Genomic DNA, 41,428 nt, shown 5'->3' with positions numbered 1-41,428 from the left:
ATTTGAGTTTGTAAATCGTCAGTGAGCCATCACTTTGTCCTTGGGCAGCTTCGGTGATGATGCCTGTAGTACGGAATAGTTGCCCTTGATCAGTCACTTGGTCGATGGCAACTTGTGTGCCAATAAATTGTTTTAAAGGAATGCTTGCTGATGTTGATAGGCAAATGAGTTCAGCAAACACGCCTTGGTTCAACACGTGTTGTCCGTCGATGCGTTGTAAGTAGACTTGATGGTTTAAGTCTGTATTTGTAAATTGGATATGAATGGCACGTTTTTGAGCGGTGAGTCCAAGTTGATCCAATATTTTAGAAATTATTTCCATATATTTTTTAATATTATGTATTTTTTATTAACTCTATATTAAGAAAAAATAATGGAAAGCTTTATCACATTTTTTAACAATTATTCAAACAAATTAAATATCGAAAAATATCAGCGATAACATCAGTAAGTGTTGATCAAGCCAACTTATTCTTTTCTAAATACTGATAAAAGGCAGTTGTCATCATCGGTTTCACTTGTCGTGCGCTAATCACTTCTTTGCACTCTGAACATATCAGTGTCGGTGTAAATTGATGCCCACAACTTTTATGTTCATAAACAACAGGTGCACCTAAACCCTCATCCATCCATTTATCTGCCCAAGTGGTCATGGTCAATAGGATAGGATATAGATCTAATCCTTTTTCAGTTAAACGATATTCAAAACGTTCTTGGCGATCGACATAAGGAACTTTTACCAAAATTTCTTGTTCAACCAAACGCTTTAAACGCTCAGACAAAACATGCCGAGTAACGCCTAAATTCTCCTGAAAATCGTCAAAACGACGGATTCCCATAAATGAATTGCGTAGAATAAGCATCGTCCAACGATCGCCTAGAACAGATAATGTTCGCGCAATTGAACACGGTTGTTTGCCTATTTCTTCCCACTTCATATATTCATCCGACTAAAATTTAAATTTTATTAAAATAAATTCAAGCTTATAAATATAGTATAAATCTTACAATTAAACATCTAATCTTTGTATTTGAATATCATTCAGTCTCGATTGAATCACACAATAGACTTTTTGCGAAAGTTTGCTTCGGCAATATCTGAATACATATTGAATATTCCCCCTCCTTTCAAAAGGAGAAACATCGTTCCGCAAGAGGGTGAGGTTTTTTTATTTAAAAACCCTCATCCTAGCCTTCTCCCTGAGCCATATATGGCGCAAGAGAAAGGACTCCCGATATCCATTTGAATATGTCTTGAATCTAAAACTTGAACATTTTATGACTTACGAAAGAGGTTTGATATGCTCTTAAATTTACATTAAGGTGTAAAAAAGCCCTCATCAAAGGGCTTTCATACAAAATTCACAATCTATTTATTAAGTAGTTTATCAATCACACCAAACTTCTTAAACAAACTTGCTCGGCGTTTTGGATAAATATTGGCTTTATTCAAATCACCCTTGTAATGTTCAAAAACACGTTTATCCATGATTTTAAACCACCATGCAGGAATCATTGCAGGCAATAGCATGCTCGCATAACCACTTGGCAAATCAGGCGCCTCATCAAAATGACGCAATGCTTGGAACGGACGTGTCGGATAGGCATGATGATCGGAATGACGTTGTAATTGATATAAGAATAAATTGGTCACAATATTGTTATTATTCCAACTATGTTCTGGCATGGTGCGTTCATATTTACCATTTTCATCTTTTTGGCGTAACAAACCATAGTGTTCGATATAGTTAATAATTTCAAATAAACCAATACTATAAACCGATTGTGTGACTAAGTAAGGAAGAATCCCTTTGCCAAACAAACCCACCATTGTCGAATGGAATGTACCTGTCATTGCCCAGCCTTGTAACAGTTCATTTTCCTTCGTCCAAAAACCTAAACCCTTACGTTTTAAACGATTACGCTCAATTTCAATGGCTGATTTAAATGAACCAATCACGGTACGTGGTAAAAACTCATAAAAAGTTTCCCCCATTTGTGATGAAGCTGGATCTTCTGGTGTTGCAGCACGTTTATGGTGTCCATACGGATGTTCAATACGAAAATGGTTATAACCTGATGGAACCAATGCCAAATGCGAAAGTATATGATCTATACGTGCCGACTTATGACTCAATTCATGTGCGGTATTGATCGCAATCCCGTTGATTGCGCCCATTGAAATACCCAATAAAACCTTATCCAGTAATGATGTTGTTTTACGACTGGTTAAATAGCATGCATAAACATTAGCAATGTATTGTAGTGGAATAAATGTTTTGACTAAACGTGAATAATACGGATCTTGTTCAAGCAGTTTCACATCTTCCGCAGTTGGATTATTTTTGTCTTTACCCACAATGCTATCAATGGTTGGGATAATCACATGCAGAACCAATGGCCCACCTAAAGCAAAAACTTTTTTTAATGGTTTTGGTGAAAATTGATAACCCGCCAAAATCCCAATACCAATCACAGGTAATGCTGGGCTAATCATCCACAAATAACGTTTTTTATCGAGTGCTAAACCTGATTTTGGTTGAAGCTCTTGCAGTTGTTGTTCTGTTAATTGGACTGGAGCATTCATTACTATATCTTCCCTATCTTTCTCATTCACTATATATTTCAATAAATACAGTGCTAAAAACAGTTGTAAGCGTCCAAAAAACCTATGAAAAAGTCTTTGGCACGTTCAACCTAGAGATTGTCCTGTGCGCACATGTTTTAATGCAGTGAATTATTTTTAATATTTAAAACTTGGAATTTTTTGATCAGCCTATGGATGCTCTCAGCAAAATTTTTGATGATATTCATCTCAACCATTCAGAATATATATATCTGCAAGCGCAAGGTGATTGGTCGTTTCAAAGCCCTGCACAAGATTCTGTGATCGCACATATTGTGTTGTATGGTGATGCTTATTTAGAAATCACACCTCAAATGCAGGTTGAACTGCATACTGGCGATATGTTTTTAATTCCTGCAGGGATCGCGCATAGTGTAAAAAATCATCCAAATACACAACTGGTTGAAAGTTTAAATATTGCCCCGTTATTTGATGGGCTTCGTCAAGATGCGATTGAATTTGGTCACAGTCGTTTGAATGGAGACAATCAAAAAACTTTAATTTTATCGGTTCGTTGCCAAATGAATGCCATTATGGCTCGACCGTTGATTAATGCACTCCCACCATATTTACATCTTCAAAATGCCTTGAGTGATGATGCACCTGAATGGCTCAGAATCGGCTTATATTTTGTTTCTGCTGAAACACGCCGTAGCATGGCTGGGAAAAATAAAATTATGGATCATGTGGTTAGCATTCTGATGATCGAATGTGTGCGTGATTATATTGAACAAATGCAGCATCAAAATAATTGGCTCAATGCCTTGATTCATCCTGAGTTGTCTAATGCTTTAGCAGCCATCCACAGTCGTCCTGAACATAACTGGACAGTTGAAAGTTTGGCAGAAACCTGTTGTATGTCGAGATCTAAGTTTGCCAATTTATTTAATCAAATTATTGGCGAAACACCTTTGGCATATCTGCAACAACATCGTTTACGTTTAGCGAGCCAATTATTGAAACAAGGACAACTCTCTATTCAACAAATCGCACATCAAGTTGGATATTCTTCTGAAACTGCATTTAGCCAAGCTTTTAAAAAGCAATTTGAACTTAGTCCAAGTCAATATCGTAATCAAAAATAATCGTTTTAGATAATTTTTTAAGTCGTTAAGTTAATTATGGAATGCTTAGGCTATTTTCAATAAATATATAATCAACAGCATCAATCACTGAAAGTTAATGAATACAATAATCACAGACCTAAAAAAAGCGCCGAAGCGCTTTTTTTATTGTTCAAATATTATTTAATTTTTGCATGATTCTTTAAGTAACGAGAGTAATCATCTAACAATTGCTCACCACGGAACTTTTGATACATTTGAGTTAATTGCTGCACTTCTGCAGGATTCATTTGATCAATTGCAGTGTGTTTTACATTCGAAACCGCCACAACAACTAATTCATTTGGTAGTTTTGCTGTAGTTACAGACCACATACCAGCTTTAGGTGCAGGTTGGCTAAATGCAGCACGTTCAATTTCACGTTTCAAACCTTGTGAACGGGTAAAAATACCAGCATGTACAAAATTGTATTGATACTTTGTCGTTACTTGTTGTGCAGGGAGCTTTTTAAAATCCGCAATCATCGCATTTAATTTAGCATGTGCAGCATCAAATGCTTTTTGCTCAATCACAAGTGCTTTAACACGTGGCGTTGCTTGAGCTAAAGGCAATGCACCAGCAGCATGGTATTTACGTGCTTTAATCCAAACCGTATCACCATTGGCAGTTTGGATACTACTTGAAGCTGTAGTATTGCCATTCTTCACATCTTCACTGAACAGTTTAGATTTTACCGCTGGATCAGCTAAAACAGCATTCGTAGTTGCTAAAGTAACACCGTTGGCTGATTGAACTTGAACAGTTTTAACCGCTTCAGATACGACATCTAAAGCATCACTACTCACCACTTGTTCATTCAAACTGTTTACAGTATCTGAGAAATAATTTGCTGATTTATTCTTCAATACTTCCGCAGTTAATTCTGCTTTTTTTGCTTCAAATGAAGGGACATTTGCTGATGCAGTATGTACTTCAATCAAATGATAACCAAACTGAGTTTTAACTGGTTTAGAAACTTGACCATTTGGCGTAGAAGTCACTGCTTTATCAAAGTCAGCACCAAATACACCAGGTGCGTAAGCAGCAAGTGCACCACCTTTGGTTTTTGAATCTGGGTCTTCAGAATATTGTGCCGCAGCTTGAGCAAAAGAAGTACCTGCTTGAATTTTTGCATAGACTTCATTTGCAAGTGTAGCTGCTTGCTCAGGACTACGAGTATCCGTCGTAATCATAATATGCTTCACTTCACGCTTCGCATCCTGATTTTGCTTTTCTACAAATTGATCATAAGCTTGTTTCAATTCTGCATCAGTTGCAGCCGCATTTGGCTGTGTCAAAGTTGCTGGACTTAAAACCACATAATCCACATCAACTGAAGCAACCTGCTTAAACTTATTCTGATGCTTATTATAATAGTCCGCAATTTCCTGATTGCTGACTTTTACATTTGCTTTATAGTCATCCAGTTTCACACTCGATAAAAATAATTCACGTTGTTCAGACTGCAAGTTCGCAATTTGTTGAATATCAGTTTTACTGACCAATGCATAATCAGTAAACGTACTCATCAACATTTTTAACGCATGATCTTGACGTAAATTCGCAATCAAACTTTGACTGGTCATCCCTTGTGAACGCAAATAGTTCGCATATAAAGCTTGAGAAAATTGACCATTTTCTTGCAAACTTGGTTGCTGAGCAATCATTTGTTCAATTTGTGCATCACTCAGTGAAATACCTAGTTTATCCGCTTGCTGGATTAAAAGTGCACGAGCAACTAAATTATCAAGCACAGCATTTTGAATAAAAGATTGATTCAATAAAGATTCATCACGGTTCACACTTTGTAGCAACTGATCTTTATAAGCTTTTGTCTGCGCTTCTAAATCTTTTTTCGAAATATCTTGACCATTAACAGTTTTAGCTACGTCTTCTTTTTGCCCACCACTGAAGTAACCTTCAATACCAACTACAGCAAATGGCGCTAAAAATAACACAAGGAGAACTTTACCAAACCAGCCCCTTATGAGAGTGCGAAACGATTCCATGAGTATTCCAATATTTTATTTCGTAAGGATTCTAACTGAAATTGAGATGTGAATGAATGAGCAATCAATGATAAATTGATTTATTTGATAAAATTTAACGTCTAACTCATTTTTTTAATTTATTTTTATAAAAAACGCGCCACTTGGGCGCGCAATTTATTCAGCTCAGATTATGCAACTGAGTCTTTCAAACCTTTACCAGCTTTAAAGCTAGGAACTTTACTTGCTTTAATTTGAAGTTCTTCACCAGTTTTAGGGTTACGACCTGTACGTGCTGCACGATCTTTAACACTAAAAGTACCAAAGCCAACTAAAGTAACCGTATCACCTTTTTTAAGTGCTTCACCAATTGAAGCAATAGTCGCATCTAAAGCTTTACCAGCATCAGATTTTGACAATCCCCCTTTTTCTGCAATCGCATCGATTAATTCTGATTTATTCATGAAGATTACGTCCTCTTATATCGTTTGTTTAAGTTCCAAGGCTGTAGATCAAAGGCCATGACGACTTTATAGCAATGCTTTGGGGGGAAACGCAAGACTTCAAACACGCTTTTCTTTAAAAAAACGACTAAAAAATACGTTTTTTTAGGTTTTACATTCATTCGATCTATTTTTTTAGCAATTGTTCACGTAAGTTCTGATTCTCTTCTGCAAGTGCATCTACCTTATTGTGTAACTGCAAAATAAGGCTTTCAAGATGCTGTAAATCTTTTGCTGTGACTAAACCAATACGGTTTAATGAATGATTTACACTCTGATCAATTAACTTTTCAACTTTATCTTTTGTTTCAGTCACAGATTCTTTGGTTTTCTCTGTCACCTTAGTCACTGTTTGATCCGTCACCTCAACAGTTTTTGATTCTAACTCTTCGCCCACCTTAACCAAGGAGTCAAAAAGTTTATTTCCCTCTTCTTCTGCTCTTGAAAATGCGCCTAAACCTGCAAGCCAGATTTGTTTGGTATATTTTCTAAAATCCAATGCTGACTTACGCTGCACACGCGATTTATTCTCAAGTGTCCCTGACTCATTTTTTAATTCTTGATCCACTTCAACACTATCCTGTTGTTCCAGACTATTCTTTTTCATAACTCACCCAACTCCCGAACTTCAGTTTCAAATGGCCTTTTATGACCAAATTATGTAGAAAATATATCTATAATATCAAATAAAACTATTGAACCTTTTGCTAAACTGTTCTACAAAGCAAAGTAATTATTAATTGTTAAAGCATATTTCTCAATTTTAATTTGGTGTAGTTACACACCTCTGTTTGATTTATGGATTTTTATGCTAATTTTGTGATTTAATTCACACTTATTGCATTGAGATTGGATTCTCAAATTTTGTACAGGAATTTTTTATGAGCGAATCGCAACAAAAACAAGGTCAAACTCGTTTGTTGCTCAACATAGTCATGATTATCTTGGAGACAATTTATTCATTTATACTTAAGCATGACCGCGTTGTTCGTTTGCAAGCCAAAAAGTTTGTAGCTCAACAAATTACGATTAAAATAAATAGTTATATCCCGTATTTTGACTTCTATGTGCAATTTACTGATCGTGGAATCCTATTTGATCTTCAAGCACCAGAAAAAGAAGTTGATCTTACTGTTGGAAGTACATTATTAGATCTGGTTCAAATTTTCGTATTTGCCAATCGTCGCAGTATGAAAAAGATGCGTCTTGAAGGCAATGATGTTGTTAAAGAACAGTTTCGTGACCTTATCATCCATTTAACTGCACCTAAACTTCTCTCTGATTGGAAGCAATGGCTTACCAATCCCGATGATGATAATCAGACTAAAGCATCTAAAAAACGCATCGCCCCTTTACTTGAAAAAATTGACGTACAACGATCAAAAATCAATAGTTTACAAGTCGAAGTGAAGCAATATCAAAATCGCGTAAAACGCATGCAACAGCATCAGCAACGTCTCTATACTGCTTTAGGCGTATTGGGCTTCCTATTTGTAGCATTAGTCGTGTATAATTTGTGGCAAATATTTATTTAAAACCGAAATAAATACTTCATTATTCATATAATTATTATTCTAGAAACAAATTCTGACTAATTTAGTCAGAATTAAATTCAAAAATACTTGACTAATTTAGTCAGGATTCATAAAATTCATACATCTAATCTAAAACATGTGTATCGAATCATGCGCCTAACTACTCGCGGTCGCTACGCAGTGACTGCACTACTCGACTTAGCATTGCAGCCAGCTGAACAAACGATTACGCTTGCAGAAATTGCAGCTCGCCAAACAATTTCCGTTGCTTATCTTGAACAATTATTCGCAAAATTAAAGCGTCATGGTTTGGTTTCAAGTGTTCGTGGCGCAAATGGTGGCTATCATTTAGCGCGTCATGCTGAAGAAATTACTGTCTTAGAAATTATTGAAGCTGTAAATGAAACTGTGGATGCTACACGTTGTGACCATAAAGGTAACTGCCAAAATGGTGCGATGTGTTTGACTCACGATTTATGGCAAGAACTCTCCCTCCATATTGCCGATTATTTAGCTAAAATCACACTTGCTGACCTTGTAGCTCGTGACAACGTGCAAACCGTTGCTGTTCGCCAAAATTCAGCTCCACTTGATTCAGCCCTTTTATCGGTTACAGGTATTTGACATGAAACGTCCGATTTATCTTGACTATGCAGCAACTACGCCTGTTGATCCTCAAGTAGCAGAACGCATGATGGAGTGTTTAACCTTTGATGGTACATTCGGTAATGCTGCTTCTCGCTCACATGCTTATGGATGGCAAGCTGAAGAAAAAGTTGAATATGCACGTGAACAAGTCGCTAATTTAATTAAAGCTGATCCACGCGAAATCGTATGGACTTCTGGTGCAACTGAATCTGACAACCTTGCACTTAAAGGTATTGCTCAATTCTATGCATCTAAAGGCAAACACATCATCACAAGTAAAATTGAACATAAAGCAATTTTAGATACGTGTCGTGAATTAGAAGAAGAAGGTTTTGAGATCACTTATCTTGAACCTGAACCTAAAACAGGTTTGATTACGCCTGAAATGGTTCAAGCTACCCTTCGCCCAGATACGATTCTTGTTTCACTGATGATGGTGAACAACGAAATCGGTACAGTCACTGATGTTGCTGCGATTGGCGAACTTACTCGCGCGAATAAAACATATTTCCACGTGGATGCTGCACAAGCTGCAGGTAAAGTTGAAATCGACCTTTCTACAATGAAAGTAGATTTGATGAGCTTCTCTGGTCATAAAGTCTATGGTCCTAAAGGCATCGGCGCACTTTATGTTCGTCGCCAACCACGTGTGCGTATCAAAGCACAAATGCATGGTGGTGGCCATGAACGTGGTATGCGCTCAGGTACACTTGCGACTCACCAAATTGTTGGTATGGGTGAAGCATTTGAACTTGCAGGTAAATCTTTACACACTGAACAAGCACGTTTACGTGTACTTCGTGACAAACTTTGGAATGGCTTACAAGATTTAGAACAAGTGTTCTTAAATGGTCACCCTGTTTACAATGTTGCCAACTACCTAAACGTAAGCTTCAACTTTGTTGAAGGTGAATCATTGATGATGGCATTGAAAGATGCTGCGGTATCATCTGGTTCAGCATGTACTTCTGCAACATTAGAACCTTCTTATGTACTTCGTGCATTAGGTCTTTCTGATGAGTTAGCACATAGTTCTATCCGTTTCAGTTTCGGTCATTACACCACTGAAGAAGATATTGATCATGTCATCAAAATCACCAAAGCTGCTGTAGAAAAGTTACGTGAACTTTCTCCACTTTGGGACATGTACAAAGAAGGTATCGACTTAAATTCAGTAGAATGGGCTGAACACTAAGTTTTCGGATTTAAATAAAATTCAAACACGGCATTTTATTGAAAATCAGTAAAATGCCACCATATTAGACTGTAGCAATACAATATTATCAACGCTGACCCCGAGGTTTGGAGAAGCATCATGGCTTATAGTGAAAAAGTAATTGATCATTACGAAAATCCTCGTAATGTTGGTGTTTTGGATAAAAATGCAGAAAATGTTGGTACAGGTATGGTCGGTGCACCAGCTTGTGGCGACGTTATGCGTTTACAAATTCAAGTCGATGACAATGGCGTAATTGAAGAAGCACGCTTCAAAACTTATGGCTGTGGCTCTGCAATTGCTTCAAGTTCATTGGTAACAGAATGGTTAAAAGGTAAAACTTTAGACGAAGCTCAAGCGATCAAAAATATCGACATCGCAACTGAACTTGCTCTTCCACCTGTTAAAGTACACTGTTCTGTACTTGCAGAAGACGCAATCAAAGCTGCTGTTGAAGATTATCGTAGCAAGAAAACTAAAGCCTAATATCTGTTGAACCCTTTTACAGATAATTTTTTATCGGAGTTTTCATGATCAATCTAACTGAAACTGCTGCAACTCATATCAGCAATTACTTAAAGAATCGCGGTAAGGGTGAAGGTATTCGTCTTGGTGTGAAAACTTCAGGCTGTTCTGGCTTGGCTTATGTACTTGAGTTCGTCGATGATATCGATGCACATGACCAAATGTTTGAACAGTTTGGCGTTAAAGTTTTTGTAGATCCAAAAAGTTTGGTTTATCTCGATGGTATGGAAATGGACTATGTAAAAAATGGTCTTAATGAAGGCTTCGAGTTTAATAATCCAAATAAAAAAGGTGAGTGTGGTTGCGGTGAATCTTTCACTGTTTAACCTTGGTTGTATTATTTTTTGTGTATAATACGCCCTGCACTTTTTGACAATAAAACAGTGTTTTGCACTGTTTTATTCATATTTGTTTCATGCAAATTTAATTTATGACGATAACATCAAGAAAGTTTTGTTTTGTCATTTTAAATTTGCGATAAACCATCAACGTGGATGAATGCCGATGAATCATTTTGAGTTATTCGATCTCCCTGAAGCACTCGATATTGATTTAGCAACTTTAAAAGCTAATTTTCTAACACTACAACAACAGTATCATCCCGATAAAGCGGATGATAAAGACCAAGCCTTGATTAAATCGAGCGAGATTAATCAAGCTTATAAAGCTTTGTCGAATGTTGATAGCCGTGCTGCATATTTACTCTCTCTTAAAAAGCAAGATCACCATCTCGACCAATCCATCAGTGATTTTGAGTTTTTACAGTCTGCGCTAGAAATCCGTGAACAATTGGATGAAGCGACGGATACTGAACAATTGCATTCACTCAAAAAAGAAGTTCAACAATGGATTGATGGTCTTGTACGTGAATTCAAAATTGATTTTGATGACGAAGATTGGGCTGAAGCACGAGATACGGTGCGTAAATTACGCTTTTTCCAAAAAGTCATGAATGACATCGATAAAGCGGAAGATCAGCTTTTAGATGATGAAGATTTTAGCTTAGATGATGATTTTTAATTAATTCTTTAAAAATTATTATTGTTCAATAGAAATATGTTTTTGCTTTTAGATTTTATTTTAAGGATGTAACACATGGCACTCTTGCAAATTGCTGAACCAGGACAATCAAGTGCGCCACACGAACACCGTATTGCCATTGGTATAGATTTAGGTACAACGCATTCACTTGTCGCTACAGTATTGTCAGGTAAAGCCAAAGTGCTGAATGATGAACAAGGTCGCGTGTTACTTCCTTCGATTGCACATTATTCTAAAAATTCAACCGAATATGGTGATGCTGCCAAGCCTTTTATCACCACTGATCCTAAAAACACCATTGTTTCGGTTAAGCGTTTTATGGGACGCTCAAAAGCAGATATTAAATTTCAACATCCTTATACCTTAGTCGGTGCAGATAATGAAATGCCTGCATTTGAAACCAATCAGGGCCGTAAAACGCCAGTCGAAATTTCAGCAGAAATATTAAAACAACTCAAAGATCGTGCTGAACAAAGCTTAAATAATCCTGTTAATGGTGCGGTAATTACCGTTCCTGCTTATTTCGATGAAGCACAACGTCAAGCAACGCGTGATGCAGCTGAACTTGCAGGATTAAATGTTTTAAGGCTATTAAATGAACCCACTGCTGCTGCTGTTGCTTATGGTTTAGACCAAGATACAAATCTAAGTGCAGATCACAACTATGTCATCTATGATTTAGGTGGTGGTACTTTCGACGTTTCACTTTTACGTTTTTCTCAAGGTGTGTTTGAAGTTTTAGCCACTGGTGGTCATACCGCACTGGGTGGTGATGACTTAGATCGTTTAATTGTAAAGTGGGCAAAAAAACAACTCAATATTGAAACTTTAGATGATGCTGAATATGCACATTTCATTGTTTCAGCACGTAAAGCCAAAGAAGCACTAAGTGATGCAGAATCTGTTGATATTAAAGTATTAACCCATCATTTAACTTTAGATCGTGCAACATTTGAAGAGATTATCAAAGTTGCTTTAGACAAAACAATTAGCGTCTGTAAGCGTGTTTTGCGTGATGCAAAACTTGAACTTGATGATATTCAAAATGTCGTTTTAGTCGGTGGCTCAACACGTTCTTATGCAGTACAAAAAGCAGTTCATGAAGTCTTTAATCAAGAACCACTTTGTACCATCAACCCAGATGAAGTCGTTGCAATTGGTGCTTCGATTACAGCGAATCAATTGATAGGCAATTCTAAAGATGGTTCACTGCTTTTAGACGTTACCCCGCTATCGCTTGGCTTAGAAACCATGGGTGGCTTAGTTGAACGCTTAATTTCACGTAACACAGCGATTCCAGTTACACGTCGCCAAGAATTTACCACCTATCAAGATGGTCAAACTGCCATGCTGATCCATGTAGTCCAAGGCGAACGTGATTTAGTTGAACATTGCCGTAGTTTAGGTCGTTTCGTACTGCGTGGTATTCCACCAATGACTGCGGGTCAAGCACGTATTGAAGTGACTTTCCAAGTCGATGCTGATGGTCTCCTCACTGTTGCAGCCAAAGAAACGACTTCTGGTGTCCATGCGCAAATCGACATTAAGCCCTCTTATGGCTTGTCAGAACAAGACACTGAACGCTTGTTACTCGATGGTTATAAATTTGCCGAAGAAGATAAAAACCTTCGTCATTTAAATGAAACCAAAGTTGAAGCGCGCCGTGAACTCGAAGCCCTCGAACAAGCGCTGAAAGTCGATGCTGGATTACTCAGTCCTGAACAATTAACTGGACTTAATCAAGCAGCAACAGAGCTTAAATCGCAACTCGAAACTAATGATATCAAAGCCATTGAACAGGCTGTTGAGCACCTTAAAACTCACAGTGATGCTTTTGCTGCTGAACGTATGAATCAACATATTGATCATGCGCTCAAAGGCACTAAACTCGATGACTGGTCAAACTCAAACTAATTTATAGGTAAAGACTATGCCACGTATTAAAGTACTACCTCATGCAACAATTTGTCCAAATGGTGCTGAGTTTGAAGTTGAACCGAATGCAAATCTTTGCCAAAGTCTTTTGGACAATGGCATCAAAATTGAGCATGCTTGTGACATGTCAAAAGCATGTACAACCTGTCATGTTGTTGTGCGCAAAGGTTTTGATGAACTTGAAGAAATGGATGATGTTGAAGCAGACCTTTTAGACCGTGCTTGGGGCTTAGAACCTGATTCTCGCCTTTCATGCCAAGTCAAAATTACCGATGAAGACATGGAAATTGAAATTCCGAAGTACACCATTAACCATGCTTCAGAAAATCATTAATTTGCGACCAACAAATTAAGATTCAAAAGCCACTGTAATCAGTGGCTTTTTATTGCACTTTTTAGCTTGTAAAATATTTGATGATTTATAAAATGAATCGAATAATTTTGGAAAATTTATTTTTTAAATAAGGTATTTAATGTGAGGTATACGTCGTCTTTACTTCATCTTCAGCATTTAATCTTGCAACACCATGAGCATTGGTTAATTTTTGCTGAACTTTGATTCGAGCGACCATTTTCTCCAAAACTTCAACAAGTTCAGAATATTCAAAATTCTGTACTTCCTCCAAATTCAACACCAAATGAAAACCTTTATATTCATAATCAAACCATTGCTGATTTTCATTTTTAGATGCTGAATATTTTTCCATCACTTGCCATGTACGGACTTTACCTTGAATCCCTTTGAGTTCAATCGGAGATTTAGGTGCACAAAGATAATCATTTTTAACCAATTTATAGGTTTCATCTGAAACCAAAATTTCATCAATTTCCGCAGCACTTTGTAAACGAGCAGCCAAATTTGCATCACGCCCGACGATAGTATATGCCATACGGTGTACTGCACCATAGTTCCCAACGTGGCAATAACCTGTACTAATCCCCATACGAATATGTAAAGGCGCATAGCCCATCTTGATCCAGCGTTCACGGAGAAACTTCATCTGTTGACGCATCGCAATCGCCATATCAATACAGTTCTTAGCATCCTGTTCAACACCTTGAGAATCAGGATCGCCGAAGAAAATAAGAATGGCATCACCCATAAACTTATCAACAGTCGCACCATATTGTTTGGCAATTTCAGTCATATGACTCAAATAATCATTCAAAACAAATGCTAAATCGTCTGGGATTAAGGTTTCCGATAATTCTGTAAAACCTTGAATATCAGAAAAGAAAACGGTAATTTTTTTACGCTTATATTCAATTTTTGCTTCAGTTTCACCGCGCATAATCGCTTGCCATAATTGTAAAGGCGCATAACGACTGAGCTGATTAGACAACTCAATATAGCGATTCATTTCATTGAAATAAGTATTCTTTTGTTTTTCAACAGATTTAATACGGCGACTTTGGTAATAATTTCCAATATTGATAAACAGAATAATACTGACAAAGGAAAGTACAGTAAGTTCTGGACTGGTTTGTTGAAAATAATCTTCAAAACCAAAAATAAAAATAATATTGGTATAAAACACAACAAAGGCAATCAGCACTGCCAATGAGCCCATCATGAAACTAATTTTATTATTTAATGCAGTATATAAAATCGCAAACAACATAATAAAAGTAACGACTAGGCTGAGGTGTACAGCAGCTAAAGCAATCGATACCACAATGACATCAATAAGAAAATAAACGTTTTTCCTTAATTTTGCCCCGTATTTATACTCCAACCAATGCGATAACTTTGGACTGATTAAAAAAATAAAACCAATAAAAAAAGGAACATAAATTTGATATGTAGCAACAGGAGAAGTGAAATAATAAACAATAACGATCAAAGCAATAATTAAATACCCCATAATCCTCTGGAGTATTTCAAATTGCTTTGGCTCTTTATCCAACATACGTTCAAATGGCAAACTGATTTACCTCGAATGTCATTTATTAAACACTTCCCATGTGTCGTATTGGAATTTAATCCATACGCCAATCAAATGGCATGTCACCCTGACCACGTAACGCTAGCATCAAGGTCTGACGCATGTGAGCTAATACTTCATTGGTATATGGAACCGCTGGTGTTCCAAATACAGGTTTTGGCCATGCAACATCATTTTGATAACGAACAATATGGTGAAAATGTAATTGTGGCACCATATTACCAAGTGCAGCTACATTCATTTTATCAGCACGGAATACACGAGAAAGTTGACTAGACAACCAGCTCGATTCACGTAAAAACTGCTCTTGATCAGCTTGACTTAATTCATATAACTCAGTGATACCAGGTACACGTGGAATCAAAATCAACCACGGGAATTGCATATCATTCATTAAACGACATGTTGAAAGCGGAAAATCGCCTACAAAAAAAGTATCTTGAGCAAGTTGTGGATGCAAACTAAACATATCTTTATAAATGACGCAAAATTAAAAGGATGGGTAATACTAACACATCGGTTTTCATGTGAATATTGGTTATCTTGTGTTTTGGTACAAATAAATAAAGTTTGTTTTGAACCGAATCACAATTACACTTTAAAGATTCAGAGAATTTTATCAAGTGCTTTTGTAGAAATTTTTACTTTTTTTCAAAAAATGCTTTGCCTAACACATATTAGGCAAAGTATTGATATTTTATCGTTTTATTTCTGCTAAAAGATTATTCAATAAATCTTGAACAAACTGAATCCGCTTTTCATTTTCCTCCAACATAACACTGACTTTAAGTCTTTGCCCGCCATCCATTCGGAACCAAGTCGGATGCTTTTGCATCATTTGAATGATACTGATGGCTTGTACTGGTGTATCTGGTGAAAATTCAATTACACCACCATTCGCACCAATATCAATTTTAGTAATTTCCAATTGTTCAGCTTTGATACGAATCTGATGTACACTAAATAGCTGTTTTACAGGCTGTGGCGGTACACCAAAGCGATCAATCAATTCCATACGAATATTATCAAGCTTCTCTTGGGTATCTGTATTACTGATTCGTTTATAGAACATCAGACGCTGATGTACATCACCTAAGTATTCGTCTGGAATCAATGCAGGCATGTGCAAAGTAATTTCAGAAGTCAGTGATAGTGGTGAGTCAAAGTTTGGTGTTTTACCTTGCTGAATGGCTTTGGTTGCTTTGGCTAACATTTCCATATAAAGGCTATAACCGATGGTATTCATTGAACCACTTTGTTGCTCACCGAGTAACTCACCCGCACCACGAATTTCTAAATCTTCGGTCGCTAACATGAAGCCAGCCCCTAAGTTTGAAGCTCTTTGAATCGCATCTAGGCGTTTCTCGGCATCACCTTTTAAGCCTTTTAGAGATGGAACCATCAAATAAGCATATGCTTGGTGATGTGAACGCCCAACACGACCTCTAAGCTGATGCAATTGTGCTAAGCCAAGTTTATCTGCACGTTCGATAATAATCGTATTGGCATTTGGTACATCAATCCCTGTTTCAATAATCGTTGAACAGACCAACACGTTATATTCTTTGTGATAGAACTGTTGCATGACTTGTTCTAGTTCACGTTCACGCATTTGTCCATGTGCCACGGCGACACGCGCTTCCGGAACTAAATTACGAATATTTTCAGCAGCACGTTCAATCGTATCCACTTCATTATGTAGAATATAAACTTGCCCACCACGCAATAATTCACGCAGAATCGCCTCTTTCATGGTGGCATCAGTTTGTTCATTGACAAATGTTCTGACCGCAAGACGACGCGCTGGTGGTGTTGCAATGATGGATAAATCACGCATCCCACCAAATGCCATATTCAAAGTACGTGGAATAGGTGTTGCAGTAAGTGTCAACATATCAACATCGGCACGCATGGCTTTAATGCGTTCTTTATCTCTTACACCAAAGCGATGTTCTTCATCGACAATCATTAAACCTAAGTTTTTAAATTGCACATTTTCCTGAAGAATTTTGTGTGTTCCGATGACAATATCGACTTTACCATCAATCAAATCTTCAATAATTTTGGTATGCGCTTTGTTCGTTCCAAAACGTGAAAGGACTTCCACACGAATTGGCCAATCAGCGAACCGGTCTTTAAACGACTCATAATGTTGTTGTGCTAAAAGTGTCGTCGGCACTAAAACCGCAACTTGCTTATTATTTTGCACTGCTACAAATGCCGCACGCATTGCCACTTCTGTTTTACCAAAACCTACATCACCACAGACCAAACGATCCATCGGTTTAGCTTGTTGCATATCATACAAAGTTGCTTCAATCGCATTGGCTTGATCAAGCGTTTCTTCATACGCGAATCCACTAGAAAATTGCATATAAGAACTTTGTTCTAACTCAAAACTAACCCCAGGCTTAGACTGACGACGCGCTTGAATATGCAATAACTCAGCTGCAACATCATGAATTTGTTCAAGTGCTTTACGTTTGGCTTTATTCCATGCATCTGTGCCTAATTTATGTAATGGCGCTAAATCAGGATCGCCTCCACTAAAACGACTAATCAAATGTAAATTGGTAACAGGAACATAAACTTTTGCGTCGTCTGCATAATTCAGTTGCAGAAATTCATAATCTTGATCATCAATATTTAAAGTGACTAAACCTGCATAACGTCCTACACCGTGATCAATATGAACGACAGGCGCGCCTATATTTAATTCGGTCAAACTACGAATCAAAAACTCTTCTGAAACTTCTTGTTGGCGTTTTTTACGGCGCTGAACAACACGATGCTCGTAGAGTTGATTTTCTGAAATTACAGATAAGCTATCTGTAATGAGTAAACCACGGTCTAAAGGCGCATTGGTAATCGCAACTGAGAAATTAGACTGTTGAAATGTTGCAAAATTTTCAACAACTGGAATTTCACCAAGGCTAGGTCGAAGTGCATCTTTTAATGTTTCACGTCGACCAGCACTTTCTGCAACCAGTAAAACAGGATGATTAGCTTCATCGACATAAGTTTTAACAGCTTTAAATGGCTGTTCTTGTTTCGGATCTACAGGAAGTCGAGGCGGAATTTCAGTAGAAAGATTGATACAACCTGCTTTCAATTCAATTGCGTCTACTGAAGCAATAATTCTTGAAAATTTATTTAAATTTTCAAACAACTGATTGGGTTGGATAAAAATTTCTTCTGGAGGAAGTAAGGGTTGATCAACATTATGACGACGATCTTCATAACGACGCATCACATCTGACCAAAAACTTAATAGACCTTCATCAATATTATGATCTGTAATGACAATAGCATTGCTAGGTAAGTACGATGTTAGAAAACTTTGCGTTTTCATGGCTTCTTGGCTAAAGAACAATGGAAAATAAAAATCTAAGCCCGGTGATGCAATACCTTCCAACACATCTTGGTAAATAGGATTTTTCTTAGGATTTGCTGTTGGAAAGCTTTCCGCATAGCGATCACGGAATATTGAACGTGCTTCTTTGAGTGGAAATTCTTTCGCAGGTAATACAGTAAATCGTTCTAATTTAGTTGTCGTTCTTTGTGTTTCAGGATCGAAGAATTTTAATGTATCAATTTCATCATCAAATAAGTCTATACGAATCGGTGCGCTTTGCCCCGATGCATAAATATCCATGATGCTTCCACGGACTGCAAATTCACCATGATCATAAACAGTATCGACCAGATGATAGCCTGCTTGAATCAATTTTAATTTTTGTTGCTCTAAATCAAACTTTTGACCGACTTTAATGTCAAAATGTTCGCCCAGCACCCAAGATGTCGGCGCAACACGCTGTACCAATGTCGTTGCTGAAACCAATAAAATGCCTTTCTTCGGCATATTTGCCAAAATTGAAAGACGCTCTGAAACAATATCTTGATGCGGTGATAAACGATCGTAAGGTAGAATTTCCCAATCTGGAAAAACTATGGGTTTAAGTCCGTAAAACTCTAGTTCACTTTCCAACTGATTCAGATGCTGATTATTTCGCGCGACCAAGACATAAAGCTGATCAGATTTTTCTGAAATCTCTTTAAATAATAAGGCAGCAGACGACCCTAGCATTGAGCCAATCCAACGCTTTTCACCTGCTTTGAGTTGTTTTAAATTGAGGTCTGAGATTTCTTGTTTAAACATAATCGCTTTCGGTCAAAAGACATGGGCGATAGTTTAACATGCAAAATTTCTAATTTTGGCAATGATTGAATTACTTGTTAAATAAAATTACTTTTTAAATAGGGCTACCAATTTCCCCCACAAACTACTTTTAGAATTTTGTCTAGCTTGTGATTGTTTGCTCTTTCGGGGTTCAGACAATGTGCTATATAAAAATGTTTCAGGATAAGGATTATCTAGTGTGTATTTCATCTGAAACAGATCAAATAAAAGTTCATTAAGTATGACACTTGCCAGTTCAAACTCACGTACTGAATTTTCATATTCATCTATATAACGACATTTATAATAATCTTCCCATTCTTCCATTTCATTTTCATTGAACTCAGACTCAGGAATAATTTTGCTTTGCCACTCACCATATTCATCTTCAAATTCATGTACATAAAAAGCAGGAGCATTCAACCATTGTTGTTCAAATGATAATATTTTACCAAATTGGTGGGTCACATCTTCACTTTTTTCTAAACAACGGATTCGTTGAGCATTTTCATAGATTGCATAGCCCGCAGCATTTGCGCTATCTACACGTAGAAAAACAATTATTCGCTCCATTAAACCCAAATGTTTAAATTTTTCCTGCCAAATCTCAGGTGTATAAAACATACTATGAACATAATAGGCATGGTGTAATATTAAATAACCATTCACCAAGCAAAAGCTAAAATCCTCTTCACTCCCTGTATTGAAATCTGATGTCTAATGTTCTCTTTTGTGAAGTGATTTCGCTTCTAACTGCTCAATTAATACAACTGCCTGAATTTCATCACCCTCAAATGGTAATATCAATCCACCAACATTGGTCCCCATTATAAATCTCCATTATGTACCTTAATACAATTTTTATTATCAATACTTACTACTTCAGAATACCTTGATTTATCTATCTCTTTTAAACTCTTTATAATAATCACAAAGTCTTTGAACAATTTGTTTAAATTGATTCAAGTTTTCTTCTGTATTCCCTAGTCTTGCCACATAACGACCTGAAGCTATTTCTAAATCAATTTTTTCATTGATCAAAATGGCTTTATAAAATAATTCTTTTAAATCATCGAAATTCTTGAGTTTTCGATTTGAAAAATATTCTAGACGATCTGCTAGTTCTTGATTTAAAACAATACCATCAACAATAAAGCCGTGTTCATTATCCAATTGAATATGATTTTTTTCTAAAAACTCCAATTCAGCTTTCGCCTCTTTACCCTTAAATAAATCAGCAATTTTAGCAAACATCATCAGCACTCAATCAAAACAATATGCATATCTTACGCTGAAAAATCCTAAGTTAAAAATTAGCAGCAAATCATGCCTTAAAACTTGCACCTTTCACGCACTCATTAGACAATATATGCAAGATGAATCTATTTTTGCTTAGGCTATTTTAAATGTCTCAACCTTTAGACGTATTAGGCGGAATTACCGCAGAACAATTTCTCTCAGAATACTGGCAAAAGAAACCTCTTTTAGTTCGTAATGCAATTCCTGAAATCGCGAATATCCTCGTTCCCGATGATGTGATGGAGCTTGCATTGGATGAAAATGTCACTGCACGTTTAATTAAGCAAAAAGACAAAGATCCAAACCAATGGTCAGTTAAAACATCGCCTTTAATCAAAGGCGATTTTCAAAAAATGCCAAAGCTTTGGACGCTCCTCGTACAAGCTGTAGATCACTATTCATTTGACTTGGCAGAACTTTGGAAGAAATTTCCTTTCATTCCACAATGGCGTCGTGACGACATCATGGTGTCATACGCACCACAAGGTGGTTCAGTCGGGAAACATTTTGATTTTTATGATGTATTCCTAGTACAAGGCTATGGTCATCGTCGTTGGCAGTTGGGGCAAATGTGTGATGCAGAGTCTGAGTTTGTTGCAGGACAACCGTTAAAATTGCTTCCCGAAATGGATGTAAATTTTGATGAGGTATTAGCACCTGGCGACTTACTCTATGTTCCACCTGGCTTATCTCATTATGGCGTTGCAGAAGATGAATGCTTAACTTTCTCTTTTGGTTTCCGCATGCCAAATGTGCCTGATATGATGGATCGTGTTTGCGATAAATTTTCAGACAATGCAGCATTAAAAAATCCATTGCTAGATATTATCCGTGATCAAGTTTCAAATGCAGGTGAAGTTACCGAAAATGAACTCACTTATTTAAAAGCAAAAATCTTAGAACAATTGCAAAACTCAATTGTTTTAGATGATGCGATTATGAGTTTAATGTCTGAATCTAAATATCCTGAAAATATTCCTGAAGCAGAAGAAATTGGCACAGGTGATTTGGAAGAAGTGCTTGATCAAGGCTATTTAATTCAACTTGAACCTGCTTCACGTTTACTTTATTCAGATCAAGATGACCAAGTATTGTTTTGGGCAAATGGTGAAGGGATTTGTATTTCCGAACAATTCACGCCTTTTTTACAAAAAATTGCTGATGGTCAAGCAACAGCATTGAATATTGAATTGGCTGATGATGAAATCTTAGAAGACATCGTAGGTCTATTGAATGAATCTATTTTAATGCTTGTTCCAACTGAGGAATAAATGCGATAAGGTCTAGGTCAATCGACCTAGATCTGTTTTTTTAAATCTAAAAGGAATCAAAGATGGAAAACTTACGCTGTTATCGTGAATTACCGATTTGGGACGCCAATAGTATTCCTCAAGGATTTAAACAAGCTCACAATACCAAAGTTGGTACTTGGGCAAAACTCAATATTTTACAAGGTCACTTAGATTTTGCCATGCTTAATGAACACGGCAACACCCTTTCTCAATACCAATTTAGCGTAGAAAATCAGCCACCTTTTATTACACCGCAAGCGTGGCATAAAATTGTTTCTACAAGTCCAGATGTACGCTGTCAACTAAGTTTCTACTGTGAAGCTGATGATTATTTTGCTAAGAAATATCAACTTTCACCAACACATTCTGAAATTCTCATGGCAATGCCATACTTAAATACAGGCAAGGCTTTAGACGTTGGTTGTGGTCTTGGACGCAATACTTTGTATTTAAATCAACATGGTTTTCAGGTAGATGCCTTTGATGTCAATCCGCAAAGTATTCAAAATCTAAATGACATCATTGAATTAGAAAAATTACTGAATATTCAAACAGCTATACGTGATTTAAACCAAGATCAAAGTTTAGAGGGATCGTACGATTTTGTATTTTCGACTGTCGTCATGATGTTTTTGCAGGCTAAAACTATTCCACCATTAATTCAAAATATGCAAAAAGTAACAAAAACCAATGGGGTTAATTTAATTGTCTGTGCGATGGATACAGACGATTATCCTGTACAGTCCGATTTCCCATTTAGCTTTAAACCTCAGCAATTACGTGATTATTATCGAACTTGGAATATTTTAAAATACAATGAAAATGTTGGTGAATTACATCGTACCGATGAACAAGGCAATCGCATCAAACAACGATTTGCGACATTACTTGCCCAGAAAGTCTAGTATTTTGACCGATGAGTAAATTATTCACACTAAGCATTTAATTCCTTAATGTTATTTTTAAAATAGAATCTTTCTTATTTCTAACAATTCAACACTTGAGAAAATGTCATAAAATTGGCAACTTAGTCGCATAATATTATGTTGGACAACCTATTCCTATGGCTAGCCCTGCTCAAGCAATTAGAAGTAAATTTTTTAATACTTTTTTTTCACGTTATTCTGTTTGGTTCCTTTGTTTATTCATTGCAATTTATCTAACTTGGACGATTTTTTTGCATGATTCACATTTTATTTACTATTTCTTTTCGGATACGGTTTTAAATATCGCATGGGTGATCAGTATCGCCTTAAGTGCTGTCGGAATTTACGACATCATTCAAAGTAAACACGCAATTTTAAGAAACTACCCAATTATGGGGCATTTCCGCTTTTTCTTTGAAAGCTTCCGCCCTGAAATTCGTCAATATTTCATCGAATCAGATGAAGATGCCCTGCCATTCTCACGCTCACAACGTAGTTTGGTTTATCAACGTGCAAAAAATGAAAATGCCGATAAACCTTTTGGCTCTATCATTAATGTATATCAAGATGATTACCGTTTTCTGACCCATTCTCTAGCGCCCTGTTCACCTGCTGATCATCATACTTTTCGTATTAGTATTGGTAATGATCAATGTAGCCAACCTTATAGTTCATCCATCATGAATATTTCTGCCATGAGTTTTGGTAGTTTAAGTGCCAATGCGATTCGTGCACTCAATAAAGGGGCTAAAATGGGGAACTTTTACCATGATACAGGTGAAGGTAGCTTAAGCCCTTACCATCTTGAAAATGGTGGTGATATTGTTTGGGAACTCGGGAGTGGTTATTTCGGTTGCCGTACTTTAGATGGGAAGTTTGACCCTGAGAAATTCCAACAACAAGCGTCCAATCCTGTAATTAAAATGATTGAAATCAAATTATCACAAGGCGCTAAACCTGGGCATGGGGGTATTTTACCTAAACATAAAATTAGTGAAGAAATTGCGAAAATCCGTGGGGTCCCACGTGATCGTGACTGCGTTTCACCTGCCTCACATTCGGCATTTAGCAACCCTATTGAAATGATGCATTTCATCCAAAAGTTACGTGACTTATCGAACGGAAAACCCGTAGGTTTTAAACTATGTATCGGACAACCTTGGCAATTTATGGGGATTGTCAAAGCGATATTAGAAACTAAAATCATGCCTGACTTTATTGTGGTTGATGGTTCTGAGGGGGGTACTGGTGCTGCCCCAATCGAATTGATTGATCATATGGGTACACCCTTACGTGAGGGCTTACTCTTTGTGCATAATACTCTGGTTGGTGCGGGTTTACGTGACAAAGTCAAAATCGGTGCAAGTGGTAAAATCATCAGTGCTTTTGACATTGCCAGCACCATGGCAATGGGTGCGGATTGGGTAAACTCTGCTCGTGGCTTTATGTTTGCCATTGGTTGTATCCAAGCGCAAAGCTGTCATACCAATCAATGTCCTGTAGGTGTTGCGACACAAGACAAAGAACGTCAAAAAGCGCTTGATGTTCCGACAAAATCTGAACGTGTTTTCCATTTCCAACAAAATACCTTAAAAGCACTGGCGGAAATGATTGCTGCTGCAGGTTTACAACATCCTGCTGAAATCAAAGCACATCATTTGGCACAGCGCATCAATGACCGTGAAATCAAAAACTACGCGCAATTGCATTTTTGGATGAAAGATGGCGAATTACTTTCATGTGAAAATAAAGATGAGGATAACTTCTATTTCAGAATGTGGAATATGGCGAAGTCTGAACAGTTCTAATTCTTTATATTTCGCATGCTATCATTGTTAAAAGGAGATCTTACGATCTCCTTTTTAATCAAGCACTTTATATTCTTTTTTAAAGCCTGTGCGACTATTTTTCAAACGATTTTGATTGAAATGTACTACAAATTCTTTATTGAGTTTATTAAAATTAATTGATGGCATCAATTCAGAAATCTGTTGTTGAACAAAAGTATTGATATTTCTTTTTTTGCTCATTTTTAAATAAATTGAATAGCAAAATTTTCCATAAAAATAAAGGATACCAAAAACTCCTGCTAAAAAAACCGCATAGAATAGACCAAAAAATATCATTGCAAGAATACATGCTATAACGAAAATTCCATTTATATCTCCAAACTCTTCCAGATTCCCAATTTTTAATTGCTGTAATGTTTTGCTCTGCAACACATCGGGGTCCATAGAAAGGTAGAGTATCTGATCATATACCAACCATGCGTAACGACCATTTATATCAGGGAACTTTGTCGCTACAACTTGGATTTGTCTTCCTTTGGTAAAAGGAAACTCATCAAATAAACTATAAAACCTCTGATTTTTTACTTTAAATAGAATTTCTTGTAATGCATCATCGTCATATCCAAGGTCTGTCTTTTCTTCAATTTTAAAATGTTGCAAATCCCCTTTAATCAATTCAAGCTGACATTTTTCAATTTCAAATACATTCAAACCACAGTTATTAACTCTCAGCATTTGTCCTGCTAAATAATGTTCAACTTTTTGATCATTCATATCTACTTTCAATTTGTATATTTCTCTCAAGTCAAATAAATGTTCAAATTCAAAAAAGTAGCCATTCATCAATTTAAAGCTTTGTAGCATACGTCCACTCAATTTAGGTAAATTCAGTAACGCTAAAAGTTCTGTCGCAATAGGAAGTTTATTTTCTTTTTTTGAATGAATAATGGTATAGATAAAAGAACCAACAAACAGCATACAAGCAAGCAAAGCTATATGCATCAGTGTATCTAAATAATAAATTGTGCCATCCATCGCATATTGAAAGATCAGATAAGCGACCAGTAAAAAGAGTGTCATACACAATGTAAAATGAAAGGCTGACTTTGCATCATCTACATAATTCACACGATCTAACGCAATAATATCTTCATTTAAATAAAGAATTTGTTTACTCTTATTCAACACTGCATAGAGATGCTGTGTCCTTTGATGGAAAATTACATGAACTTCATCGTTGAGTTGAAAAACTTGTGATTGAATCTGCGTTCCGCGATATTTACGTTTTTCGATTTCTAAGGTAAAAATGCCAGTAGAAGTATATTCTATAAAACTTATTTTCCCTTGCTCTTCAACAAGATCTAATTGTGGTGTATTCATTTATTATTAAGCTTTAAATTTTTAATTGGTTAAGATTTATGGTGTGATTCTAGCGGATTTCAGTAAAAAATCCGACTAAAATTCGCTCTATTTATATATTTTCTTGATTTTTATTTACGTAAATGTCCTGTTTATTTGACCAAGCTCAGTCATAATTAATAAAAACATATTGAACAATAAACGATGCATTATTTTAAATTTATCACTACAATTTTCATCTTTATGCTTTCTCTAAATGTCCATGCCACAGTTGGTGGTGGACAAAACATTGAAGTTTTAGGCTATGAAGCTAAAGAGAAAAAGCTATATGTATTACGTCATTTCCAAGATGGACGCGGACGTTTACCACAACTTTATTATTATCAACTCAACAGTAAAACACCTGACAAATTGATCGAAGTAAAATCCCTGTATATCAATCCAAAAAGCAAAGCCATAGATTATGATCAAGATGGTATTCAGTTTGATAAAGATCTAAAGAAAATCACTAAGCGCTTAACCCCACTAATCAAAGTCGATTCAAATGTAGTACAAATTAAGGTTTTGAAAAATAAAGTTCACCAAGTTCCTGCTTGGCATACGCTTTCAGAAACGATTCCTCAATATACGATTACTTATCAAATTCATATGCCTTTATATGAAAGTAAGATTCAAGAAGCCATTAGTTATAACAAGCAACTTAAAATCACTCAAAATTATAAAATACCGAATCAGAATAAAACGGTGGTTGTAGTTAAATATCGAGGGATTCCAATAGAAACTGGCTATGATATTGAAGATCCTATTCTACTTTTATCCAAATAGACTCACGAACAGCAGTTCAAATCATTATCTATATGCAATCCCAACGTCTAAACCACCTAGTAATTACAACTCGCCCACTAAAAAATGGCTTATTCCTTCATTAAGGAAATAAGCCATCATTAACAATACAATTAAAATAAACATAGGCTTACGTTTTGAAACGTAATACTTCTGCGCATTTATAATTTATTCATTCTCAGCAAAACTTGTTCCGATCGACTCCAACAAATCTTCTTCTGTGATTCGTGTATGTTCGAGATCATCACCTGATTGAATCGCACGGCTCACAGCACGTCGTGTTGCACGAGTCACCAAAGAGTTTAAATCACGTCCTGATAAGCCTTGCGTTTTTTCAGCAAGTTGATTTGCAACTTCACTGACTTCAAAATCAGTTGGCTTACTGTTTAGCATCGAAATTAATATCTGCGAACGTGCGACTTGATCAGGTAGACCAATTTCAATTTTACGTTCCAATCGTGACATTAACGCACTGTCAATATTTTCAGGATGATTACTAGCAGCCAATAAGAATACTTGCCCTTCTTTGGTTGCTACACCGTCTAGCTCTTGAAGCATTTGCCCAACGATCTCTTGAGTAAAACTATCATTTCCACCATTGCGCGCACCTGCCACAATATCAATTTCGTCAATGAAAACAATACATGGTGCTTGTGAGCGTGCAGTTTCAAACAATTGCTTTACTTTACTACCAGATTGACCTGTAAAATTTGCCTTTAAATCCGATGTTGCTGCTGCAATAAATGAAAGCCCTGACTGACTCGCCAAAACACGGGCAATTTGAGTTTTCCCTGTACCAGGAGGGCCGTAAAGTAAAATTCCTTTCGGCGTTGAAATGCCTAATTTTGCAAGTTTTTCAGCATTTTTTAATTCTTTACCTAGATTTTGGAATTCCATCATGGTTGTTTCAGGCAATACAACATCATCCCAAGTCAATGATTTTACTTGTGTTGAGCCTTTACCACGAATTTTACGAACCTGTTCGATCAAGTTCTCAGGTTTTATCTCACGATTGATATTTTCAGCAACTAAAGTGGCGATCAACGTGTGAATATCACGACCCGACATCCCTGCTGTTTCAGTCGTAAGCGCTGAAGATACTTCAAGATCAATATCCGCTTGTTTAAATTCATTTTCTAAAATTTTCTTACGTGCAACATCGTTTGGTAAGCCAATTTCTACTGATGCAGTAAAGCGTGACATAATTGCATTGTCGATAATGTCGTGTCGGTTCGTCGCTGCGATCACCAAGACTTTACCTGATGCTTGATTAAAGCCATCCCATTCAGAAAGAAAGGTTTGTACGAGCTCATTACCAAATGAATCGTTATCTGTTCCACCACGTTTTGCAAAAGCACTTTCACATTCATCAACAAACAATAATGTTGGCGCCTTTTCACGACAACGTGCCCAAAGTTCTTTTACTTTTGGTGCTGTTTGACCAATATGTCCTGCTTTTAAATCTGAAATATTTACGGCTTCAAAATTACATTCTGCATGTTTAGCAAGCTTACGCGCAATTAAAGTCTTTCCAGTTCCTGGAGGACCATACAATAAAATACCTTTAGGCGATGGTTTACGACCGGAAGCAAATAAATCAACTAATTTTAGAACACGATCAAGCGTTTCTTCTTCAATCGCAACGTCTTGCCAGTTTTCAGTCACATCTGTCAATGTTTTGAGTCGTTGCTCCAAAGAAGCAATATATTCATAACTTTTTACCCAATCTGCTGCAGAAGTTGCAAAAGTATTTATTGCTGAAATATCTTGAGCGAATAGAGGTACAAGTTCTGCTGACATTTGTTTATAAATCTTCCAATCCCAAGCCTCAGTATTTGCATTAATATCAACCAAATGTGCTTCGCTTCCATCATTGGGAATTTTTAAAATTGCAAATATTTTGTCCGCTTCCTTTGGCGTATGAAAAACAACAAAATCCGAATCATACATTTTCCCGAACTTATCATCGACTCGCCAATTTCCTGAAATATCTTTCTCATCGGCAGGTGCAGTGATTGCTTTGTAGGGATACTTTGAATCTCCGCTTTCTTTTGAGCCAAAATGCATGAAGCTTAGTCTGCATTGACCAAAGAGCAAAATAGAACCGCATTCTGCCTTACTTTTCAAATCACCTTGTTTTTTCATTCCTTTACGAACAAGTACAATGTATAAGCCTAGACTCAATACAATACCTAAAAACTTTCCAATGGTATATTTTGCAAAAAATGGAATCGCAAAAATCAATACGGCCCATGCAATAATAAGTAAGAGGCGGTTACTAAACAGTGGTGCTAAAGTTAAAGCACTGAATAAGCTATCTCGACGGGCTTTATCTCTAACGGCATCAGCTCTTGCAGTAGTATAGTTTTTTAAAGTTATTTCCGCTTTTTGCTTTGCTGCTTCAACTGCTGGGTAATGACTAAACGTTTCTTGCCTAATCTCAATCAAATCTTTTGAAGATTGCGCAAGCTCTGATTTCACTTGCTCCAACTGTTGCCCCAAATAGCTTCCCTGCTCTGCAGATATTTGATTACTCATAAAAATCTACTCATTATGTTCTTAACTTGTTCATTATGCACATATTCTAATATATAAACAGCATGACTTTAAGCTTATTTTTTTATGAATAATAAAAAAAACGTATTGTAAAAACACAAGTTAAATCTGGTTTTTATTATTTTACTCACTTTAATGTAAATCGATTATGTCAAATCGACTCCGCTCGTATTAAAAGTATTTTTTTCATAGTAAATCAAGAAACATTGCCATTTGAGGAATAGTCAAAGTTTCAAAACTAACAATAATTATACTTTTAAGCATTTGGAAAGATCACCATGCAAATAAAGTTATTTGATAAATTTTATCCAATCGTCATCATCTTATTACTGACTGCTTGTGGAGGTGGTGATGACGATAATCAAAATGGAACTTCAGCTACACAAGAGCAACGTACCGAAAATAATCCTCCAACAAACACCACCATGAATGAACAAGCATTTGCTGAGAAAGCCAGTGCGCTTGTCATGCGCGAAGTTTTATTCAATGGTCCACTGAATATGCTATCCAATGGTATGTACGACATTATTCAAAAAGGTAAAAAATGCACATCGGGTTCATATACAGTAGACACAAATAACCAAAAGATTTTATTTAATAATTGTCTTGGGATTTTTGACACAGAAATTTTAGCGCAAGGTGAAGTATATCTATCTAATAACAATACGACTTATGACTTTAAGAATTTAAATTTATCAACGCAAGATAGTAAAGAGAAACAAACCGTCAATGGTAAGCTTAATATCACTGAAACTGATCAAGCTGTTCAATACCAAACGGATCAGCTTGAACTCAGTGGCTATAATACAAAATCTGGGTCTATTAACACCAATCCTGTCACTTACCATTTTAAAGATACAGAACTCACTTGGAAAAAAATTAGCACTGGTAAAGCTCAGGTTTCAATAAAAGGGAATTTAGAGTCAACAAGTGCTGATACAGGCCCAATAAATATCAGCTTTACCAATGTAGAACGACCTTTTGAATTAAAATTCGATCCCGATCAACCTTTAACGACTTATATCCCACCTGAGCCAGGTATAGGTGCTATGCACATTAAAGACCTGATTAAATATGAACCCTTCTTAATTACCGTATACGATTATAAAACTCTAAATCTACAAAATAATGGTAATGTAAATACAGATTCATTGTTTGCAAAAGCGACTCTAGGCTTCATGCCATATAACATATGTGGGCCAAATTATTTTTTCGAAAGACCTGTTAATGAATCATCAAATCCACCTAAAGATACTGGCTCAAGTCCTACCAATCCCAACATAATTTTTTCCCCTCCTGATTCAAGTGGCCCACCGGGTTCAATTACTCTCCCCCCAAAAGACAATACGACCACAACTACAACCGCTCCCAAACAACCTATTATTGTCACACCATCTTCAGACACATCTGCTGTAAAAGCACTCGCTTTTTGTTGGCGCTCTACATCCAATAAAAACAATTGGTTTTGTGATGGGAAAACGCAACGAAACTCAGGCTCTTACCCGCTGAAAGAGGCACTATCAACAGCAGGATGCCCAAATGCAGTTCTTGCAATTCCAGGAGAAATTACATTGCGGCATAAAACAATTACAAGCATAGGATCTAAAACAGGCAACCTATATGATTGCCAGATGAATTTAGCAAATGGTGATCAATCTGCATTAACATTTAATCGCAACATCAGATTATTCTGGGATACCATTCCAAAGCAGTTATAAAATCAGAGCTTTACTCGACGAATAGAGTAAAAAAACACCCAATGAATTCATTGGGTGTTTTATCTTACTATTATTTCAAAGTAGTAATGAGCTATTAACGTTCAGCAATCGGTACAACTTTACGCAATTCTGGACCAGTATAATCCGCACTTGGACGAATAATACGGTTATCTGCACGTTGCTCCATCACATGCGCTGCCCAACCTGTTACACGGCTCATCACGAAGATTGGCGTGAACAGTTTGGTTGCGATATCCATAAAGTGGTATGCAGACGCATGGAAAAAGTCCGCATTACAGAACAATTTCTTCTCACGCCACATCACTTCTTCACAACGTACTGATACTGGGTAAAGAACAGTATCACCTACATCTTTCGCCAATTTTTCAGACCAAATTTTGATGATGCCGTTACGTGGGTCATTGTCTTTGTAGATCGCATGACCGAAGCCCATGATCTTTTCTTTACGTGCCAATTTACCGAGCATTTCACGTTCCGCTTCTTCAGGAGACGTCCAGTTTTCGATCATTTCCATCGCAGCTTCGTTTGCACCACCGTGTAATGGGCCACGAAGTGAACCAATTGCACCTGTGATACATGAATGCATATCTGATAATGTTGATGCACATACACGTGCTGTGAATGTTGATGCATTGAATTCATGCTCAGCATATAGAATCAACGAAACATTCATCACTTGCTCATGCAATTCATTTGGCTTTTCACCACGAAGAAGGTGAAGGAATTGAGCACCGATAGAATCATCATCTGTGTTTTCTTCGATACGCACGCCATCATGGCTGAAACGGTACCAGTAGCAAATGATTGCAGGTAAAGTTGCTAAAATACGGTTTGCAACATCTTGTTGTTCATCGAATGATTTCTCAGTTTCAATGTTACCCAACATTGAAACACCTGTACGCATCACATCCATTGGGTGTGAATCCGCAGGAATGCGCTCAAGTACTTCTTTCAAGGCTTGTGGCAATTGACGAAGTGATTTGAGTTTTGCTTTATAGGCAGCAAGTTGTTCAGTCGTTGGTAATTCACCAAAGAAAATTAAGTATGCAACTTCTTCAAATTGGCAGTTTTCAGCCAAATCTTGCACATCATAACCACGGTAAGTTAAGCCTGCGCCACTTTTACCGACTGTTGATAAAGCTGTTTTCCCTGCCACTTGTCCACGCAATCCTGCGCCGGTGAGTACTTTTCCTTCAGCCATTTTTATTTTCCTTCAGTGAATAATTTGTCTAATGTATTTTCAAAAGTATGATAATCAAGGAATTCATACAGTTCTTTACGTTGTTGCATGGTATCAAGTACATTCACTTGCGTACCATTTTCACGAATCGAACGGAATACTTCGAGTGCTGCTTTTTGCATAGCACGAGTCGCTGACAATGGATAAAGCACCATTGAAATACCTTGCTCACCCAATTCTTGAGTGGTGTAATACGGTGTATCACCAAATTCAGTGATATTTGCAAGAACTGGTACACCGACTGCATCACACACTGTTTTGTACATGGTAATGTCTGTCATTGCTTCAGCAAAAATTGCATCTGCACCTGCCTCTACACATGCACATGCACGGTCAATCACCGCTTGCAAACCTTCTTTTTGTAGGGCATCGGTACGTGCCATCACCACAAAATTAGAATCAGTTTTAGCATCAACCGCAGCTTTAATGCGATCTACCATTTCTTGTTGCGACACGATTTCTTTGTTTGGACGGTGACCACAACGTTTTTGTGCCACTTGGTCTTCGATATGCACAGCGGCTGCACCTGCGGCAATCATCTGTTTCACAGTACGTGCGATATTGAATGCACCACCCCAACCTGTGTCAATGTCAACCAATAATGGTGTGTCTACACGTTCGGTAATACGACGAACATCCTCCAATACGTTGTCTAAGCTGGTCATGCCTAAATCAGGTAACCCGTATGAATAGTTGGCAACACCAGCACCCGAAAGATAAATCGCTTTGTAACCGACTTGTTTCGCCATCATCGCTGCATAAGCGTTGACTGTACCGATAATTTGTAATGGTTTTTCCACTTCCAGTGCTTGTCTAAATCTTAAGCCTGCAGACGTTTGTTGTGTCATATTCCTTTCCACAGTGGTCACTTGTTTATTGAGTTTTGAGTATAGCCATAATTTATTATTCGCATATGGCAGTTTGGGTAGTTTACTCTAAAACTTTAGTCAAAGAAAAATGAATTTTGATTCATTTTTTCATTTATTTGTATTTTTTTTCATCAAAATAATGCAAAAATGTATTCCATAAGAATTTTATGGCTATCTTTGATATAATCAAAAATACCTTTTTTCTGCATGTGATCTATGAACGAAGATTTAGCACAAATTGAAATGACTCGATGTGATTACCCGCAAACCAAGCGTGGGTATGAGCGTCGCCTTGCGTTATTGATAAGTGCCAATGATTTATTTTTAGAGCGTGGTTATGATGCTGTTTCCTTAGATGATATTGTCAATCATGCAGGTGGATCTAAAGCTTCCATTTATAAATATTTTGGTAATAAAGAAGGTCTATTCACTTCAATTTGTGATTATCGCCGTGATTTATTCTTCAAAGATGTGTGTATTCCTTTTAACCCAGTACAAAATGAACTACGCCCTTATCTAATCACGACGCTCATTACCTTTTATAAACACATGATCATGCCGGAAAATATCGCTTTTATTCGACTGATCTTTGAACGCTCACAAAAAGACCCACAACTGGCATTGTATATCCACGAAAAAGGTCCTAAGCAGGTTCAACTTGCAATCGCAAAAGCCTTAGAAAGTTGCGCTGGAAAGCAACTTTTAAAATGCGATAATCCGCTTTATTCTGCTCAATTCTATTTTGGAATACTTAGAAACCTAGAATGGCGAATTTTAATGGGCATTCATATCCAAGAAACTGATCAAGAAATATTCGATTGCGTCAGTTATTGTGTAGATCGCTTCTTAGACGGTCATCAAAAAGTCTATTTTTTTTGCGTTTTGACATTCCTATAGTATATTAGATGATTCTCCTTTTTATTTTCATCAACCACCAACAATGAATTGTTGGTCAATACCCTATTGGCTTTGACTAGACAATTATTGTGGAGTAACCATGGCTCTACGACATTTTCTTACTTTACGTGACTTATCAACTGCTGAACTTAACCGTATCATTGAACGTGCTCAAGAGTTAAAGCGAAAACAACATAACAATGAAGTGTTCCAACCCTTTGTTGGCAAAGTCATGGGAATGATTTTTGAAAAATCGAGTACCCGTACGCGAGTGTCGTTCGAAGCTGGTATGACTCAGTTTGGTGGTAGTGCAATTTTCCTTTCATCTCGCGATACTCAGTTGGGTCGTGGCGAGCCGATCGAAGATTCAGCACGTGTGATTTCAAGTATGCTTGATGTTGTGATGATTCGTACTTTTGGTCATGACATCGTTGAACGTTTTGCTGAATACTCAAGTGTTCCTGTGATCAACGCTTTGACAGATGATCATCATCCTTGTCAATTACTTGCAGACGTACAAACTTTTGTTGAACATCGTGGTCCAATCGCAGGAAAAACTGTGGCTTGGATTGGTGATGGCAACAATATGTGTAATTCATATATTGAAGCTGCACATATGTGGGGCTTTAAATTAAAGATCGCTTCTCCGAAAGGCTATGAGCCAAAGCCTGAATTCTTATCTGAATTTGCGCATTGTGCAGAAGTGTTTGAATCTGCTGAAGATGCTGCGGTGAATGCTGACCTGATCGTGACTGACGTTTGGGCGAGTATGGGGCAAGAAGAAGAGCAAAAAATCCGTGAAAAAGCATTTGCTGATTATCAAGTGAATGAAAAACTGATGGATTTAGCGCATCCTGATTGCTTATTTATGCATTGCTTACCTGCGCACCGTGGTGAAGAAATTTCTGAAAATATGCTTGACCATAAAAATGCTGTGGTTTGGGATGAAGCAGAAAACCGTCTTCATGCACAAAAAGCATTGGTTGAATTTTTAATTAATGAGAATTTGAAAAAAGACTAATTTCAATATGTAATATATCAAAGGCTTTGTAAATCAAAGCCTTTTTTATTGAAATAAAAGAATATTCTTTCGAGAAAAATACATTTCCCTATCAGTAGTTATTACTCCAACCATAATAGAAACAACTTTTGGCTTATTCTTGTGAAGAAACAAATTATTAAACAAAAACTTACCCCTAAAATAAGAAAGATTGCATATAATAAAACCATACTATCTATATGTGTATTATTCAAATGAAATTCAAAATAATTCCTGCACTTACTGTATCCTTATTTTCTGTATTTGCAATGTCGTCACATGCGACAGAACTTGATACGTATCTGATTCAAAAAAATCTGATTGACCAAAACTATAAAATCAAAGATCAAAAAAATTTAGACATCATTTTAGCTGCATTGAGCGATGAAGATTCACGCGTTTACCCTGTCCAAATTGACCAAAACACAGTCATTGAACAAATGCAGATGTCTCATGATCACATCAGTTTACAAGGACTCATTACTTCTGAAGATTTCGACCAATTTGCTAAAAGTGTCGGTAAAGAACAAACTCAACAGTACCTAATCAAAGGAATGATTGAAAATTGTCATCTGATTTTTGAAAATGAGTTTCAAAGACGTAATCCTTATTATGTGAAAATGAAATTATCTTCAGATCAAAAAAGCTATGAAATAAAAGTGAATAATGATCAATGTAAGTTTTAAGGCCGTACAATGCTACATCTTCTAAACAATTGAATAATTTAAAATTAATCATTTAAACTATAATGAAAGAATTCTATTTCATTTGGCTTGAGTTGATAAAAACTTTATTTTTTAACTATTTAGAAGAAAGAAATGTTCAATATTTTAAGAAATGTAACATTTCTGTCATATATAAAACTTACTATGCCCTACAAGGTCTTCTAGACAGTTTTTCAAATGACGCAGATCATGCCGGCTTCAAATCATTCTCAAATTTACGAATTTCAACACAGTTCAGAAACATATATTAATCGTGAAATTTCACTTTTCGAATTTCACAAACGTGTCTTGGCGCAAGCAAAGGATGAAAATCATCCTTTGCTAGAACGTTTAAATTTTTTAATTATTTTCTCTCGAAACCTTGATGAGTTTTTTGAAATTCGTGTTGCAGGTTTAATGAAGCAAGTGGATATGAATAGTATTACCACTGCACCTGATGGCATTCCCAATGAAGTGATTCTTGAACACATTTCAGAAAAAGCGCATCTCGCAATTGAAGAGCAATACCATATATTAAACAATGTATTATTGCCTGAACTTGCAGATTATGGGGTTAGATTTATTCAATACAACGATATTGAAGAAAAGCATAAAGATTGGATTAAAAATTATTTTTTCAAACAAGTTCAACCTGTAGTCACTCCAATCAGCCTTGATCCTTCCCACCCTTTCCCAAGACTCGTCAATAAAAGTCTGAATTTTATTGTCACTTTGGAAGGTAAAGATGCTTTTGGTCGTCATATTGAATTAGCCATCGTCCCTGCACCTCGTTCTCTGCCTAGAGCCATCCGTTTACCAGACGAACTCACCAATGGTGAAGAACATTACATTTTATTGTCAGCTATTATTCATCAACATATCAATGATTTATTCCCAGGTATGACTGCAACGGGATGTTATCAATTCCGTGTGACGCGAAATGCGGATTTAACCCTTGCTGAAGATGTCGATGATTTGGCAGTTGCACTCAAAGATGAATTATCATCACGTCGTTTTGGTCGTGCTGTACGTTTAGAAATCGCCAATAATTGCCCTGATTCGATCAATAACTATTTATTGGAGCAGTTTGATCTTGATCATTCTCAGTTATATCAAGTTGATGGTCCTGTAAACTTAACCCGTTTAATTACCAATTTTGATATTCCTGAATTACGTTTTAAACCATATCAAGCCGTTATTCCTAAAGTTCTCAGAAATGCAAAAAATACCTTTGAGGTTTTAAGTAAACAAGACGTATTGTTACATCACCCTTTTGACTCGTTCAAACCTGTGATTAATTTGCTCAAAGAAGCAGCTCAAGATCCCAATGTTTTGGCGATCAAACAAACTTTATATCGTAGTGGTCCAGATTCTGAAATCGTTCAAGTGCTCGCTGAAGCTGCGCGTAATGGTAAAGAAGTCACGGCGGTAATTGAATTACGCGCGCGTTTTGATGAGGAGTCAAATATTACTGTAGCGAATATTTTGCAAGAAGCAGGTGCTGTCGTCGTTTATGGCATTGTTGGCTATAAAACCCATGCCAAAATGATTTTGATTGTGCGCCGTGAAAATCATCAATTGAAACGTTATGTGCATCTAGGTACAGGCAACTACCATGCGGGTAATGCACGGATGTACACCGATTATGGTTTACTCACCACTGATCCTGATATTTGCGAAGATGTACATAAAATTTTCCAAGAATTGACTGGGATGGGCAAGTTACTCAAACTCAAAAAACTATTTCATGCACCCTTTACCTTACACTCTCAGTTATTAGATCTAATTCAGCAAGAAACTGAGCATGCGAAAGCTGGGAAAAAAGCCCGTATTATCATTAAAGTGAATGCTTTAACTGAACCTAAATTAATAGCAGCACTATATATTGCCTCTCAAGCTGGGGTTAAAATTGATTTAATTATTCGTTCAATTTGCTGTTTAAAACCACAAATTAAGGGCTTGTCTGAAAATATCCATGTTCGTTCAATTGTGGGACGCTTTTTAGAACATACTCGTGTTTATTATTTCCATAATGCAGGGATTGATGACTTATATTGTGCCAGTGCGGACTGGATGGGGCGCAATTTATTCTCACGTGTCGAAACCTGTTTCCCGATTGAAGATAAAAAATTGAAGAAACAAATTATTGAATTTGGATTACTTAGCTACCTCAAAGACAATGTTCGTGCATGGGAATTGAATGATCAGGATGAGTGGCATGCCGTACATCCTGAAGAAGGTGCTGAAATTCATATTGCACAGCAAGTTTTGATGCAACAAAGGATTATTCCTACGACTGCGTAATTTAATCGTTCAAATACAGAATAAGGCAATTAATCTGCCTTATTCATCTTCAATTGAGAGATAACTCCAAAATACATCTAACTTTTCTAACATATTTTCATAGATATCTTCTTTATTTGTTCCGATGAAAATAGCAGAAGCTTCTCCTGCAGCATTAAAAGATAGACTGATAACCTCATTGAAGTCATTGGTATAAGATTTTTGCGTTGTCAAGCTTATATCATCTTGGTATTGCCAATTTTTTAGAATATATTGAGTGGTTTCAACTGAGACAGGATCCAAAGCATTTGCATTATATTTTAAACCACCCATAGTACCATTATAAATCGCCATCAAAGTTAAAAAACCAGAACATGTGTCAATTTCATAATGCCACTCTAAGTGACCATCATCATATGCATAACCACCATATATAGGCGGGTCATCTTTCGTCAGATCTTCACGCTTAATCCCCCAAATAACAACATTCTGATTTTCTTCAAAAAAAACTAAGTACTCATGATCTATAAACTCAACACCATCTGCAAAGAGTAAGCGATTATGGCTTTGGTTAATATTTTGCTCTTGCCCAAGTGTTATGTAATAACGCTTTAATACTTCAGGCAGTTGAATCGAGAGTCGATTTTGCATTTCTTGAATCATTCCAAGACTAAAACCATGATTCTCTTTCGAATTTAATTGATATAGTTGGCTTATTTTTTCGAGATAGTTCATTGTTATATTTTCCAAATAATTCAAATTTTCAATTCATTGATAGTTAGATCAATTTTTCTATTTTACGTTAATCCTGCATTAACATGTTTTTATTTTATTTAGGTTTATGAATTTGATTATTAATCATCAACATTCAGTTTATTTAATATAATTTTGGTAATAAAAACATATCATTGCCTTTATTACCATTACGCCTCACTAGCCTTCAATAATACCCGCAAGTTTCAATTTCAATATTTCATCTTTCGTGAGAATCTGACTTAATATTTCATCAGTATGCTCCCCCAATCGTGGTGGCGCATTACGATATTCTACAGGTGTATCTGACATTTTAATTGGAGAACCAATCACTTTAAAATTCGGATTGTAGGCATGTGGAATATTTACCACCATTTGTCGATGCTGAATTTGAGGCTCATCTAGTGCATCCGCAACTGAATTAATCACACCTACAGGGACTTTCACAGCATGGATTGCATCCACCCAATGTTTAGCTGTATTGGTCTTGAAATACTCTGCCAATAAAGGCACCAATTCAGCACGATTTTTTACTCGGTCTTGATTACGAATGTAATTAGGATTCTCCAATAATTCTGACTTACCAATCGCAATACATAAGTCTTTAAATTGTTTATCATTACCGCACGCAATGATAAATTCTTTATCCTGCGCTTGAAATGTTTGATAAGGCACAATATTGGGATGATTATTCCCCATACGCTGAGGTGCAACACCAGAAGTCAGATAGTTCATACCCTGATTTGCCAATGCTGCCACTTGTACATCAAGCAAGGACATATCGATATATTGCCCTTTGCCTGTTTGATGCCGTGAAAGCAACGCAGCTTGAATCGCAATGGTTGAGTAAAGTCCTGTTTGAATATCGACAACAGCGACACCTACTTTTTGCGAACTTGCACCTAGCTCACCGTCTTTTTCACCCGTGATACTCATCAAACCTGACATACCTTGGATGATAAAATCATAACCAGGTTCTTCAGCGCGTGGTCCATCCTGACCAAAGCCAGTAATTGAGCAATAGACGAGTTTAGGATTAATTTGACTGAGCGTGTCATAATCCAAGCCATATTTTTTTAATGAGCCTGCTTTAAAATTTTCGATAACAACATCTGCTGTTTTCGCGATTTCTTGAACTATTTTTTGTCCCTCTTCTGTTGCAATATCAATCGCGACTGATGATTTATTTCGGTTTGCACATTGGTAATAGCCTGACTCACGGGTGGCTTTACCCTGTTGATCTAACATCCACGGCGGTCCCCACATACGGGTATCATCACCGACATGAGGTCGTTCAACTTTGATGACTTCTGCACCTAAGTCTGCCAGAATTTGTCCACACCATGGTCCTGCAAGTACGCGACTCAGGTCTAAAACTCGAATTCCTTGTAATGCACCCATGTTACTTCCCTTATAGATATTTAGCTTCTCTGTCCATGCTTTATTATGTTTTAACTGCATCATTTCTAAATAAAATAGACAGTTATATATTCTCAAAGTCAATTTCACAATTGTATTAACAAATTTTATGTTCAGCTTGAGAAATATGATGGATTGAATTTCTTGAAGTAAAATCAATCCAAGGATGCTCAATCATGAACATCCTTAAAGGTTTTTAATGCAATGATTTATATCAACTTAGTTACCGAAAGCTGCAATACCAGTTTGAGCACGACCAAGGATCAAAGCATGAACATCATGTGTACCTTCATAGGTATTGACCACTTCAAGATTCACTAAATGGCGTGCCACACCAAATTCATCACTGATTCCATTGCCACCCATCATGTCACGAGCAACGCGAGCAATATCTAAAGCTTTGCCACAATTATTACGCTTGATTAATGAAGTCCCTTCAACTGAAGCAATACCCTCATCTTTCATACGACCAAAACGCAATGCGATTTGTAGACCTAATGCTATCTCAGTTTGCATATCTGCCAGTTTCTTTTGGATCAATTGATTGGCAGCCAATGGACGACCAAATTGTTTACGATCCATGGTGTATTGATGTGCAGTTTGCCAACAAAACTCAGCCGCACCCATTGCACCCCAAGCAATACCATAACGCGCACTGTTTAAACAGGTAAATGGACCACGTAATCCACGGATTTCTGGGAAAGCATTTTCTTCAGGGACAAAGACATTGTCCATCACGATTTCACCTGTGATTGACGCACGTAGACCAACTTTGCCATGAATCGCAGGTGCTGATAGACCTTCCCAGCCTTTCTCTAAAATAAAGCCACGAATCTCACCAACATTGCCTTCAGCAGAAACTTCTTTCGCCCAAACTACAAATACATCGGCAATTGGACTGTTGGTAATCCACATTTTCGCGCCAGTCAAACGATAACCGCCCTCAACTTTTTTAGCGCGAGTAATCATGCTGCCAGGGTCAGAACCATGATCAGGCTCAGTTAAACCGAAGCAACCAATATATTCACCTGTTGCCAGTTTAGGTAAATACTTTTGTTTTTGTTCTTCTGAACCAAATTCATTGATCGGTACCATAACCAATGAACTTTGTACACTTGCCATTGAACGGTAACCTGAGTCCACACGTTCAACTTCACGTGCGATCAAACCATAG

Annotated in this window: 36 protein-coding genes (1 of these 36 running past the window's edge); 18 read left to right on the top strand and 18 right to left on the bottom strand. The window is 36.8% G+C overall.

Annotated features, from left to right (window positions below; genetic code table 11):
• The 3 genes from EXE09_RS11950 to EXE09_RS11940 form a co-directional block, all read right to left on the bottom strand.
• Positions 1–322 (bottom strand): contractile injection system protein, VgrG/Pvc8 family (locus tag EXE09_RS11950; protein WP_265937151.1); only part of this gene is annotated, 322 nt, incomplete at its 3' end.
• Between the two features lie 136 nt (positions 323–458).
• On the bottom strand, positions 459–938 hold the full coding sequence (locus tag EXE09_RS11945) for a winged helix-turn-helix transcriptional regulator (protein ID WP_068974725.1): 480 nt from the start codon (positions 936–938) through the stop codon (positions 459–461).
• A 431-nt stretch (positions 939–1,369) separates the two neighbouring features.
• Positions 1,370–2,587: an alkane 1-monooxygenase gene (locus EXE09_RS11940; RefSeq protein WP_130117417.1), complete on the bottom strand. Its 1,218-nt coding sequence runs from the start codon at positions 2,585–2,587 to the stop codon at positions 1,370–1,372.
• Between the two features lie 191 nt (positions 2,588–2,778).
• Here EXE09_RS11940 and EXE09_RS11935 point away from each other — a divergent pair, with 191 nt between their 5' ends.
• Positions 2,779–3,711, top strand: a complete 933-nt coding sequence (locus EXE09_RS11935) for an AraC family transcriptional regulator (RefSeq protein ID WP_068974723.1) — start codon at positions 2,779–2,781, stop codon at positions 3,709–3,711.
• 158 nt (positions 3,712–3,869) lie between these two features.
• On the opposite strand, the gene EXE09_RS11930 is transcribed toward EXE09_RS11935, so the two are convergent.
• From EXE09_RS11930 to EXE09_RS11920, 3 genes are all read right to left on the bottom strand, one after another.
• Positions 3,870–5,738: a SurA N-terminal domain-containing protein gene (locus tag EXE09_RS11930; protein WP_130117416.1), complete on the bottom strand. Its 1,869-nt coding sequence runs from the start codon at positions 5,736–5,738 to the stop codon at positions 3,870–3,872.
• Positions 5,739–5,908: 170 nt separating this feature from the next.
• A complete protein-coding gene (locus EXE09_RS11925) occupies positions 5,909–6,181 on the bottom strand; it encodes an HU family DNA-binding protein (protein WP_004720620.1) in 273 nt (90 codons plus the stop codon).
• Positions 6,182–6,347: 166 nt separating this feature from the next.
• Positions 6,348–6,827, bottom strand: coding sequence for a phasin family protein (locus tag EXE09_RS11920; RefSeq protein ID WP_228255354.1), 480 nt, complete (start codon positions 6,825–6,827; stop codon positions 6,348–6,350).
• A gap of 274 nt (positions 6,828–7,101) precedes the next feature.
• On the opposite strand from EXE09_RS11920, the gene EXE09_RS11915 reads away from it, so the two are divergent.
• The 8 genes from EXE09_RS11915 to fdx all read left to right on the top strand — a co-directional run bounded on the left by EXE09_RS11915 (position 7,102) and on the right by fdx (position 13,454).
• Positions 7,102–7,755, top strand: coding sequence for a hypothetical protein (locus EXE09_RS11915; protein ID WP_130113064.1), 654 nt, complete (start codon positions 7,102–7,104; stop codon positions 7,753–7,755).
• Between the two features lie 150 nt (positions 7,756–7,905).
• A complete protein-coding gene (locus EXE09_RS11910; RefSeq protein ID WP_068974720.1) occupies positions 7,906–8,379 on the top strand; it encodes an Rrf2 family transcriptional regulator in 474 nt (157 codons plus the stop codon).
• Between the two features lies 1 nt (position 8,380).
• Positions 8,381–9,598, top strand: coding sequence for an IscS subfamily cysteine desulfurase (locus EXE09_RS11905; protein WP_130117415.1), 1,218 nt, complete (start codon positions 8,381–8,383; stop codon positions 9,596–9,598).
• Positions 9,599–9,718: 120 nt separating this feature from the next.
• Positions 9,719–10,105, top strand: a complete 387-nt coding sequence (gene iscU / locus EXE09_RS11900) for a Fe-S cluster assembly scaffold IscU (protein ID WP_005010233.1) — start codon at positions 9,719–9,721, stop codon at positions 10,103–10,105.
• 44 nt (positions 10,106–10,149) lie between these two features.
• Positions 10,150–10,470 (top strand): iron-sulfur cluster assembly protein IscA, encoded by a 321-nt coding sequence (gene iscA, locus EXE09_RS11895; RefSeq protein ID WP_068974718.1) that lies wholly within the window; start codon positions 10,150–10,152, stop codon positions 10,468–10,470.
• A 178-nt stretch (positions 10,471–10,648) separates the two neighbouring features.
• Positions 10,649–11,164, top strand: coding sequence for a Fe-S protein assembly co-chaperone HscB (hscB, locus tag EXE09_RS11890; protein WP_068974717.1), 516 nt, complete (start codon positions 10,649–10,651; stop codon positions 11,162–11,164).
• Between the two features lie 75 nt (positions 11,165–11,239).
• Complete coding sequence (gene hscA, locus EXE09_RS11885; protein WP_130117414.1) at positions 11,240–13,099, top strand: Fe-S protein assembly chaperone HscA; 1,860 nt, start codon at positions 11,240–11,242, stop codon at positions 13,097–13,099.
• A gap of 16 nt (positions 13,100–13,115) precedes the next feature.
• Complete coding sequence (fdx, locus tag EXE09_RS11880) at positions 13,116–13,454, top strand: ISC system 2Fe-2S type ferredoxin (RefSeq protein ID WP_087551831.1); 339 nt, start codon at positions 13,116–13,118, stop codon at positions 13,452–13,454.
• A gap of 136 nt (positions 13,455–13,590) precedes the next feature.
• Here fdx and EXE09_RS11875 read toward each other — a convergent pair whose 3' ends face one another.
• The 5 genes from EXE09_RS11875 to EXE09_RS11855 all read right to left on the bottom strand — a co-directional run bounded on the left by EXE09_RS11875 (position 13,591) and on the right by EXE09_RS11855 (position 20,500).
• Positions 13,591–15,045, bottom strand: coding sequence for an adenylate/guanylate cyclase domain-containing protein (locus EXE09_RS11875; RefSeq protein ID WP_068974714.1), 1,455 nt, complete (start codon positions 15,043–15,045; stop codon positions 13,591–13,593).
• A 55-nt stretch (positions 15,046–15,100) separates the two neighbouring features.
• Entirely contained in the window at positions 15,101–15,535 is a 435-nt protein-coding gene (locus EXE09_RS11870) for an HIT domain-containing protein (protein ID WP_087551830.1), read from the bottom strand.
• Positions 15,536–15,763: 228 nt separating this feature from the next.
• Positions 15,764–19,225: a transcription-repair coupling factor gene (mfd, locus tag EXE09_RS11865; protein WP_130117413.1), complete on the bottom strand. Its 3,462-nt coding sequence runs from the start codon at positions 19,223–19,225 to the stop codon at positions 15,764–15,766.
• A gap of 87 nt (positions 19,226–19,312) precedes the next feature.
• Positions 19,313–19,870, bottom strand: a complete 558-nt coding sequence (locus EXE09_RS11860) for a hypothetical protein (RefSeq protein WP_130117412.1) — start codon at positions 19,868–19,870, stop codon at positions 19,313–19,315.
• A 273-nt stretch (positions 19,871–20,143) separates the two neighbouring features.
• A complete protein-coding gene (locus EXE09_RS11855; RefSeq protein ID WP_130117420.1) occupies positions 20,144–20,500 on the bottom strand; it encodes a hypothetical protein in 357 nt (118 codons plus the stop codon).
• A 152-nt stretch (positions 20,501–20,652) separates the two neighbouring features.
• Here EXE09_RS11855 and EXE09_RS11850 point away from each other — a divergent pair, with 152 nt between their 5' ends.
• The 3 genes from EXE09_RS11850 to EXE09_RS11840 all read left to right on the top strand — a co-directional run bounded on the left by EXE09_RS11850 (position 20,653) and on the right by EXE09_RS11840 (position 24,571).
• Complete coding sequence (locus EXE09_RS11850; RefSeq protein ID WP_130117411.1) at positions 20,653–21,816, top strand: cupin domain-containing protein; 1,164 nt, start codon at positions 20,653–20,655, stop codon at positions 21,814–21,816.
• A gap of 62 nt (positions 21,817–21,878) precedes the next feature.
• Positions 21,879–22,742, top strand: coding sequence for an SAM-dependent methyltransferase TehB (gene tehB / locus EXE09_RS11845; protein ID WP_130117410.1), 864 nt, complete (start codon positions 21,879–21,881; stop codon positions 22,740–22,742).
• Between the two features lie 158 nt (positions 22,743–22,900).
• Positions 22,901–24,571: an FMN-binding glutamate synthase family protein gene (locus EXE09_RS11840; RefSeq protein ID WP_130117409.1), complete on the top strand. Its 1,671-nt coding sequence runs from the start codon at positions 22,901–22,903 to the stop codon at positions 24,569–24,571.
• A 54-nt stretch (positions 24,572–24,625) separates the two neighbouring features.
• Here the strand turns inward: EXE09_RS11840 and EXE09_RS11835 are convergent, their stop codons facing one another.
• Positions 24,626–25,933: a hypothetical protein gene (locus EXE09_RS11835; RefSeq protein ID WP_130117408.1), complete on the bottom strand. Its 1,308-nt coding sequence runs from the start codon at positions 25,931–25,933 to the stop codon at positions 24,626–24,628.
• Positions 25,934–26,116: 183 nt separating this feature from the next.
• Between EXE09_RS11835 and EXE09_RS11830 the strand changes: the two genes are divergently transcribed.
• On the top strand, positions 26,117–26,737 hold the full coding sequence (locus EXE09_RS11830; protein ID WP_130117407.1) for a hypothetical protein: 621 nt from the start codon (positions 26,117–26,119) through the stop codon (positions 26,735–26,737).
• A 186-nt stretch (positions 26,738–26,923) separates the two neighbouring features.
• Here EXE09_RS11830 and EXE09_RS11825 read toward each other — a convergent pair whose 3' ends face one another.
• Entirely contained in the window at positions 26,924–29,293 is a 2,370-nt protein-coding gene (locus tag EXE09_RS11825) for an AAA family ATPase (protein ID WP_130117406.1), read from the bottom strand.
• 296 nt (positions 29,294–29,589) lie between these two features.
• On the opposite strand from EXE09_RS11825, the gene EXE09_RS11820 reads away from it, so the two are divergent.
• The gene (locus tag EXE09_RS11820; protein WP_130117405.1) at positions 29,590–31,029 is read left to right on the top strand and encodes a hypothetical protein; all 1,440 of its coding nucleotides are present in this window, start codon (positions 29,590–29,592) and stop codon (positions 31,027–31,029) included.
• 94 nt (positions 31,030–31,123) lie between these two features.
• On the opposite strand, the gene prpC is transcribed toward EXE09_RS11820, so the two are convergent.
• Positions 31,124–32,251 (bottom strand): 2-methylcitrate synthase, encoded by a 1,128-nt coding sequence (gene prpC, locus EXE09_RS11815; RefSeq protein ID WP_130117404.1) that lies wholly within the window; start codon positions 32,249–32,251, stop codon positions 31,124–31,126.
• 2 nt (positions 32,252–32,253) lie between these two features.
• A complete protein-coding gene (gene prpB / locus EXE09_RS11810) occupies positions 32,254–33,138 on the bottom strand; it encodes a methylisocitrate lyase (protein ID WP_130117403.1) in 885 nt (294 codons plus the stop codon).
• A gap of 237 nt (positions 33,139–33,375) precedes the next feature.
• Between prpB and EXE09_RS11805 the strand changes: the two genes are divergently transcribed.
• The 4 genes from EXE09_RS11805 (at position 33,376) to ppk1 (ending at position 38,103) form a co-directional block, all read left to right on the top strand.
• Entirely contained in the window at positions 33,376–34,056 is a 681-nt protein-coding gene (locus tag EXE09_RS11805) for a TetR/AcrR family transcriptional regulator (protein WP_130117402.1), read from the top strand.
• A gap of 100 nt (positions 34,057–34,156) precedes the next feature.
• Entirely contained in the window at positions 34,157–35,077 is a 921-nt protein-coding gene (argF, locus tag EXE09_RS11800) for an ornithine carbamoyltransferase (protein ID WP_068974654.1), read from the top strand.
• Between the two features lie 233 nt (positions 35,078–35,310).
• Positions 35,311–35,781, top strand: coding sequence for a hypothetical protein (locus tag EXE09_RS11795; protein ID WP_130117401.1), 471 nt, complete (start codon positions 35,311–35,313; stop codon positions 35,779–35,781).
• Between the two features lie 216 nt (positions 35,782–35,997).
• Positions 35,998–38,103, top strand: coding sequence for a polyphosphate kinase 1 (ppk1, locus tag EXE09_RS11790; RefSeq protein ID WP_130117400.1), 2,106 nt, complete (start codon positions 35,998–36,000; stop codon positions 38,101–38,103).
• A 39-nt stretch (positions 38,104–38,142) separates the two neighbouring features.
• Here ppk1 and EXE09_RS11785 read toward each other — a convergent pair whose 3' ends face one another.
• The 3 genes from EXE09_RS11785 to EXE09_RS11775 all read right to left on the bottom strand — a co-directional run.
• Complete coding sequence (locus EXE09_RS11785; RefSeq protein WP_130117399.1) at positions 38,143–38,817, bottom strand: hypothetical protein; 675 nt, start codon at positions 38,815–38,817, stop codon at positions 38,143–38,145.
• Positions 38,818–39,015: 198 nt separating this feature from the next.
• Positions 39,016–40,236, bottom strand: coding sequence for a CaiB/BaiF CoA transferase family protein (locus EXE09_RS11780; RefSeq protein WP_130117398.1), 1,221 nt, complete (start codon positions 40,234–40,236; stop codon positions 39,016–39,018).
• A gap of 237 nt (positions 40,237–40,473) precedes the next feature.
• On the bottom strand, positions 40,474–41,428 hold the 3' portion of the coding sequence (locus EXE09_RS11775; protein WP_130117397.1) for an acyl-CoA dehydrogenase. Its footprint extends 266 nt past the window's final position; only the last 955 of its 1,221 coding nucleotides appear in the window; its start codon lies beyond the right edge, outside the window; the stop codon is at positions 40,474–40,476.

The sequence above is a fragment of the Acinetobacter sp. WCHAc060025 genome (genome assembly GCF_004209355.1).
Classification (GTDB): Bacteria; Pseudomonadota; Gammaproteobacteria; order Pseudomonadales; family Moraxellaceae; genus Acinetobacter; species Acinetobacter wuhouensis.
Note: the sequence above shows the minus strand (reverse complement) of the source record. Positions and strands in the feature narration are given on the sequence as shown.

Excerpts from the sequence above, each read along its gene's own strand:
- EXE09_RS11795 (WP_130117401.1), top strand. The coding sequence starts at position 35,311 with ATGAAATTCAAAATAATTCCTGCACTTACTGTATCCTTATTTTCTGTA.
- EXE09_RS11860 (WP_130117412.1), bottom strand. The coding sequence starts at position 19,870 with ATGTTTTATACACCTGAGATTTGGCAGGAAAAATTTAAACATTTGGGT.
- fdx (WP_087551831.1), top strand. The coding sequence starts at position 13,116 with ATGCCACGTATTAAAGTACTACCTCATGCAACAATTTGTCCAAATGGT.
- mfd (WP_130117413.1), bottom strand. The coding sequence starts at position 19,225 with ATGTTTAAACAAGAAATCTCAGACCTCAATTTAAAACAACTCAAAGCA.
- EXE09_RS11850 (WP_130117411.1), top strand. The coding sequence starts at position 20,653 with ATGTCTCAACCTTTAGACGTATTAGGCGGAATTACCGCAGAACAATTT.
- hscA (WP_130117414.1), top strand. The coding sequence starts at position 11,240 with ATGGCACTCTTGCAAATTGCTGAACCAGGACAATCAAGTGCGCCACAC.
- iscA (WP_068974718.1), top strand. The coding sequence starts at position 10,150 with ATGATCAATCTAACTGAAACTGCTGCAACTCATATCAGCAATTACTTA.
- EXE09_RS11870 (WP_087551830.1), bottom strand. The coding sequence starts at position 15,535 with ATGTTTAGTTTGCATCCACAACTTGCTCAAGATACTTTTTTTGTAGGC.
- EXE09_RS11840 (WP_130117409.1), top strand. The coding sequence starts at position 22,901 with ATGGCTAGCCCTGCTCAAGCAATTAGAAGTAAATTTTTTAATACTTTT.
- EXE09_RS11785 (WP_130117399.1), bottom strand. The coding sequence starts at position 38,817 with ATGAACTATCTCGAAAAAATAAGCCAACTATATCAATTAAATTCGAAA.
- prpC (WP_130117404.1), bottom strand. The coding sequence starts at position 32,251 with ATGGCTGAAGGAAAAGTACTCACCGGCGCAGGATTGCGTGGACAAGTG.
- EXE09_RS11805 (WP_130117402.1), top strand. The coding sequence starts at position 33,376 with ATGAACGAAGATTTAGCACAAATTGAAATGACTCGATGTGATTACCCG.
- EXE09_RS11925 (WP_004720620.1), bottom strand. The coding sequence starts at position 6,181 with ATGAATAAATCAGAATTAATCGATGCGATTGCAGAAAAAGGGGGATTG.
- EXE09_RS11835 (WP_130117408.1), bottom strand. The coding sequence starts at position 25,933 with ATGAATACACCACAATTAGATCTTGTTGAAGAGCAAGGGAAAATAAGT.
- argF (WP_068974654.1), top strand. The coding sequence starts at position 34,157 with ATGGCTCTACGACATTTTCTTACTTTACGTGACTTATCAACTGCTGAA.
- hscB (WP_068974717.1), top strand. The coding sequence starts at position 10,649 with ATGAATCATTTTGAGTTATTCGATCTCCCTGAAGCACTCGATATTGAT.
- ppk1 (WP_130117400.1), top strand. The coding sequence starts at position 35,998 with ATGACGCAGATCATGCCGGCTTCAAATCATTCTCAAATTTACGAATTT.
- tehB (WP_130117410.1), top strand. The coding sequence starts at position 21,879 with ATGGAAAACTTACGCTGTTATCGTGAATTACCGATTTGGGACGCCAAT.
- EXE09_RS11825 (WP_130117406.1), bottom strand. The coding sequence starts at position 29,293 with ATGAGTAATCAAATATCTGCAGAGCAGGGAAGCTATTTGGGGCAACAG.
- EXE09_RS11940 (WP_130117417.1), bottom strand. The coding sequence starts at position 2,587 with ATGAATGCTCCAGTCCAATTAACAGAACAACAACTGCAAGAGCTTCAA.
- EXE09_RS11915 (WP_130113064.1), top strand. The coding sequence starts at position 7,102 with ATGAGCGAATCGCAACAAAAACAAGGTCAAACTCGTTTGTTGCTCAAC.
- EXE09_RS11905 (WP_130117415.1), top strand. The coding sequence starts at position 8,381 with ATGAAACGTCCGATTTATCTTGACTATGCAGCAACTACGCCTGTTGAT.
- EXE09_RS11855 (WP_130117420.1), bottom strand. The coding sequence starts at position 20,500 with ATGTTTGCTAAAATTGCTGATTTATTTAAGGGTAAAGAGGCGAAAGCT.
- EXE09_RS11830 (WP_130117407.1), top strand. The coding sequence starts at position 26,117 with ATGCATTATTTTAAATTTATCACTACAATTTTCATCTTTATGCTTTCT.
- EXE09_RS11920 (WP_228255354.1), bottom strand. The coding sequence starts at position 6,827 with ATGAAAAAGAATAGTCTGGAACAACAGGATAGTGTTGAAGTGGATCAA.
- EXE09_RS11945 (WP_068974725.1), bottom strand. The coding sequence starts at position 938 with ATGAAGTGGGAAGAAATAGGCAAACAACCGTGTTCAATTGCGCGAACA.
- EXE09_RS11930 (WP_130117416.1), bottom strand. The coding sequence starts at position 5,738 with ATGGAATCGTTTCGCACTCTCATAAGGGGCTGGTTTGGTAAAGTTCTC.
- iscU (WP_005010233.1), top strand. The coding sequence starts at position 9,719 with ATGGCTTATAGTGAAAAAGTAATTGATCATTACGAAAATCCTCGTAAT.
- EXE09_RS11820 (WP_130117405.1), top strand. The coding sequence starts at position 29,590 with ATGCAAATAAAGTTATTTGATAAATTTTATCCAATCGTCATCATCTTA.
- EXE09_RS11910 (WP_068974720.1), top strand. The coding sequence starts at position 7,906 with ATGCGCCTAACTACTCGCGGTCGCTACGCAGTGACTGCACTACTCGAC.
- EXE09_RS11780 (WP_130117398.1), bottom strand. The coding sequence starts at position 40,236 with ATGGGTGCATTACAAGGAATTCGAGTTTTAGACCTGAGTCGCGTACTT.
- prpB (WP_130117403.1), bottom strand. The coding sequence starts at position 33,138 with ATGACACAACAAACGTCTGCAGGCTTAAGATTTAGACAAGCACTGGAA.
- EXE09_RS11935 (WP_068974723.1), top strand. The coding sequence starts at position 2,779 with ATGGATGCTCTCAGCAAAATTTTTGATGATATTCATCTCAACCATTCA.